The organism is Streptomyces sp. NPDC020489, from assembly GCF_044386545.1.
Taxonomy (GTDB): Bacteria; Actinomycetota; Actinomycetes; order Streptomycetales; family Streptomycetaceae; genus Streptomyces.
In genome coordinates this window covers 111,056-167,682 of the sequence record NZ_JBIRUZ010000020.1, presented here as the reverse complement: position 1 = coordinate 167,682, position 56,627 = coordinate 111,056, and the positions used below count along the sequence as shown (strand labels likewise).

45 protein-coding genes, 1 tRNA gene and 2 pseudogenes (1 of these 48 cut by a window edge) are annotated in these 56,627 nt (G+C 71.4%); 30 read left to right on the top strand and 18 right to left on the bottom strand.

All coding sequences use genetic code 11. The features are described 5' to 3' along the window. Positions 1–1,712: pseudogene (locus ACH41F_RS38265) on the top strand (hypothetical protein); the annotation flags it as partial. Between the two features lie 69 nt (positions 1,713–1,781). Next, positions 1,782–2,030: a hypothetical protein gene (locus tag ACH41F_RS38260; RefSeq protein WP_391241864.1), complete on the top strand. Its 249-nt coding sequence runs from the start codon at positions 1,782–1,784 to the stop codon at positions 2,028–2,030. Between the two features lie 684 nt (positions 2,031–2,714). Here the strand turns inward: ACH41F_RS38260 and ACH41F_RS38255 are convergent. The 5 genes from ACH41F_RS38255 to ACH41F_RS38235 all read right to left on the bottom strand — a co-directional run bounded on the left by ACH41F_RS38255 (position 2,715) and on the right by ACH41F_RS38235 (position 7,212). Further along, on the bottom strand, positions 2,715–3,143 hold the full coding sequence (locus ACH41F_RS38255; RefSeq protein ID WP_391241862.1) for a hypothetical protein: 429 nt from the start codon (positions 3,141–3,143) through the stop codon (positions 2,715–2,717). A gap of 55 nt (positions 3,144–3,198) precedes the next feature. Further along, positions 3,199–3,594: a hypothetical protein gene (locus ACH41F_RS38250; RefSeq protein WP_391241859.1), complete on the bottom strand. Its 396-nt coding sequence runs from the start codon at positions 3,592–3,594 to the stop codon at positions 3,199–3,201. A 47-nt stretch (positions 3,595–3,641) separates the two neighbouring features. After that, positions 3,642–4,271, bottom strand: coding sequence for a hypothetical protein (locus tag ACH41F_RS38245; RefSeq protein WP_398839591.1), 630 nt, complete (start codon positions 4,269–4,271; stop codon positions 3,642–3,644). A gap of 138 nt (positions 4,272–4,409) precedes the next feature. Beyond that, positions 4,410–4,781: a transposase gene (locus ACH41F_RS38240; RefSeq protein ID WP_398839590.1), complete on the bottom strand. Its 372-nt coding sequence runs from the start codon at positions 4,779–4,781 to the stop codon at positions 4,410–4,412. A gap of 115 nt (positions 4,782–4,896) precedes the next feature. Continuing rightward, entirely contained in the window at positions 4,897–7,212 is a 2,316-nt protein-coding gene (locus tag ACH41F_RS38235) for a transglycosylase domain-containing protein (RefSeq protein WP_391241851.1), read from the bottom strand. Positions 7,213–7,686: 474 nt separating this feature from the next. Between ACH41F_RS38235 and wblA the strand changes: the two genes are divergently transcribed. Beyond that, complete coding sequence (gene wblA, locus ACH41F_RS38230) at positions 7,687–8,025, top strand: transcriptional regulator WblA (RefSeq protein ID WP_391241848.1); 339 nt, start codon at positions 7,687–7,689, stop codon at positions 8,023–8,025. A gap of 306 nt (positions 8,026–8,331) precedes the next feature. Here wblA and ACH41F_RS38225 read toward each other — a convergent pair whose 3' ends face one another. After that, entirely contained in the window at positions 8,332–9,651 is a 1,320-nt protein-coding gene (locus ACH41F_RS38225; RefSeq protein ID WP_391241845.1) for an ArsA-related P-loop ATPase, read from the bottom strand. Beyond that, complete coding sequence (locus ACH41F_RS38220; protein WP_391241841.1) at positions 9,648–10,625, bottom strand: ArsA-related P-loop ATPase; 978 nt, start codon at positions 10,623–10,625, stop codon at positions 9,648–9,650. Before ACH41F_RS38220 ends, ACH41F_RS38225 begins: the two co-directional genes overlap by 4 nt. Before the next feature lie 129 nt (positions 10,626–10,754). On the opposite strand from ACH41F_RS38220, the gene ACH41F_RS38215 reads away from it, so the two are divergent. The 4 genes from ACH41F_RS38215 (at position 10,755) to ACH41F_RS38200 (ending at position 13,174) form a co-directional block, all read left to right on the top strand. Beyond that, complete coding sequence (locus ACH41F_RS38215; RefSeq protein ID WP_003967454.1) at positions 10,755–10,913, top strand: DUF4177 domain-containing protein; 159 nt, start codon at positions 10,755–10,757, stop codon at positions 10,911–10,913. Beyond that, positions 10,910–11,377 (top strand): Atu1372/SO_1960 family protein, encoded by a 468-nt coding sequence (locus ACH41F_RS38210; protein WP_391241839.1) that lies wholly within the window; start codon positions 10,910–10,912, stop codon positions 11,375–11,377. Before ACH41F_RS38215 ends, ACH41F_RS38210 begins: the two co-directional genes overlap by 4 nt. 65 nt (positions 11,378–11,442) lie before the next feature. Next, positions 11,443–12,312 carry an NUDIX hydrolase gene (locus tag ACH41F_RS38205; protein WP_398839589.1) on the top strand — a complete coding sequence of 290 codons (870 nt, stop codon included), beginning with the start codon at positions 11,443–11,445 and terminating at the stop codon, positions 12,310–12,312. A 31-nt stretch (positions 12,313–12,343) separates the two neighbouring features. Further along, positions 12,344–13,174 carry an MBL fold metallo-hydrolase gene (locus ACH41F_RS38200; RefSeq protein ID WP_391241833.1) on the top strand — a complete coding sequence of 277 codons (831 nt, stop codon included), beginning with the start codon at positions 12,344–12,346 and terminating at the stop codon, positions 13,172–13,174. 78 nt (positions 13,175–13,252) lie between these two features. Here ACH41F_RS38200 and ACH41F_RS38195 read toward each other — a convergent pair whose 3' ends face one another. Both ACH41F_RS38195 and ACH41F_RS38190 read right to left on the bottom strand, forming a co-directional pair. After that, a complete protein-coding gene (locus ACH41F_RS38195) occupies positions 13,253–14,086 on the bottom strand; it encodes a nucleotidyltransferase domain-containing protein (RefSeq protein WP_398839588.1) in 834 nt (277 codons plus the stop codon). A gap of 160 nt (positions 14,087–14,246) precedes the next feature. Further along, the gene (locus tag ACH41F_RS38190) at positions 14,247–14,921 is read right to left on the bottom strand and encodes a Crp/Fnr family transcriptional regulator (RefSeq protein ID WP_058924095.1); all 675 of its coding nucleotides are present in this window, start codon (positions 14,919–14,921) and stop codon (positions 14,247–14,249) included. Positions 14,922–15,197: 276 nt separating this feature from the next. On the opposite strand from ACH41F_RS38190, the gene nth reads away from it, so the two are divergent. The 3 genes from nth (at position 15,198) to ACH41F_RS38175 (ending at position 18,309) form a co-directional block, all read left to right on the top strand. Next, positions 15,198–16,298 (top strand): endonuclease III, encoded by a 1,101-nt coding sequence (nth, locus tag ACH41F_RS38185; protein ID WP_398839587.1) that lies wholly within the window; start codon positions 15,198–15,200, stop codon positions 16,296–16,298. A 73-nt stretch (positions 16,299–16,371) separates the two neighbouring features. Then, on the top strand, positions 16,372–17,061 hold the full coding sequence (locus ACH41F_RS38180; RefSeq protein ID WP_391241824.1) for an NUDIX domain-containing protein: 690 nt from the start codon (positions 16,372–16,374) through the stop codon (positions 17,059–17,061). 48 nt (positions 17,062–17,109) lie between these two features. Then, positions 17,110–18,309: a MarP family serine protease gene (locus ACH41F_RS38175; RefSeq protein WP_391241820.1), complete on the top strand. Its 1,200-nt coding sequence runs from the start codon at positions 17,110–17,112 to the stop codon at positions 18,307–18,309. Between the two features lie 13 nt (positions 18,310–18,322). Here the strand turns inward: ACH41F_RS38175 and ACH41F_RS38170 are convergent, their stop codons facing one another. The 6 genes from ACH41F_RS38170 to ACH41F_RS38145 all read right to left on the bottom strand — a co-directional run bounded on the left by ACH41F_RS38170 (position 18,323) and on the right by ACH41F_RS38145 (position 26,431). After that, positions 18,323–18,505, bottom strand: coding sequence for a hypothetical protein (locus ACH41F_RS38170; protein ID WP_391241817.1), 183 nt, complete (start codon positions 18,503–18,505; stop codon positions 18,323–18,325). A gap of 129 nt (positions 18,506–18,634) precedes the next feature. Next, entirely contained in the window at positions 18,635–19,561 is a 927-nt protein-coding gene (locus ACH41F_RS38165) for an alpha/beta fold hydrolase (RefSeq protein WP_391241814.1), read from the bottom strand. Next, positions 19,558–20,046 (bottom strand): phage holin family protein, encoded by a 489-nt coding sequence (locus ACH41F_RS38160; protein WP_391241811.1) that lies wholly within the window; start codon positions 20,044–20,046, stop codon positions 19,558–19,560. Before ACH41F_RS38160 ends, ACH41F_RS38165 begins: the two co-directional genes overlap by 4 nt. 79 nt (positions 20,047–20,125) lie before the next feature. Further along, entirely contained in the window at positions 20,126–21,562 is a 1,437-nt protein-coding gene (gene nhaA, locus ACH41F_RS38155; protein WP_398839586.1) for a Na+/H+ antiporter NhaA, read from the bottom strand. Positions 21,563–21,723: 161 nt separating this feature from the next. Further along, the gene (acs, locus tag ACH41F_RS38150; RefSeq protein WP_391241806.1) at positions 21,724–23,682 is read right to left on the bottom strand and encodes an acetate--CoA ligase; all 1,959 of its coding nucleotides are present in this window, start codon (positions 23,680–23,682) and stop codon (positions 21,724–21,726) included. Between the two features lie 298 nt (positions 23,683–23,980). Then, the gene (locus ACH41F_RS38145) at positions 23,981–26,431 is read right to left on the bottom strand and encodes a bifunctional SulP family inorganic anion transporter/carbonic anhydrase (RefSeq protein ID WP_398839585.1); all 2,451 of its coding nucleotides are present in this window, start codon (positions 26,429–26,431) and stop codon (positions 23,981–23,983) included. Between the two features lie 300 nt (positions 26,432–26,731). Here ACH41F_RS38145 and ACH41F_RS38140 point away from each other — a divergent pair, with 300 nt between their 5' ends. Then, positions 26,732–28,003 carry a hypothetical protein gene (locus ACH41F_RS38140; RefSeq protein ID WP_398839584.1) on the top strand — a complete coding sequence of 424 codons (1,272 nt, stop codon included), beginning with the start codon at positions 26,732–26,734 and terminating at the stop codon, positions 28,001–28,003. Between the two features lie 33 nt (positions 28,004–28,036). Here the strand turns inward: ACH41F_RS38140 and ACH41F_RS38135 are convergent, their stop codons facing one another. Beyond that, complete coding sequence (locus tag ACH41F_RS38135; protein ID WP_398839583.1) at positions 28,037–29,017, bottom strand: ATP-binding protein; 981 nt, start codon at positions 29,015–29,017, stop codon at positions 28,037–28,039. Between the two features lie 101 nt (positions 29,018–29,118). Here ACH41F_RS38135 and ACH41F_RS38130 point away from each other — a divergent pair, with 101 nt between their 5' ends. Further along, positions 29,119–29,943 (top strand): oxidoreductase, encoded by an 825-nt coding sequence (locus ACH41F_RS38130; protein ID WP_391241794.1) that lies wholly within the window; start codon positions 29,119–29,121, stop codon positions 29,941–29,943. Positions 29,944–30,372: 429 nt separating this feature from the next. On the opposite strand, the gene ACH41F_RS38125 is transcribed toward ACH41F_RS38130, so the two are convergent. Then, positions 30,373–31,206 carry an HAD-IB family hydrolase gene (locus ACH41F_RS38125; RefSeq protein WP_391241791.1) on the bottom strand — a complete coding sequence of 278 codons (834 nt, stop codon included), beginning with the start codon at positions 31,204–31,206 and terminating at the stop codon, positions 30,373–30,375. Positions 31,207–31,803: 597 nt separating this feature from the next. On the opposite strand from ACH41F_RS38125, the gene ssd reads away from it, so the two are divergent. The 7 genes and pseudogenes from ssd to ACH41F_RS38090 all read left to right on the top strand — a co-directional run. Further along, positions 31,804–32,907 (top strand): septum site-determining protein Ssd, encoded by a 1,104-nt coding sequence (ssd, locus tag ACH41F_RS38120; protein WP_391241788.1) that lies wholly within the window; start codon positions 31,804–31,806, stop codon positions 32,905–32,907. 383 nt (positions 32,908–33,290) lie between these two features. Further along, entirely contained in the window at positions 33,291–34,544 is a 1,254-nt protein-coding gene (locus ACH41F_RS38115; protein WP_391241784.1) for a TadA family conjugal transfer-associated ATPase, read from the top strand. A gap of 5 nt (positions 34,545–34,549) precedes the next feature. Next, positions 34,550–35,407, top strand: coding sequence for a type II secretion system F family protein (locus tag ACH41F_RS38110; protein WP_391241781.1), 858 nt, complete (start codon positions 34,550–34,552; stop codon positions 35,405–35,407). A gap of 157 nt (positions 35,408–35,564) precedes the next feature. Beyond that, positions 35,565–36,350, top strand: coding sequence for a type II secretion system F family protein (locus ACH41F_RS38105; protein WP_391241778.1), 786 nt, complete (start codon positions 35,565–35,567; stop codon positions 36,348–36,350). A 268-nt stretch (positions 36,351–36,618) separates the two neighbouring features. After that, positions 36,619–36,828, top strand: a complete 210-nt coding sequence (locus ACH41F_RS38100; RefSeq protein ID WP_391241775.1) for a DUF4244 domain-containing protein — start codon at positions 36,619–36,621, stop codon at positions 36,826–36,828. Further along, a complete protein-coding gene (locus ACH41F_RS38095) occupies positions 36,815–37,171 on the top strand; it encodes a TadE family type IV pilus minor pilin (RefSeq protein WP_391241772.1) in 357 nt (118 codons plus the stop codon). Before ACH41F_RS38100 ends, ACH41F_RS38095 begins: the two co-directional genes overlap by 14 nt. Positions 37,172–37,197: 26 nt before the next feature. Continuing rightward, positions 37,198–37,599 (top strand): annotated as a pseudogene (locus tag ACH41F_RS38090) (Rv3654c family TadE-like protein); the annotation flags it as partial. On the opposite strand, the gene ACH41F_RS38085 reads toward ACH41F_RS38090, so the two are convergent. Then, positions 37,550–40,249 (bottom strand): DEAD/DEAH box helicase, encoded by a 2,700-nt coding sequence (locus ACH41F_RS38085; RefSeq protein ID WP_398839582.1) that lies wholly within the window; start codon positions 40,247–40,249, stop codon positions 37,550–37,552. The pseudogene ACH41F_RS38090 and the gene ACH41F_RS38085 overlap by 50 nt on opposite strands. 82 nt (positions 40,250–40,331) lie before the next feature. Between ACH41F_RS38085 and bldG the strand changes: the two genes are divergently transcribed. The 11 genes from bldG to ACH41F_RS38030 form a co-directional block, all read left to right on the top strand. Then, a complete protein-coding gene (gene bldG / locus ACH41F_RS38080; protein WP_005475923.1) occupies positions 40,332–40,673 on the top strand; it encodes an anti-sigma factor antagonist BldG in 342 nt (113 codons plus the stop codon). Positions 40,674–40,791: 118 nt separating this feature from the next. Next, a complete protein-coding gene (locus tag ACH41F_RS38075) occupies positions 40,792–41,229 on the top strand; it encodes an ATP-binding protein (protein WP_391241766.1) in 438 nt (145 codons plus the stop codon). Positions 41,230–41,538: 309 nt separating this feature from the next. Continuing rightward, positions 41,539–43,947: a sodium-translocating pyrophosphatase gene (locus ACH41F_RS38070; protein ID WP_398839581.1), complete on the top strand. Its 2,409-nt coding sequence runs from the start codon at positions 41,539–41,541 to the stop codon at positions 43,945–43,947. A 192-nt stretch (positions 43,948–44,139) separates the two neighbouring features. Then, positions 44,140–44,742 (top strand): small secreted protein, encoded by a 603-nt coding sequence (locus ACH41F_RS38065; protein WP_391241760.1) that lies wholly within the window; start codon positions 44,140–44,142, stop codon positions 44,740–44,742. Positions 44,743–44,803: 61 nt separating this feature from the next. After that, positions 44,804–46,330, top strand: a complete 1,527-nt coding sequence (locus ACH41F_RS38060; RefSeq protein ID WP_398839580.1) for a methyltransferase — start codon at positions 44,804–44,806, stop codon at positions 46,328–46,330. Between the two features lie 236 nt (positions 46,331–46,566). Continuing rightward, on the top strand, positions 46,567–46,764 hold the full coding sequence (locus ACH41F_RS38055) for a hypothetical protein (RefSeq protein ID WP_391241756.1): 198 nt from the start codon (positions 46,567–46,569) through the stop codon (positions 46,762–46,764). A gap of 248 nt (positions 46,765–47,012) precedes the next feature. Then, complete coding sequence (gene topA, locus ACH41F_RS38050; RefSeq protein ID WP_398839579.1) at positions 47,013–49,841, top strand: type I DNA topoisomerase; 2,829 nt, start codon at positions 47,013–47,015, stop codon at positions 49,839–49,841. A 166-nt stretch (positions 49,842–50,007) separates the two neighbouring features. Continuing rightward, positions 50,008–53,241 carry a dTMP kinase gene (gene tmk / locus ACH41F_RS38045; protein WP_398839578.1) on the top strand — a complete coding sequence of 1,078 codons (3,234 nt, stop codon included), beginning with the start codon at positions 50,008–50,010 and terminating at the stop codon, positions 53,239–53,241. 223 nt (positions 53,242–53,464) lie between these two features. Continuing rightward, positions 53,465–54,670, top strand: coding sequence for a DNA polymerase III subunit delta' (locus ACH41F_RS38040; protein WP_398839577.1), 1,206 nt, complete (start codon positions 53,465–53,467; stop codon positions 54,668–54,670). A gap of 109 nt (positions 54,671–54,779) precedes the next feature. Beyond that, positions 54,780–56,378, top strand: a complete 1,599-nt coding sequence (locus ACH41F_RS38035; protein WP_398839576.1) for an alpha/beta hydrolase — start codon at positions 54,780–54,782, stop codon at positions 56,376–56,378. Between the two features lie 219 nt (positions 56,379–56,597). After that, positions 56,598–56,627: transfer RNA gene (locus tag ACH41F_RS38030), tRNA-Thr, on the top strand; it runs 47 nt beyond the window's last position.

The window sequence follows — 56,627 nt, the reverse complement described above, 5'->3', positions numbered from 1 at the left end:
CCCCCGACGGCCAGACGATCATCGGCACATGGCCCGCGAAAGTGGACCTGCACCAACTCGGCGCCGGCTTCGGCGGCCACTTCTACTTCGGCCACACCCGGCAGAACGACGCCAAGGGCCAGCGCCTGAAGATGACGGCCACCTGGAAGCTGAACCAGGCGGTCAACGGCGCGGCCAAGATCTGGGTGCACCTGCCCGACCACGGGGCGCAGACGAAGTACGCGGAGTACAAGGTGGCCACGAAGTACGGCACCAGGACCCGTGTGGTCTCCCAGCCCGGCACCGGCAACCGCTGGGTGTCCATCGGCGCCTTCATGTTCGACGCCGCACCGGTCGTGAACCTGTCCACGATCACCAGGGACGGCACCGGCGACGCGGACATCGCTTTCGACGCGGTCGCCGTTCAGCCGATCAGCGGTCGGTACGTCAAGGACACCGTCGAGGCGATCGCGTTCTTCGACGAGGACCAGAACGTCGACACCGACCCGGCGAGCACCATGTTCTTCAACACGCCGTTCAAGGACAGGCAGTCCCTCTACGACTGGGGGACCAAGACCTCCCAGGCCGTGCTCGACCTGCCCACGTGCATCGACAGCCCGTCCACGGGGTGTGTGAAGCCCGAGATCAAGGCCGCCATGGGCACCTGGAACACCTGGGTCAGGGAATCGGGCACGCACCCGACCGAGCATCCGGACGGCAAGAGCGTCCCCGCCTGGATGCACTACTCCAACCGCTACCAGGACCGTCCCGGCGGCACCAAGCCGTCGTACTTCGACACCAACGACAGCACCTACAAGATCAAGAGCAAGGCCACAGTGAGCTACATCGCCGCCGACGACGGCACGGTGATCGAGGGCAGCGAGGAAGTCGCCTACGACTCCCGAACCGCGGACACGCACCTGCCCGACTTCGTGATGGACACCTTCAAAGCCATCCAGAAGGACTACGGCATCGCGCCGCCCGATCTGAACTACTCGACCGTCGATCTCAACGAACACGACGGACGCACGGTCACCACGGACACCAACTCGACGGGGATCATCCCGGGCCGCGCGTACGCGCCCGTCGGACACAAGCCCGAGATCACCAACACCAGCGGGTACGCCGCCTCCGGCGCCAACGGCAAGTGTGTCGCCGCCACCTATACCGCCGGCGGCTCCATCGGTTACCGGCCGATGCTGGGGGTCTCCAAGGTGGACTCCGAGGTCGCGGCGTGGCGGGACCGGGCCTCGGCGTCGGGCACGGTGGTGCCCTCGGCCGTGCGGTCTCTGATGGGCGAGATCTACAACGCCTTCTTCAAGACCGGCGTCACGGGATCGATCTTCACCCAGTCGCCGCCGATCTGGCAGGAGCTCAACTTCGTCTCCTGCTCCGACGGCAAGATCCGCAAGCGGTACAGCGAGAACTCCGGCAGCGCGATCCTGCGTTCCAGCTTCATGCCGAACCAGTACCTCTACCGCAATGGCGAGTCGATGAAGCTGGACGGGGAGATGGTCCTGTCGTCCGAGCCGGTCATCACCGGTGACTTCAAGGCCTTCAGCCGGGTCGCGGCCGTCAGCGGCAACGACACACCCTACGGATACTGCGACCAGCTCTCCGGGCACGGTGGCAATCCCTGGGGCATCGACCTCTCCGACGGACCGGGGGTGAACCGGGCGGGCAAGACCTGCTTCGACCTGTCGAGCGGGGATTCCGACTACAACGTGGGGTGATGCGAGACTGACCCGGGAGGGGGTGTTTCCCCGCCCCCTCCCGGGTGCCCTGCCTAGGAGCGCAACGACATGGTCCTGATATCGATCGCCTTCCTCGTCGTCTGGGTGGTGTTCTCGCTCCTCGGTTTCTGGAAGCTCGGCGACCCCAGACGCCAGATCGTGTTCTCAGGGACCTTGCTCGTCATCGCCGCCGGGGTCACCCTCGGCGTGCTGCGCAGTGTTCCGCTCGGGGCGGCCGTCTTCGGTATCGGCGTCATCGCGGCGCTGGTGCGCCTCTCGCGTGCCTGGCGGCACCTTCCCGTCAACCGTCCGCACTGACGCGGCGGTGCCCCTCCGCGACCTTTGCGGGCCGGGCGGCGGCAGCAGACCGAGGGCCTGGGCACGCGCCCCCAGAGCCACGCGCCCGACTACTTCGAGGCGATCCATGAGGCGCTGCACTCTGCGCTGCACCGTGCGGTGGCCCATTCCCAAGCGCCGCCCTATGGATGCGTCATTGAGTCCCGCATAGAGGAAATTCAGAATTCTTCGGTCATCAACGTCGATGTACGGCGTTTCGGTGCTCCCATCAGATTCCGGCGTACTGGCCAACGTAGCCCTCCCCCGCGTCGATTCTGCGTCGACCGCGTGGCCAGTTTAGGAAGTGCCACAGGCAACGGACAGCTGAATAAACCCGGCCAAGCGGACGTAGGGGCACGGCAAAGATCCCGGACCGGACTTCGAGTGGCGCAATTACGTCGGACCAAATGTCAGGTTTGTGCATCTGATCAACTTTGTGCGTCTCCTGGGAATGCCGGGTTTCTGCGTCAGGGCGAGCATCGGCATCCAGGCGAGGAAACCTGGTCCGGTGCGAGGGAGACGATCTCCAGCCAGATCCGGTGCTGTGCGGTGTCGTGGAGGTGGCGTAGTCCGCGGTCGGCCGGACACGGAGAAGGGGCCCGGCCGCGCCGGGCCCCTTCTCCGTGTCAGCTCTCCGTGTCAGCTCTCCGTGTCAGCGACGCACGGTCATCCGCAGTGGACCCTCTTGAGGCTCCTGCCGGCCCACAGGCCGCCGATGTCCTCGCCCCCGCCGACGTCGATGCAGTGCCCGTTGGTCGAGGTCACCGAGACCGGTCCCGCGTAGTACTTGTACGCACCGGAGTCGAGCTTGGTGTTGCTGCTGCCGGATATGTTGATGCCGACTTCCATGTAGTGGAGATCGCCGTAGTACTTCTTCGCCACCAGCACGGCACAGTTCGTTCCGCCGTTCGCCGAGGAGTAGTACAGGCGCAGCTGCGCCCACACCTCTCCCGTCGCGGGTGAGTTGTACGTGTCGACGAGGCTCCCCGCACAGCCGTACTCGGCGGCCGCCTCAGTGGCGGCGAAGGCGCCGGGGGCGGTCGCCATGCTGAGGCCGGTGACCGACAGGGCGAGGGCGGCCGAGGTCGCGAGCATTCTGCGCATGGTCAATCACACTTCCGTTCTGGTGGGAGGGTGCGAACGACGTGGGTCAGGCCACGCCATGGCAGTTCATGACGACGTTGGAACCGAAGTCGATGCCGCCCGTGACGGTGCCGTCCCAGTCGCCGAGCCAGGCATTGATGACGACGCTGGTTCCCTCGGCGATGTCGAGGTTGACGTCGCGTACGCCGGAGTCCGCGCCGTTCCTGTTCCAGTAGAAGTAGTGGCCGTCGCCGTAGATCTCGATTCCGCCGATGGCGGAGTGGCCGTCGGCGAAGATGTCGTCGACCAGGAGATGCTCGCCGCGCGCCTGGAACGTGGCCTTGGCGCCGCCGTTGTCGGAGTAGTCGGTGCAGTTCGACTCGGCCTCGGCGGTCGCCGTCATGCCGATGCTGAGCGCCGCCATGATCGGAAGTACGGCCGCGGCGCGTGCGATCTTGCGCATGGGGTTACTCCTTCGTGTTCTCGTGGTGGATCCGTCGGATTCTGGGTTCAGTCCCGGTGGCAGGAGGCCGAGATCACGAGCCGCGGCCTCAGGTCCGCCGAGAAGGGGGTGCCGGCCGAGGGGGTCTGCTCGCAGACCTCGTAGGACCAACTGCGCTCTGTGGAGACGGCTTTGCCGGACACGTCCACGTGTATGTGCTGCGGTGCGTGGCCCGCCAGGACGAGCTGCTCGGTGGCCTTGCGGAGCCGGGTGCCGACGACGTCGGGCGTCGCGTCGGCTTTCGCTCCGGCTTTAGCTTCGGCGCCGATCTTGTGGGGGCATGTCTCGGAATTCCGGACCGCGAAGAGGACCACCGCGCTGAGGTTCGGTTTCTCTTTTTCGAAGCAGACCTTGAATTTCTTCGCGTACGCCGGACTCACATATCGTCCCAGGCTTGTCGCATCGCGGAGCGAGAAACCTTTGCGCTGGTCTGCCGTTTTTCTCATGGCAACGTCGAGCGGGCCCTTGGCGGGGCGGGCGAGGGATTCTTTTTGAGTGCTCGCCGCGACCGGCCCCCTGCCTTCTTCGTCGGCGTTTCCCGAGCCGCATGCGGTGGCGCCGGCCAGAATTGCCAGAGCGGCTGCCGTGCCTGCCGAAAAGGCGGTCGTTCGCCTCTTGGAGATGTTCGGCGATCCCATGGAAATCCCTCCTCCCCTCATGCGCTTGATGGTCAGTGGATCATCAAGGCAATTGAGGGGTCAAGGGATTGGGGGGTGCCCGAGTTGGGGGATTGCTGAGTAATTCGGTGTCTTCGTGTCCGTCTCGCGTGGCGGCTTTTATGAGGGCCGAACCGGGTCTTCTCCGGCCCGCGATGCCGCCGCGTTCACGATCGCGGTGGCCCAGTCGGTGTCACCCGCTCTCACCAGCCCGCCCCGCACCGCGGTCCGGTGCAGCCGCCGCCACACCCCGGCCCGCGTCCAGGCGATGAACCGGCGATGCGCGGTCGCCGTCGAGACCCCGAGCCAGGGCGGCAGCAGCCGCCAGGCGCATCCACTGGTCAGCACGTACACCACCGCCGTGAACACCGCGCGCTCGTCGACGGGAGCCGTGCCCCCGCCCTGTCTGCGGGGTGCGAACACCGGCAGCAACGGCTCCGTCAGGGCCCACAACTCGTCGGAGACCAGTCGTCGGGAGAGATCGCCAGCCATGCGCACCATCGTCGTCGGCGCCACATGAGACAGCGAGGGGCCGACCCAAGTTGACGCAATCACGCCAGCCTTGAATCGGCCCCGGTGTCCTCAGCGGCCTGCTCGGCCGGACCCGTTACCCGCGTCCGCCGCCGTTGCCGTTGTTCCCCTGGAACAGCCCCTCCGGGATCGAGAAGGTCGGGTCCGGGAAGGTGCCGCCGTCCGTGCCGCCGTTGTCCGAGCCGCCGTTGGAGCCGCCGTCACCGTCGCCGTTGTCCCCGTCTCCGTTGCCGTTCCCGTTGCCGTTCCCGTCCTCATTTCCGTCCCCGTCCCCGTCCCCGTTGCCGTCACCGTTCCCGTCGCCGCGGTCCGGGTTGTCGTTGGGGAGTTGGACGAAGTTGAACGGCGGGGAGTCCTTGCCCGCGAGGGCGCCGGTCATGGCGTCCTTCCAGATCGGGCCCGGGACCCTGCCGCCGTAGACGAGGTCGTTGTACTCGCCGCCGATGTAGATGTTCTTCATCTCCACCTTCTGGGTGGCGCTGCCCACCCAGACGGCGCCCGACAGGTTCGGCGTGTAGCCGACGAACCAGGCGTTCTTGCGGGAGTCCGTCGTACCCGTCTTACCGGCGTTGTCGCGGTCGGAGAGGCCCGCCGCCGTGCCGGTACCGGAGTCGACCACGCCCTTGAGGAGCTGGTTGATGGTGTCCGCCGTCGTCTCGGACATGGCGCGCGAGCAGGTCGACTTGGGCACCTCCAGCGACTTCTGCTGCTGGCCGACCTTCTGCGTGATCGACTCGATGGCGACCGGCGTGCAGTACATGCCGCGGGCGGCGAAGGCGGCGTACGCGGTCGCCATCGTCAGCGGGGAGATGCCCCTGGAGCCCAGCGCGATCGCGGGCACCTCGGGCAGCTTGTCACCGTTGCCCTGCACGACCTGGAGCTTGTTGGTCATGTTGACCACGGGGCACAGGCCGATGTCGGAGATCATCTGCACGAAGTAGGTGTTGACCGACAGCTCCATCGCCTTGCGCAGGCGGTAGGGGCCCTTCTCCGACTCCGACTCGTTCTCCAGCGTCTCGTGGTTGGTGTTGACCCACGGCTTGCTGTCACAGGTCTGGACGGGGCTCGGGTACTCCATCTGGTACGGCGACGAGTACTCCTGGTTGGCCGGCCGGCCCTCCTCCAGCGCGGCCGCCGCGACGAACGGCTTGAACGTCGAACCGGTCGGGAAGCCGTAGTTGGAGCCGCCCATGCCGTAGCCGACCGAGTAGTTGATCACCGTCTCGTGCTGCTCGGCGTTGGTGCCGTACGGCTTCGACTGGCCCATCGCCACGATCTTGCCGGTGCCGGGCTCGACGAGCGTGGCCGCGGCGGCGACCTTGTCGCTCTTGTAGACGTGGTCCTTCAGCGACTTCTTGACGGAGTCCTGGGCCTGCGGGTCGAGCGTCGTACGGACGGTCAGGCCGCCCTGGTTCCAGATCTTGGCCCGGGCCTCCTTGGTCTTGCCGAAGACCGGGTCGCGCAGGAAGACGTTGCGCACGTAGTCACAGAAGAAGCCGGCGTTGTCGACCGCGGTGATGCAGCCGTTCTTGGGCCGGCTGACCTTCAGGTCGATCTTCTCCTCCTGGGCCTTGGCGGCCTCCGCGCGGGAGATGTCGCCGACCTCGGCCATGCGCTGGAGCACGGTGTTGCGCCGCTTGGTGGCCTCGGCCTCGTCGTTGATCGGGTCGTAGCGGCTCGGCGACTGGACGATGCCGGCGAGCAGCGCGGACTGGGCGAGGGTGAGGTCCTTGGCGGACTTGGAGAAGTAGCGCTGGGCGGCGGCCTCGACGCCGTAGGCCTGCTGGCCGAAGAACGTGATGTTCAGGTAGTTCTCGAGGATCTTCTTCTTGCCGAGCTCCTCCTCGACCTGGATCGCGTACTTCAGCTCCTTGATCTTGCGGCCGAGGGTCTGCTGGGTGGCCTGCGCGACCTTCGTCGGGTCGTCGCCCGCCTCCTCGACGAAGACGTTCTTCACGTACTGCTGGGTGAGCGTGGACGCGCCCTCGGCGACCCCGCCGCTCTGCGCGTTCTTGTTGAGCGCGCGCAGCACGCCCTTGAGGTCCACCGCGCCGTGCTGGTAGAAGCGCGAGTCCTCGATCGCGACGATCGCCTTCTGCATGTACGGCGAGATGTCCTTGAGCTCGACCACCGTGCGGTCGCGCGAGTACACCGTGGCGATGGTGCCGCCCTTGGCGTCCAGGATCGTGGTGCGCTGGCTCAGCGGCGGCGTCTTGAGGTTGGCCGGGAGCTCGTCGAAGCTCTCCACCGATCCCTTGGCGGCGAGTCCGAGCGCACCGAAGGCCGGCAGCGCGATGCCTGCCAGCACCGCACCCGCGAGCACGCTGACACCGAGGAACTTGGCGGCCTGCTGGGTGGGGGACAGGCCTCCACCGGAGCGCTTCTTCGACATGGGGGCAGCCTAATCCGTACTCATGAACGTTCGACGGGTCCCTGGGGCCGTTTCGAGCGCATGGCGAAGTGAGCGCCTACCTTCTCATTCGCCGGACACGCGCGCAGGCCTTGGCCTAAGCTGCTCTCAACTGTCACAGCAGTGCGGCTACGTATCAATACGTCCGGCGACCCCGAATCGTTCCGGAGGTTCCCCGATTTTCTGAGGGGGGCGTGCCCGAATCCGCCTTGTGTGTCACCTGGTGCCCGTTGTGACTCAACTGAACTGTCCCGCTTTGCCGGGATGATCACGCATGTCGCAGGCTCACTCCCCCGGGTGATCTGCCGCTTACGCATAGTCCGTTCGGGCCATTCAAGATTGGGCCCGAAGGGGGTGTTGCGCTGTGCCCACCTTCCGTAACGTCCTCAACTGGCGGCGGTGAATATGCCGCTGCCGCCGTGGGGGAGCCTCGATTCGGGAGAGGACGGCGCCGGTATGGGCTGGGTAGTCGACTGGAGTGCGCAGGCGGCCTGCCGCACTACCGATCCGGATGAACTGTTCGTTCAAGGAGCAGCGCAGAACAGGGCCAAGGCGGTGTGCACCGGATGCCCGGTGCGCACGGAGTGCCTCGCAGACGCGCTCGACAACCGCGTCGAGTTCGGCGTGTGGGGAGGAATGACCGAGCGGGAGCGCCGCGCACTGCTGCGCAGGCGGCCCACCGTGACCTCCTGGCGCCGGCTTTTGGAGACCGCGCGTACGGAGTACGAGCGAGGGGTCGGCATCCTGCCCCTCGACGATGACGAGGTGTACGAGAACTATGCGGCGGTGAGCTGAGGACGAGGCCCCTCGGGGTCCCTCCCTCGGCTCGACCATCGCTGGCTCCAGCGCGGTCTGCGATCTCGGTCGAGGCGCCGTTCAGGCCGCCCCGATCTCGCAGGCGGCCCGGTCGCGGGCGTGCGTGGTCTCGAGCATGCGTGGTCTCGGGCATTTGTGGTCTCGGGCGCGCGCAGTGTCAGGCGCCCGTGGCGTCAGGCGCTCGCCGTGGCACGCGCCCGTGGTGTCAGGCGCTCGCAGTGGCACGCGTCCGCAGGGTCAGGCGCCCCTGGTGTCAGGCGGGCGCAGGGTGACGCGCCCGCGCTGTCACGCGTCCGTGGTCTCGGGCAGCTCCGGGTGGCCGGCGGCGAGCCGGGTACCGATGTCCCGCAGCCCCGTGAGGTCGTGGACGTCGCCGGGCAGCGCGGCCACCTCCGCCACCGCCACCTCCGGGTGGAGCGCGGTGAAGCGGTCACGCGTGCGCTGCTCGCGGGAGAGCAGCCGCATACGCTCGGCATGCAGCCTCAGCAGGCCTGCGGTGAGGTGGTCGACGGTCGGGTCCGAAGCGGAGGCGGCGGCGGGGGAGCCTGCGGCGGAAGCCGGATCGGACGAGGGGGAACCTGAACTGCCGTCTGGGTCGGGAGAGTTACGAACTCCAGCTTTCCCGCCCTCCTGATCGACAATGCGAGGCTCCTCAAGATTTTCCGCCGCGGCGAGTGCCCGCTCGGCTGACAGCCGGGCGGCACCGCTGCCGTGGACCCGGTTGAGCACCAGCCCCGCGAGCGGCATGTCCTCGGCGGCCAGCCGCTTCACGAAGTACGCGGCCTCCCGCAACGCGTCCCGCTCCGGCGCCGCGACCACCAGGAACGCCGTGCCGGGCGCCTGGAGCAGCTTGTAGGTCGCGTCCGCGCGGGTGCGGAAACCGCCGAACATCGAGTCCATGGCCGACACGAACGTCTGGACGTCCTTCAGGAGCTGCCCGCCGAGCAGCTTGCCGAGGGTGCCCGTCATCATCGACATCCCGACGTTCAGGAACTTCATCCCCGCGCGCCCGCCGAGCTTGGCCGGGGCGGTGAGCAGCCGGATCAGCTTGCCGTCGAGGAAGGACCCCAGGCGCTTGGGCGCGTCCAGGAAGTCCAGCGCCGACCGGGACGGCGGGGTGTCGACGACGATGAGGTCCCACTCGTCGCGGGCCCGCAGCTGGCCCAGCTTCTCCATCGCCATGTACTCCTGCGTGCCCGCGAAGCCCGCCGAGAGCGACTGGTAGAAGGGGTTGTTGAGGATCGCGGAGGCCCGCTCGGGGTCCGCGTGCGCCTCGACGATCTCGTCGAAGGTGCGCTTCATGTCGAGCATCATCGCGTGCAGCTCGCCGTCGCCCTCGACGCCCTTCACCCGGCGCGGGGTGTTGTCCAGGGAGTCGATGCCCATGGACTGGGCGAGTCGGCGGGCCGGGTCGATGGTGAGCACGACCACCTTGCGGCCGCGCTCCGCCGCCCTCAGGCCCAGTGCCGCCGCGGTCGTGGTCTTGCCGACGCCGCCCGAGCCGCAGCACACCACGATGCGGGTCGCCGGGTCGTCGAGCAGCGGGTCGAGGTCGAGCACGCGCGCGGGGGAGAGGCGGTGGGGCCGTTCCTGGTCCGCGCTCATGAGACTCCCTGCTTCCGCAGTTCCGTGGCCAGTTCGTACAGACCCGCCAGGTCCATGCCCTCGGCGAGCAGCGGCAGTTCGTGCAGCGGCAGGTCCAGCTCGCCGAGGACCGCGCGCTGTTCGTGCTCCAGCTCGAACCGCTCGGCGTACTCCTCGGCCTGCGCCAGGAGCGGGTCCACCAGCCGCTCGGCATGCCCCCCGCGCCGCGCCCCGCCGAGTCCGGCGGCCGACAGCGCCTGCGCGAAGGAGGAACGTGTGGTGCCCCGTACGAGTTCCAGCTCGGCCGCGTCCAACACCTCCGGGCGCACCATGTTCACGATGACCCGCCCCACCGGCAGCTTCGCCGCCCGCAGCTCGGCGATGCCGTCCGCGGTCTCCTGGACGGGCATCTCCTCCAGCAGCGTCACCAGGTGCACGGCCGTCTCCGGCGACTTCAGCACCCGCATGACGGCCTGCGCCTGATTGTGTATCGGCCCTATCTTCGCCAGGCCCGCCACCTCGTCGTTGACGTTCAGGAAGCGGGTGATGCGTCCGGTGGGGGGCGCGTCCATCACGACGTAGTCGTAGGCGAACCGGCCCGACTTCTCCTTGCGGCGCACCGCCTCGCACGCCTTGCCGGTCAGCAGGACGTCCCGGAGACCCGGCGCGATGGTGGTGGCGAAGTCGATGGCGCCGAGCTTCTTCAGGGCGCGGCCGGCTCCACCGAGCTTGTAGAACATCTGGAGGTAGTCCAGAAGGGCCAGTTCGGGGTCGATGGCGAGGGCGTACACCTCCCCGCCGCCGGGAGCGACCGCGATCTTGCGTTCCTCATAGGGCAATGCCTCCGTCTCGAAGAGCTGTGCGATGCCCTGGCGGCCCTCGACCTCGACGAGAAGCGCGCGCTTCCCCTCGGTGGCCAGAGCCAGCGCGAGGGCCGCGGCCACCGTCGTCTTACCGGTTCCGCCCTTGCCACTGACGACCTGGAGCCTGCTCACGTATTCGAGCGTAACCAGTCGGTGCGTCCCGCAAGCGTCAGGCTGTGGATAACGCGCTTTTCCCCAGGGGCCGGGCACCGGACCCCCAGGGGCGGGGCCGGTGCCCGGCCAGCGGCTAAAGTCGGCCGCATGACCAAGTGGGAATACGCAACCGTGCCGCTGCTCGTCCATGCCACGAAGCAGATTCTGGACACCTGGGGCGAGGACGGCTGGGAGCTCGTCCAGGTCGTGCCCGGGCCGAACAACCCCGAGCAGCTGGTGGCCTACCTCAAGCGGGAGAAGGCGTGAGCGCGGTCGAGGCGAAGCTCGCCGAGCTCGGGCTGACGCTGCCGGAGGTCGTGCCGCCGCTGGCCGCGTACCAGCCGGCCGTGCGGTCGGGCGTGTACGTGTACACCTCCGGCCAGCTGCCGATGGTCGAGGGCAAGCTCCCGGTCACCGGCAAGGTGGGCGCGGAGGTCACCCCGGAGGAGGCCAAGGAGCTGGCACGCACGTGTGCCCTGAACGCGCTGGCGGCCGTCAAGTCGGTCGCCGGTGACCTCGACCGCGTCAAGCGCGTGGTGAAGGTCGTGGGCTTCGTGGCGTCGGCGTCGGACTTCACCGGCCAGCCGGGTGTCGTCAACGGCGCGAGCGAGCTGCTCGGCGAGGTCCTCGGCGACAAGGGCGTCCACGCGCGCAGCGCGGTCGGCGTTGCGGTGCTGCCGCTGGACGCGCCGGTGGAGGTCGAGGTCCAGGTGGAGCTGACCGGCGAGTAGCCGATGGGTGGCCCCACCACCGGTCACCTCTCGAACATTCGCGCACCACGGGATAGCCTCCGCCCATGGCGAATGGGCAGTGGTTTCCGCAGGACTGGCCGGAACGCATCCGGGCGCTCGCCGACGGCACGCTCACCCCGGTCGTCCCCCGGCGCGCGGCGACCGTGATGCTCCTGAAGGACACCGACGCCGGTCCCGTCGTGCACATGCTGCGCAGACGCGCCTCCATGGCCTTCGCCGGAGGCGCGTACGCGTACCCGGGCGGCGGGGTGGACCCCCGGGACGACGACCACCAGATCCGGTGGGCAGGGCCCACGCGCGCGTGGTGGGCCGAGCGGCTCGGCGTCGACGAGGCGGCGGCCCAGGCGATCGTCTGCGCGGCCGTACGCGAGACCTACGAGGAGGCGGGCGTGCTGCTCGCCGGCCCCACCCCCGACTCGGTGGTCGGCGACACCACGGGCGCGGACTGGGAGGCGGACCGCGAGGCCCTGGTGGCCCGGGAGCTGTCCTTCGCCGAGTTCCTGGACCGCCGCGGCCTGGTCCTGCGCTCGGACCTGCTCGGCGCCTGGACCCGCTGGATCACCCCCGAGTTCGAGTCCCGCCGCTACGACACCTGGTTCTTCGTCGCCGCCCTCCCCGAGGGCCAGCGCACCCGCAACGCCTCCACGGAGGCCGATCGCACGGTGTGGATCCGACCGGCGGACGCGGCGGCGTCGTACGACAAGGGCGAGCTGCTGATGATGCCGCCCACCATCGCGACCCTGCGCCAGCTGACGCCGTACGGCACGGCCGGCGCCGCGCTCACCGCGGCCCCCGACCGCGACCTGACCCCCGTACTGGCCCGGGCCCATCTCGACGGTGACCGGATCGAGCTGTCCTGGCCGGGGCACGACGAGTTCACCAAGCACATCCCGACCGGTGGAGCCCCCGCATGACGGCCCGGTCGACGCTGGAAGGAATCCCCGCATGACCGACGCAGCGGCCCTTCCCGGCCGGCCACGCGGCGGGGTCCTCTCCGGCCCCGCCACCGCGCGGGCGGTCAACGTCCTGGCGCCCAACGCGTCCGCGATGACCCTGGACGGCACCAACACCTGGATCCTCGCCGAGCCCGACTCCGACCTGGCCGTCGTGGTCGACCCGGGGCCCCTGGACGAGGGACACCTGCGCACCGTGGTCGACACCGCCGAGCGGGCGGGCCGGCGGGTCGCCCTGACGCTGCTGACGCACGGTCACCCGGACCACGCCGAGGGCGCCGCCCGCTTCGCCGAGCTGACCGGCACGAAGGTGCGGGCCCTGGACCCGGCGCTGCGGCTCGGCGACGAGGGGCTGGCCGCCGGGGACGTGATCCGGGTGGGCGGCCTGGAGCTGAGGGTCGTGCCGACGCCCGGGCACACCTCGGACTCCCTGTGCTTCCATCTCCCGGCCGATCAGGCGGTCCTGACGGGCGACACGGTCCTGGGGCGCGGCACGACGGTCGTGGCGCACCCCGACGGCCGCCTGGGCGACTATCTGGACTCCCTGCGGCGCCTGCGGTCCCTCTCGGTCGACGACGGCGTCCACACGGTCCTGCCGGGCCACGGGCCCGTCCTGGAGGACGCCCAGGGGGTGGTGGAGTTCTACCTCGCCCACCGCGCCCACCGGCTGGCCCAGGTGGAGACGGCCGTGGAGGACGGCTTCCGGACGCCGGGCGAGGTCGTCGCGCACGTGTACGCGGACGTGGACCGTTCCCTGTGGCCGGCGGCGGAACTGTCGGTACGGGCCCAGCTGGAGTACCTGGAGGAGCACGGGCTGATCTAAGCCCTGCCGTCACCTTGCCGCCGGGCACGCGCGCCCGCGCCCGGGAGGGCGGGACGCCTTGACGCCGAGCACGCGCGCCTATGCGGGGCGGGGTGCCTTGACGCCGAGCACGCGCGCGTACTCCTCCGCCAGCCATGGTCCGAGATCGTCGACGTACGACAGGAGCACCCGCCGGTCCCCGACCGGCTCGTACCCGCGCACCGCGGCTGCCCGCAGCTCGTCCGCCCGCTCCGGGTAGTAGGAGCCGAACGCCTCCGCCATCTCGGTCAGATCGCTCGTCCAGCCGTTCCAGCGCGGCATGACGAGGGTGAAGCCGGTGCGGACGAGGTGGCGGGACATGAAGCGGACGAGGGGCCGCAGGGCCGTCTCCGTGTCCGCGGTCCCGGAGATCCGCTCGCGCCAGCGCGGCAGCAGCAGGGCGAGGTCCCCGTTGGTCTCCCGCGCGAGCCGCGTGTCGGGGCGGTAGCGCGGCAGGTACTCGGCGAGGTCGTCGCCGAGCAGCGGGGTGCACAGGCAGGCCACGAACCAGCCCAGGTCGTACGTCTCCGGCTCGCTCAGCAGCCGCGCCCGGCTGTACAGCAGCGTCCCGGCCCCGTCGATCTCCGGGAACTCCGCGTCCAGCGCCATGTCGAGGGCCCGCGCCGCCTCCCGGTCGGTGTCCGTGGGCTCCGCGTGCAGGGCGACCAGCAGGTCCAGGTCGCTGCGGCCCACGCGTGCGGTGCCGCGCGGGACCGACCCGTAGAGGTACGCGCTGTGCAGCCGCGCCCCGAACACCTCCAGCAACCGGTCCCGCGCCGCGGCGACCAGGGGGCGGAAGGCGTGCGGCACGCGCGCGAGGGAGCCTTCGCGTTCGAGGTAGCCCTGGGCGTCGAGGCCTGGGGAGCGTTCCTTGGAGCCCGTCGAGTCAGCCATGGGGCAACTGTGCCGACCTCGGCCCGTCCGGCGTTCGAGGACGAGGCCCGTGCGGGGCCGAAAGGAGGCTCGGGGTGCTGCTCCCGGGGGACGGCCACACAGCACAGGGCCCCCTCTCGGGGAGAGGGGGCCCTGAAGGTCGTACGGACGGGATCGGGCGTCAGCGGGACCGCTTGGCCAGCCGCTCCACGTCCAGCAGGATCACCGCGCGCGCCTCCAGGCGGAGCCAGCCGCGCTGGGCGAAGTCGGCGAGGGCCTTGTTGACCGTCTCGCGGGAGGCGCCGACCAGCTGGGCCAGCTCTTCCTGCGTGAGGTCGTGGACGACGTGGATGCCCTCCTCGGACTGCACGCCGAAGCGGCGCGAGAGGTCGAGCAGCGCGCGGGCGACACGGCCGGGGACGTCCGAGAAGACGAGGTCGGACATCTGGTCGTTGGTCTTGCGCAGCCGGCGCGCGACGGCGCGCAGCAGGGCGCCGGCGACCTCGGGGCGGACGTTCAGCCAGGGCTGGAGGTCGCCGTGGCCGAGGCCGAGCAGCTTGACCTCGGTCAGCGCGGTGGCCGTCGCCGTGCGCGGGCCGGGGTCGAACAGGGACAGCTCGCCGATGAGTTCCCCGGGGCCGACGACGGCGAGCATGTTCTCGCGGCCGTCGGGGGAGGTGCGGTGGAGCTTGACCTTGCCCTCGGTGACGACGTAGAGCCGGTCGCCGGGGTCGCCCTCGTGGAAGAGGGAGTCGCCACGCGCGAGGGTCACCTCACTCATGGAGGCGCGCAGCTCCGCGGCCTGCTCGTCGTCGAGAGCCGCGAAGAGCGGGTTGCGCCGGAGGACGTCGTCCACGAGTTCTCTCCTTGTCGACCTGCTCAGGGGATCTTGTTCCCCCTTGGTACCAGGGGACCGTGTTCCCCGTTTTGCCGGACGGTCCAAACAGTGTGATCTGTCACAAGGATGCCGCACACCTGTCCCGGGGTAAGCGGCAGGGGTCCAATCGGGGGCCGATCTTCGGGGCCCGGGGCGATTGTCGGTGCCGGGCCCTAGGCTGGCCGGGTGTCCAAATCGCCGGTGAGAGCACAGGCCGAGGGGGCTGGGCGGGTGGTTGTACGTCGCGATTCCGCTGTGGGCGAACAGGACCCCGGTGGCGGAAAGAAAACGGCAAAAGTGACAAAGAAGGCTGCGGTGAAAAAGGCTCCCGCGGTGGTGAAGCAGGCTGCCGAGAAGAAGGTCCCGGTGAAGAGGACGGTGGCGAGAAAGGGCCCGGCCGAGGACGCCGAGGCCGACGCCGTGAAGCCGGTGGCCAAGGACGCCGATGCCGTGAAGCCCGCGGCCAAGACCGCCGCGGTAAAGCCTGTGAAGGCCGCGAAAGCTGTGAAGCCCGCGAAGGCCGAAAAGCCCGCGAAGGCCGGGAAGGCCGTGCAGCCCCGGACGTCTGAGAAGCCCGCGAAGGCCGAGTCGCCCACCGCCCTGGTCCGGCGTGCCCGGCGGATCAACCGTGAGCTCGCGGAGGTGTATCCGTACGCCCACCCCGAGCTGGACTTCGACAACCCCTTCCAACTCGTCGTCGCCACGGTGCTGTCCGCCCAGACCACCGACCTGAGGGTCAATCAGACGACCCCGCAGCTCTTCGCCAAGTACCCCACCCCCGAGGACCTGGCCGCGGCCAATCCGGAGGAGGTCGAGGAGATCCTGCGCCCGACCGGGTTCTTCCGGGCCAAGACCAAGTCGGTCATAGGGCTGTCGAAGGCCCTGGTGGAGGAGTTCGGTGGCGAGGTCCCCGGCCGGCTCGAAGACCTCGTGAAGCTGCCCGGCGTCGGCCGCAAGACCGCGTTCGTCGTCCTCGGCAACGCCTTCGGGCGGCCCGGCATCACCGTGGACACCCACTTCCAGCGGCTGGTGCGCCGGTGGCGGTGGACCGCCGAGACCGACCCCGACAAGATCGAGGCCGCGATCGGCGCGCTGTTCCCGAAGAGCGACTGGACGGACCTCTCGCACCACGTCATCTGGCACGGCCGCCGCATCTGCCACGCCCGCAAGCCCGCCTGCGGCGCCTGTCCCATCGCCCCGCTCTGCCCGGCGTACGGCGAGGGCGAGACGGACCCGGAGAAGGCGGCGAAGCTCCTCAAGTACGAGAAGGGCGGTTTCCCGGGGCAGCGGCTCAACCCGCCGCAGGCGTATCTGGACGCGGGCGGCAAACCCGCGCCGCCGCTGGGGGCCGTATGACACGCCGTGGGGCAGGGGCCCAGGAACGATCTCGGGGCCGCGGGGCGTTGGACTGGCGAGGACGGGGGTGGCGATGACGCGCGCGAGCGACACGCAGGGCGTGGTCCTGAGCACAGAGGGTCTGCCGCAGTGGCTGGACCCGGTGGTGCGGGCCGTCGAGACGGTCGAGCCGGTGCAGTTGAGCAGGTTCCTGCCGCCGGCGAACGGGGCGGGGCGGAAGTCGGCCGTGCTGATCCTGTTCGGCGAGGGCGAGCGGGGCCCCGAGCTGCTGCTCATGGAGCGGGCCAGCTCGCTGCGGTCCCACGCCGGGCAGCCCTCCTTCCCCGGCGGCGCCCTCGACCCGGAGGACGGCGACCCCGAGGGTGACGGGCCGCTCAGGGCCGCCCTGCGGGAGGCCGAGGAGGAGACCGGCCTCGACCCGGCGGGCGTCCAGCTCTTCGGGGTCCTGCCCAAGCTGTACATCCCGGTCAGCGGCTTCGTCGTGACCTCGGTCCTCGGCTGGTGGCGGGAGCCGAGCCCGGTCGGGGTGGTCGACCCCAACGAGACGGCGAGGGTCTTCACGGTCCCCGTGGTGGATCTCACGAATCCCGACAACCGGGCCACCGCCGTGCACCCCAGCGGCCACCGAGGTCCGGCATTCCTGGTCGAATCGGCCCTGGTCTGGGGTTTCACGGCCGGCATCATCGACCGTCTGCTGCACTACTCGGGATGGGAGCGCCCCTGGGACCGGGAGAAGCAGGTCCCGCTCGACTGGCGGTCATGACAGGGTGTCTGCCGTGTTGTGTCGTGTGATGAGGCGAGGCCTGAACCGGTGAACGTGCTGGACATCCTGTTGCTGGTCGCCGCCGTGTGGTTCGCGATCGTCGGCTACCGCCAGGGCTTCGTCGTCGGCATCCTGTCGGTGATCGGCTTCATGGGGGGCGGCCTGGTCGCGGTCTACCTGCTGCCGGTCGCCTGGGACGTGCTGACCGACAACGCGGAGGTCAGCACGACCGCCGCGGTGGTCGCGGTCGTCGTCGTCATCGTCTGCGCCTCCGTCGGCCAGGCCCTGACCACCCATCTCGGCAACAAGCTCCGCCGGTACATCACCTGGTCCCCGGCCCGCGCCCTGGACGCCACCGGCGGCGCCCTCGTCAACGTCGTCGCGATGCTCCTGGTGGCGTGGCTGATCGGCTCCGCCCTCGCCGGCACCACCCTGCCCACGGTGGGCAAGGAGGTCCGTAGCTCCAAGGTGCTCCTCGGCGTCGCACGGGCCCTGCCCGAGCAGGCGAACACCTGGTTCGCGGACTTCTCCTCGATCCTCGCGCAGAACGGCTTCCCGCAGGTCTTCAGCCCGTTCTCCAACGAGCCGATCAACGAGGTCCAGCCGCCCGACCCGGCCCTGGCGAACAGCCCGGTCGCCGGCCGCGCCAAGCGATCCATCGTCAAGGTCATGGGCACCGCCCAGAGTTGCGGCAAGGTCCTCGAGGGCACCGGTTTCGTCTTCGGCGAGCGCCGCGTCATGACCAACGCGCACGTCGTGGGCGGCGTCGACGAACCCACCGTCCAGATCGGCGGCGAGGGCCAGAAGTACGACGCGACGGTCGTCCTGTACGACTGGCAGCGCGACATCGCCGTCCTTGACGTCCCCGACCTGGACGCGCCGGCGCTCAAGTTCACGTCCACGGACGCCAGGAGCGGCGACGACGCGATCATCGCGGGGTTCCCGGAGAACGGCGCGTACGACGTCCGGGCCGCGCGGGTGCGCAGCCGCATCCCGGCCAACGGTCCGGACATCTACCACCGCGGCACCGTGCACCGTGATGTGTACTCCCTCTACGCGACCGTCCGCCAGGGCAACTCCGGCGGCCCGCTGCTCACCCCCGAGGGGGAGGTGTACGGCGTGGTCTTCGCGAAGTCCCTGGACAACGCCCAGACCGGGTACGCGCTGACCGCGGACGAGATCCAGGAGGACATCGACAAGGGCCGTACCGCGAACCAGCAGGTGGACAGCGACAGCTGCGCGCTGTGAGGGTGGCGGGGCGTCAGCCTCGGGGGTGACGCAGGCGCACCGAGACCCAGCGGGCCCGACGACGCAGGATGTGCGGAATGCCCACGCGGAGGACCGTGCCCGGCAGGTGCGGGGCCCCTCCTCGCTGGTGGGGGCTCAGGCCGTTGCCCGAGCGGCGGTTGCGTACCACGTCACTGTAGTCGTGCGTCCAGCCCATACCCGGACGTGTGCCCCTGCCCCAAGGTCGATAATCGCCCCCAGGGCCCCCAATTGGCCTATGCGCCGGGCAATTGGCTGTTCGTAGGACAGGTGTTCAGTTCCGGGGTGCCGGGGCGCGCCCGCGCGGTCACCGATCGGGTTCGGGGTCCTTCAGCCAGTTGATGAGTTCGGTGCTGAAAGCGACCGGATCCTCCTCATGGGGGAAGTGCCCGAGACCGTCGAACAGCCGCCAGCGGTACGGCGCTTCGACGTACTCGCCGGAGCCGGCCGCGCTGCGCGTCCGCAGCACCGGGTCGAGCGAGCCGTGCAGATGCAGCGTGGGCACCCGCACCGGCCGCTTCATGCGCCGGTTGAACTGGATGCCGTCCGGGCGGGCCAGCGAGCGCACCATCCAGCGGTACGGCTCGATCGAGCAGTGCGCGGTCGACGGGATGCACATCGCGCGGCGGTACGTCTCCACCGCGTCGTCGTCCGGCAGCACCGGGCCGGACCAGTCCCGCATCAGCCGGGCGACCAGCGCGCCGTCGTCCGCGGTGAGCTGGCGTTCCGGTACCCAGGGGCGCTGGAAGCCCCAGATGTAGGACCCGGCGCGCGTCTGCTTGAGGTCGGAGAGCATCGCCGAGCGCCAGCGCCGGGGATGGGGCATCGAGGCCACCGCGAGCCGTCGTACGAGCTTGGGGCGCATCGCGGCCGCCGTCCACGCCAGGTATCCGCCCAGGTCGTGGCCGACCAGCGCGGCGTCCGGCTCGCCGAGCGAGCGGATCACGCCGGTGATGTCGAGGGCGAGGTTGGCCGGGTCGTAGCCGCGCGGGGTCCGGTCGCTGCCGCCGACGCCCCTGAGGTCCATGGCGACGGCCCGGAACCCGGCGTCGGCGAGCGCGGGCAGCTGGTGCCGCCACGTCCACCAGAACTGCGGAAAGCCGTGCAGCAGCAGGACCAGCGGCCCGTCGCCCATCTCCGCGATGTGGAAGCGCGCGCCGTTGGCGGCCACCTCGCGATGGGTCCAGGGCCCGTCCGGTCGTACTACTGAGGCAGGCGTGGCGGGGTCGGTCATGACGATGAGCGTGCCACAGCCTCGATGGCCTCCGGGACACGGTTGTGGGCCAGCTCGGGCCGCGGGTGCGGCTTGGCGTTCTGCAAGACGCCCGCCGTCTTCTTCATCGACGCGGCCGTCTTCTGCGCGCCGCCGCCGTTCTTCGCCTTCTTCGCGAAGACCACGCCGATCAGCGCGAGCAGGCCCGCGACGAGGACGTTGGCGGCGAAGGACAGCAGGAAGCAGACCGCGAGGTTCCAGTCGCTCCAGGTCCGGATGGCGTACGCGAGGGCGAAGTTCAGCATCGGCAGCGAGAACACCAGCACGGCGCCGGCCACCATGAACGCGCCGCCGCTCGTGGCGCCGCGCTTCACGTCCCGCTTGAGCTGGGCTTTCGCCAGCGCGATCTCGTCGTGCACCAGCGCGGACATCTCGGTCGTCGCCGAGGCGAACAACTGGCCGATGCTGCGTTCGGCGCCGACCGGGCTGCCGTCGGGTGCGCTCATCGCGTTCTCCCTGAATCTGCCGTGTGCCTGACTGGGAAATCTCCGGGTACGGAGAAAACTTTTGTACCGTCCCGTCAGATCATGCCCGACGGTCGTCCTCCTCGCCTGCCCCGCCCGTCACTTCGGCAAGCCCCGCCCTCTCGGCGGCCTTCAGTTCGGCGATCCGGCGGTGCTCGGCGGCCTTGTTCTCGTGGATCTCGGCCATCCGGAGGTGGTACGCCGGGTCGTCCTCCTCGTAGATGTCCGGGATGCCGTCGCGGTCCTCGTCGCGCTCCTCGTACTCGACCAGCCGCCGGTACTTGGCGTTGCGGACCTTCAGCAGCACGGTCGCGAGGGTCGCGGCGATGAGCGAGCCCAGCAGTACGGCCGCCTTGACGTCGTCGGTGAGGGCCGTGTCGCCGTCGAAGGCCAGCTCGCCGATGAGCAGGGACACGGTGAACCCGATGCCGGCGAGGGTCGCCACGGCGAAGACGTCCGCCCACGCGAGGTCGTCGCTGAGCGAGGCGCGGGTGAAGCGGGCGGTCAGCCAGGTCCCGCCGAAGATGCCGAGCGTCTTGCCGACGACCAGGCCGAGGACCACGCCGAGCGTCTCGGGCTGGGTGAACACCTCGCCGAGCGCACCCCCGGAGACCGGGACACCGGCGCTGAACAGGGCGAACAGCGGGACGGCCAGCCCCGCCGAGAGGGGACGTACGAGATGCTCGATGCGCCCCCCCGGGGAGTGCTGCTCGCCCTCCCGGGTGGTGCAGCGCAGCATCAGGCCCATGGCGACGCCCGCGATGGTGGCGTGGATGCCGCTGTTGTACATCAGGCCCCAGATGACGAGCGCGAGCGGCACGTAGACGTACCAGCCGCGTACGCCCGCGCGCAGCAGCAGCCAGAAGACGGCCAGGCCGATCACCGCGCCCCCGAGGGCGGCGAAGTCGATCTCGGCCGTGAAGAAGACGGCGATGATCAGGATCGCGAAGAGGTCGTCGACCACCGCGAGGGTGAGCAGGAAGGCGCGCAGGGCGCTCGGCAGGGAGGTGCCGATGACGGCGAGCACGGCCAGCGCGAAGGCGATGTCGGTGGCCGTGGGGACCGCCCAGCCGTCGAGCGAGCCGCCGCCGGTGAGGTTGGTGAGGGTGTAGACGAGGGCCGGTACGGCCATGCCGCACAGGGCCGCGACCACGGGCAGCGCGGCCGCCCTGGGGTCCTTCAGGTCACCGGCGACCAGTTCGCGCTTGAGTTCGATGCCGGCGACGAAGAAGAAGATCGCGAGGAGGCCGTCGGCCGCCCAGTGGGCGAGGGAGAGGTTCAGGCCGAGGGAGCCGGGGCCGAGGTGGAAGTGGCTGACGCTTTCGTAACTGTCGCGCAGCGGGGGTACGTTCGCCCAGACCAGCGCCGCGATCGCGGCCACGAGGAGGAGCACGCCGCCGACGGTCTCGGTGCGCAGCGCGTCCGTGACGAAGGTCCGCTCGGGCAGGGAGAGCCGTCCGAAGGCCTTGCGGGGAAGGGGGGTGCGGGGCGCGGCCATCGGGGGGACCTCCGGTCGGGGGGTAGGGCGGAGCTGCTCGCCGACCAGACTTCCCGGCACACCTAGGGGATCACGCTAGTTTTCCTTAGTTTACCTAATTTCTACGATGTGCCCAAAAGAGGCGCCCGGCGCTGTGTCGCGCCGGGCGCCTCCCTTGCTGCCTAGTCCTCGCTGGGCGCGGCCGGGAGCTTCGCCTGGATGAGGTCCATGACCGTGGAGTCGGTCAGGGTGGTGACATCACCCAGCTGGCGGTTCTCGGCGACGTCCCGCAGCAGGCGGCGCATGATCTTGCCGGAGCGGGTCTTGGGCAGCTCGGCCACCGGCAGGATCCGCTGGGGCTTGGCGATCGGGCCGAGGGCGGTGCCGACGTGGCTGCGCAGGTCGGCGACGAGGCCCTCGTCCTCGGCGTTCGCCGTGCCGCGCAGGATCACGAAGGCGACGATGGCCTGCCCGGTGGTCGGGTCCGCGGCACCAACGACGGCCGCCTCGGCGACGGAGGGGTGCGAGACGAGCGCGGACTCGACCTCGGTGGTGGAGATGTTGTGGCCGGAGACGAGCATGACGTCGTCCACGCGCCCCAGGAGCCAGATGTCGCCGTCGTCGTCCTTCTTCGCGCCGTCGCCGGCGAAGTACTTGCCCTCGAAGCGCGACCAGTACGTGTCGAGGAAGCGCTGGTCGTCACCCCAGATGGTGCGCAGCATCGACGGCCACGGCTCGGTGAGGACCAGGTAGCCGCCACCGCCGTCGGGAACTTCGTTGGCCTCGTCGTCGACGACCGTCGCGCTGATGCCGGGCAGCGGGGTCTGGGCCGAGCCCGGCTTGGTCTCGGTGACGCCCGGCAGCGGGGAGATCATCATCGCGCCGGTCTCGGTCTGCCACCAGGTGTCCACGATCGGGGTGCGGTCGGCGCCGATGTGCTTGCGGTACCAGATCCAGGCCTCGGGGTTGATCGGCTCGCCCACGGACCCCAGCACGCGCAGGCTGCTGAGGTCGAACTTCGCGGGGATGTCGTCGCCCCACTTCATGAACGTCCGGATGGCGGTGGGTGCCGTGTAGAGGATCGTCACCCCGTACTTCTGGACGATCTCCCAGAAGCGGCCCTGGTGCGGGGTGTCCGGGGTGCCCTCGTACATGACCTGGGTGGCGCCGTTGGCGAGCGGCCCGTAGACGATGTACGAGTGCCCGGTGACCCAGCCGACGTCGGCCGTGCACCAGTAGACGTCGGTCTCCGGCTTGAGGTCGAAGACGGCGTGGTGGGTGTAGGCGGCCTGGGTGAGGTAGCCGCCGGAGGTGTGGAGGATGCCCTTGGGCTTCCCCGTGGTCCCCGAGGTGTAGAGGATGAAGAGCGGCTGCTCGGCGCCGAAGGCCTCGGGGGTGTGCTCGGCCGACTGCCGGTCGACGATCTCGTGCCACCAGACGTCGTGGCTGTCGTCCCAGGCGACCTCCTGGCCGGTCCGGCGGACGACGAGGACGTGCCGGACGTTGTCGACCTTGGTGAGCGCCTCGTCGACGGCCGGCTTGAGCGCGGACGGCTTGCCGCGCCGGTAGCCGCCGTCGGAGGTGATGACGACCTTGGCGTCGGCGTCCTGGATGCGGGTGGCGAGCGCGTCCGCGGAGAAGCCGCCGAAGACCACCGAGTGCGCGGCACCGATGCGGGCGCAGGCCAGCATCGCGATCGCCGTCTCCGGGATCATCGGCATGTAGACGGCGACCCGGTCGCCCTTCTCGACACCCAGTTCCAGCAGGGCGTTGGCGGCCTTGGAGACCTCGTCCTTGAGCTCGGCGTAGGTGATCGCGCGGCTGTCGCCGGGCTCTCCCTCGAAGTGGATGGCGACCCGGTCGCCGTGGCCCGCCTCGACGTGCCGGTCGACGCAGTTGTACGCGACGTTGAGCTCGCCGTCCTTGAACCACTTGGCGAACGGCGGGTTCGACCAGTCCAGCGTCTCGGTCGGCTCCTTGGCCCAGGTCAGCCGACGGGCCTGCGTGGCCCAGAAGCCGAGCCTGTCAGCCTTGGCCTCCTCGTACGCCTCGGCCGTGACGTTGGCGCTCGCGGCCAGGTCAGCGGGCGGCGCGAAGCGTCGCTCCTCCTTCAAGAGGTTGGCCAGGCTTTCGTTGCTCACGACATCTCCCTTGCGGTGCTTTGCCGGGCGACCGTTGTGTCCCAGGCCACAGCTCATCAGACCCGGGGGTGCGCTGACAAGGGCCGATCCATAATTGGTTTAGACCTGTGCGGGTCTGTTTCCTCGTCGAGGCCGGACGCCGAGGCCGACGGCCGGGCCCACTCGTACCCACGTACGCCGACCAGGCGCAGTTCACCCCTCGTCACGCCTTTCGCCCGCGCCGCGACCCCGAGCACGGTCATGGAGTGGAGGGCGGGGGTGGGCGGCCTCGCGAGCCGGACCGCCCAGCCCTCTCTCCTCACGCCGGCACGTCCGCCGCCTCCACGTGGTCGAACACGCCGTCCCCGCTCGTCCCGGTGAGCAGGTACGCCTGCGCCTCGCCCACGTGGAAGTACATCCCGTGCAGCTCCAGCTCCCCTTCCCGCAGCGCCCGGGCGACCGACTCGTGCGCCCGCAGATGCTCCAACTGCTGGACCACGTTGGTCAGACAGAGTTGCTCCACCGCGTCGGCGGGTGCCCGTCCGGCGAGCCGGGCCCAGGGCCTGCTGTCGTCGGCCATCCGCTCCAGGCTCGGCTGCCCGTGCCGCAGCCACCGCTTGAGCGGCGTCCGGGCGCCCCCGGGCTCGGAGGTGAGCAGCGCCTGCATGGCCCCGCACCCGGAGTGCCCGCACACCGTGATGGACCGCACCTTCAGCACGTCCACCGCGTACTCGATCGCGGCCGCCACCGAGTCGTCGCCGCTCTCCTCGCCGGGCGGCGGGACGAGGTTGCCCACATTGCGCACCACGAACAGATCGCCCGGACCACTGGAGGTGATCATCGAGGTGACCAGCCGTGAGTCGGCGCAGGTGAGGAAGAGCTGCGCCGGCCGCTGCCCCTCCCGGGCCAGCCGGGCCAGCTCGCCCCGGATCAGGGGAGCGGTGTTGCGCTGGAACGCGCTGATGCCGCGCGTCAGTTCGTGCCTGCTGGGACCGAGGGGACCGGACCCGTCGCGACCTGCTTCGAGCGGACCGTCGGTCGGCCCCGAGTCCCGGCCGGACGTCGGCGTGGACCATGGGTCCTCGCACTGGTGGTTCCGCCACGGCGTCCAGGGGCGGCAGCGGCAACCGGCGGCCGCACCACGGTTGGTGGACCCGGGGGCGAGCATGCTCCCGGTCTCTGTCCCCTCGGTGGCGGTGTCGGCGACCTCACCGGGCTCCGCGATCCGGACCCCGTTCCGGCGACCGGTCAGCTCGACGGTGCCGCCCTGCGCGGTGTGCGTCTTCTGCCAGTCCTGAAGCGCCTCGTACGCCGCGTGGTCCATGAAGGAGCCGTCCAACTCCACGACGACCGACGTGCCCTGGGGCACCAGATGCAGGATCCGGCTGAGCCGGGGCACCGCGAGGAAGGTCAACTGCCCCCGTACGTGGACGTGATGGACTCCGTCGCGTTCGTCGTGGGTGATGCGGGTGCGGGTGAGGCGGTGCAGGGCGACGCCGACGGCCACGGCGATGCCGAGCGTGACGCCCTCCAGGACGCCGAGGGCCACCACGCCGAGGGTGGTGACGGCGTAGACCAGGACCTCGCGGTGACGGGTCACCGTGCGGATGTGGTGCAGGGACACCATCTGGATGCCGACGGCCATCACCAGGGCGGCGAGCGAGCCCAGCGGGATGAGCTCGAGCACCGGGGCCATCAGCAGCGCGGCGATCACTACGAGAACGCCGTGCAGCATCGTGGAGTTCCGGCTCAGGGCACCCGCGTGCACATTGGCCGTGCTGCGGACGGCGACCCCGGCGACGGGGAGTCCGCCGAGCGAGCCGGAGACGATGTTGGCGGCGCCCTGGCCGAGCAGCTCGCGGTCCAGGTCCGAGCGCCGGACGCGGCCGGCCGGTCCGGGCCGCCCGGCCGCCATCTTGTCGACGGCGACCGCGCCGAGCAGCGACTGCACGCTGCACACCAGCGTGGTCGTCAGCACGGCGGCGACCAGGCCGAGCACCGGACCCTCGGGGAGCCCGGCCAGGGCGTGGCTGCTCCACGAGGGCAGGTCGACCATGGGCAGCGTCAGCCCGGCGAGCGCGGCGGCGGCGCTGGCCCCGGTGACCGCGACGAGTGCGGCCGGGATCTTCCGCAGCAGGGCGCCCGCCCGGCCGGGGATGCGCGGCCAGAGCAGCAGCAGGGCCAGGGTCAGGGCGCTCACCGACACGGCGGCGGGACGCACCTCGGCCAACTGCGCGGGCAGCGCCCGGAGGTTGGCCAGCACGGAGCTCTGCGGGGTGCCGCCGAGGACGATGTGCAACTGGGCGACGGCGATGGTGACGCCGATGCCCGCGAGCATGCCGTGCACGATGGCGGGGCTGACGGCGAGCGCGCTGCGCGCCACGCGCAGGCAGCCCAGGCCCAGTTGGGCGAGGCCGGCCAGGACGGTGATGGCACAGGTGGTGCGCCAGCCGTAGCGGTGGATCAGGTCGGCGGTGACGACCGTGAGGCCGGCCGCGGGGCCGCTGACCTGGAGCGGGGAACCGCCGAGCCGGCCGGCCACGATTCCTCCGACGGCGGCGGCGACCAGGCCGGCCTGGAGGGGCGCGCCGGTGGCGAGGGCGATGCCCAGGGACAGCGGCAGGGCGATCAGGAAGACCGCGATCGAGGCCGACACGTCGGCGCCCGCGACACGGAAGCGGCGGGGCCCGGACGGCGGTGGGCTGTGGGGTCGGTGAGTGCGCTGGGTCCGACTCTGGTCGGCGGTGCGGGTGGGGACGCATGCGGACATAGTTCCCGTCTCCTCCGGGGCGGCGCGGTCGCGGAACAGGTGGTCCCCCGGCGAGGGCCGGGGGGTCGGGTCGCGGCCGTGGGTCACGGCGTGCAGCGGCGGGATGCATCAACGCTCGGTAAACGAATCGTAATTCAGAGTAAAGGACAGGCATAGACTTTCCTGGCAAATGGGCTAATAACTCACTCATCAGGATGAGGCGAATATGTGATCGGCTTGTCGTACAAACTCCTTCCGGGTCCCGTGCGAGCTTGGCGGCGCTGTCGTTGGCCCCGAGAGAAGGAAGTAGGTGGGCGGAACATGGCCGCCACCCAGAGGATCGCCGCCGGCGCCGTGGTCGCCGCGGTCTGTGCCGCATCGCTCGCCGGTTGCGCGTTCGGCACCGACGGTGCCGAGGAAGGGGCCCCGGGCCCGCAGAAGGCGAAGCCCGTCCAGGCGCCGCCCAAGAGCGCGGTCCGCCTGATCGGCGACGGCTCCACCGCGTACACCGGGGCGCAGCCCCATCTGCCGAGGCCGCAGCGGATGAAGCCCGGTCAGAAGCCCCCGCAGTTCGTGGTGTTCTCCTGGGACGGCGCGGGCGAGGACGGCCAGAAGCTGTTCTCCCACTTCCGCAAGGTCGCCAAGGCGAACAACGCGACGATGACGTACTTCCTCAGCGGCGTGTACATGCTCCCCGAGGACCAGCGCGACCTCTACAAGCCCCCGCAGCACTCGCCGGGCCGCTCCGACATCGGCTTCAACGACAAGAAGGGCATCGCCGAGACCGTGAAGCAGCTGCGCGGCGCGTGGCTGGAGGGCAGCGAGATCGGCACCCACTTCAACGGCCACTTCTGCGGCAGCGGCGGCGGGGTCGGCCAGTGGTCGGTCGAGGAGTGGAAGGACGAGATCGCCCAGGCCAAGCACTTCGTGAAGTCCTGGAAGACCACCACCGGCATGCGGAACGCGGCGCCCCTGCCCTTCGACTACGACAAGGAGCTCGTCGGCGCCCGCACCCCCTGCCTGGAGGGCCAGAAGAACTTCATGAAGGCCGCCCGCGAACTGGGCTTCCGCTACGACACCAGCGGCGTCAACAACCAGGTCTGGCCGGAGAAGAAGGAAGGCCTGTGGGACCTGTCGATGCAGCTCGTGCCGTTCGTCGGGCACTCCTTCGAGCAGCTGACCATGGACTACAACTTCGCCGTGAACCAGTCGGGCACGATGTACGGCGACCCGAGCAAGCACGCGTTCTGGGGTGACCAGATGCGGGACAGCCTCCTCAAGGGCTTCCAGCGGGCCTACGACGGCAACCGCGCGCCCCTGATCATCGGCAACCACTTCGAGTCCTGGAACGGCGGCACGTACATGCGAGCCGTCGAGGAGACCATCGAGGCCGTCTGCAACAAGCCCGACGTGCGTTGCGTCTCCTTCCGGCAGCTCGCCGACTGGCTGGACGCCCAGGACCCCAAGGCCCTGGAGAAGCTGCGGGCCCTCGGCGTCGGCCAGGCCCCGAAGGAGGGCTGGGCGTCCTTCCTCTCGGGCCGCCCGGCCCCGGCCCCGAAGGGGGTGCCGGGGGCGCCGGCGGCCAAGCGGTGAGCCACCGGCACCGCGCCGGCGGGCACCGCGCCGTCACGCGTTGAGCGCGACGCTCTCGCTCAGCACGAACCCGGGGTCGACCTGCGCCGCCAGGTCGGCCCCGGTGCGCTCGTTGCCCCAGGACCGGGCGTTCTTCAGATGGAAGTGGACCATCTGGCGCGTGTAGCGCTCCCAGTCACGCAGGTCGTACGTCGCGTCGACGGCGGCCTGAAGCTGGTGCAGGGCACGGCGGTTGACGTCCTCCAGGAGTTCGAACCGGGGCGGCCGGCCCTTCTCCATGGCGCGCACCCAGTCCGAGTGCCCGACCGTCACCAGCAGGTCGTCCCCGACCTCGGAGCGCAGGAAGTCGAGGTCGTCCTGGCCCTGCACCTTGTTGCCGACGACCTTCAGGGCGACGCCGAAGTCGCGGGCGTACTCCTTGTACTGGCGATAGACGGAGACCCCCTTCCGGGTCGGCTCGGCGACGAGGAACGTGATGTCGAAGCGGGTGAACATCCCGGAGGCGAAGGAGTCCGAGCCGGCGGTCATGTCCACCACGACGTACTCGTCCCGCCCGTCCACCAGGTGGTTCAGGCACAGCTCCACCGCTCCCGTCTTGGAGTGGTAGCAGGCGACCCCCAGGTCGGCTTCCGTGAAGCGGCCGGTGACCATCAAACGGACGGCGCCGCCGTCGAGTTCCACCGGCCGGGCGCAGGCGTCGTAGACCGGATTGTCCTCGTGCACCCGCAACAGCCGGGAGCCCTCGCCCGGCGGGGTCGTCTTGATCATGGTCTCGGCGGAGGTGATGCGCGGGTTGCCGCCGCGCAGGTAGTCCTTGATCAGCGGCAGCCGCTCGCCCATCGCGGGCAGCGCCGCGGCCTGCGCGTCGTCGAGGCCGAGGGCGGCGCCCAGGTGCTGGTTGATGTCGGCGTCGACGGCCACGACCGGCGCGCCGGTCATGGCGAGGTGGCGGATGAACAGGGAGGACAGCGTGGTCTTGCCGCTGCCGCCCTTCCCGACGAAAGCAATTTTCATATTCACCAAGCGTAGTGGCGTGATCGCTGTGCGTGGCATGGGTGCGTGAAGAAGACCACTCCTTCGTGGGGTGCGGGCCCGGGGTGCGTAATGTCGTACTCATGAGTACGACAGGCGCGACCGCCGATCCGCTCGCGGCCCTGGGCTCGCTGCCCGGTGTGGCCGAGTCCGTGGAGTCCGTGCGCAAGGCCGTGGACCGGGTCTACGGGCACCGGATCATGCGGCGCCGCAGCACCGCGGTCACCTCCGAGGCGGCCCTGCGCGGCGCCCGTGGCTCGGCGGCGCTGGCCGGCGCCGACTGGGCGCTCGAAGAGGTGCGCCGCCGCTCGGACTTCAGCGGCGACGACGAGGCCCGCGTGGTGGGCGCGGCCCTGCGGCTGACCGCTGAGGCGGGCCAACTGCTGTCCATCTGGCGTCAGTCCCCCTTGCGCGTCCTGGCCCGGCTGCACCTGGTGGCGGCCGCGACCAACGGGGACGAGGTGGGGCGCCCGCGGCAGGCGGGCGAGCCGGTCGACGAGCCGTTGATCGAGCTCGCGCTGCCCGACAGCGCGGAGGTGCACGGCCGGCTGGACGGCCTGTCCGAGCTGATCATCGCGGGCAGTTCCGCCCCCGCCCTGGTGACGGCGGCCGTGGTGCACGGCGAGATCCTCGCCCTGCGGCCCTTCACCTCCCACAACGGCCTCGTCGCCCGTACGGCCGAACGCATCGTCCTGATCGGCAGCGGCCTCGACCCGAAGTCCATCTGCCCCGCCGAGGTCGGCCACGCCGAGCTGGGCCGGGCGGCTTATCTGGCGGCGCTCGACGGCTATGCGTCCGGGACCCCGGAGGGCATGGCCGCCTGGATCGCGCACTGCGGCAAGGCGATCGAACTCGGGGTGCGCGAGTCGACGGCGGTGTGCGAGGCGCTGCAACGCGGGGCGGCGTAACAGTGGTTACAGAGCCCTGTGCCTGTAGGTGCGGGGCGGTGTCACCGTGGTTCGGGGTGCTGTAACTGTGGTTACAGAGAAGGCCCTCCCGCAGGAGGGCCTGAACAGGGTTGCGGCGGTACGAGGACTCGTACCGCCGCTGGCATGTTCACCGGGTTACCAAGCGTCCTCGATATGTTGCCCATCAGGTCGGGGACTTTGCCCGTCACCTGGTGCGGCTGGCCCGTAATCGACGGGTCGACGTCGCGTGGGTGCCCGATGCTCATGCGCGGTCCGTGGGGCCGGATGCGTACTGAGGTGATCCTCTCGGATGTCCTTGGTCTCGCGGGCCGTTGAGTCCTTTGTACTCCAGGACCCGGGCAAGTGGAACCCCTGTCAGCAGTTCTTTACTTTTACTCGCAAACAAGCATCAAACGGACGCGTGTGCGGTCAGACGGCCGTCGCCCGGCGCCGACTGGTGTACCAGACGAGCCCCGCGGTGGCGGCCGCCGCTCCTATCGCCGCCGCCGCGACGAGCGCCGGACGGGACGGCGCGGAGAACGCGGGCAGCCGCTGCTTGAGCCGTACGGGCCGGTGGAAATCGAGGATCGGCCAGCCGCGCGCGATCGCCTCGCGGCGCAGTGCCCGGTCCGGGTTCACGGCGTGGGGGTGGCCGACCTCCTGGAGCATCGGCAGGTCGGTCACCGAGTCGCTGTAGGCGTAGCAGCGCTCCAGGTCGTACCCCTCGGACTCGGCCAGCTCCTTGATCGCCTCGGCCTTCGTCGGGCCGTAGGCGTAGTACTCGACCTCGCCGGTGTAGCAGCCGTCCTCGCCCACGACCATCCGGGTCGCCACCACCCGGTCCGCGCCCAGCAGTTCACCGATCGGCTCGACCACCTCGGAGCCCGACGTGGACACGATCACGACGTCACGTCCCGCGATGTGGTGCTCCTCGATCAGGGAGGCCGCCTCGTCGTAGATGATCGGGTCGATCAGGTCGTGCAGGGTCTCGGCCACGATCTCCTTGACGTGCTGGACGTTCCAGCCGCGCACGAGTGCCGAGAGGTACTCCCGGGTCCGTTCCATCTGGTCGTGGTCCATACCGCCCACGAGGAAGACGAACTGGGCGTACGCGGTTCGCAAGGCGGCCCTGCGGTTGATCAGTCCGCCTTGGTAGAACGACTTGCTGAAGGTGAGCGTGCTCGACTTCGCAATGACCGTCTTGTCCAGGTCAAAGAAGGCCGCTGTGCGGGGCAAGGAGTGGTTTTCCACGCCCTCGAGCATAGGGGCAGCCCATTCGGCGTAAGGTGGGGCGCGTGGGTTTGCCTGAGAGGGCTCTCGGGTACACCATGGAAGTCACGGATCGTTCGCGACCGTGCTAACCCGGCCCGGCTCCTCCCCCCCCGAGTCGGCCGTGGAGACGACCCCCACTCTCCCCCCCGGTGGGGGTCGTCGCATGTCCGGGTGGGTTTTTCCTCTTCTGAGCGCGGCTCTGCGGCCGTGTCGAGGCGGCTGAGGTCGCCTCTTTCGCATGTCCATGATCCGTCACCGTGTGTAACGGTCGCACTGCTCTGCGGAACTCGCACAGGTACTGGTGCCGGGTGCGCCCGCAGGCCCCTCCATAGGTGCGCCTGTATGGGTGACGGCGATATTCACAACAGCCGAGTTGTCCACAGTTTTCGACCAAGATCCACTTGATTTCCCGCATCGCTGCACGGTGATTCCAGCACGGCCCGCCGACGCCGACTTGATGGCCGGTTCCGGTTAGTCGGCCGTGTTTGGCCGGTTCCTATCGGCCCGTCATTGGGGCCGCTCACCGGTTCTTCACACGTTTGGGAATCGCGGGGCCCCCGAGGCCCGCGCGAGAAGCAGCGAAGGGGGATGGACATCGTGACCGCAGCCGTCACACACGATCCGCCGCACGGCGCCCACGGGCGCCAGGGCGAGCCGCTGATCGTCACCGACGACCCGTTGATCCTGGACGACCTGCTGCGCCTGTGCGCCGCGGCCGGCGCCACACCGGAAGTCCATCCGGGGATGCCGGAACCGCGAGGCCGCTGGGAGGCCGCGCCGCTCGTCCTGGTCGGCGACGACGCCGCGCGGCGGGTGCGCGGAGCCACCCGCCGAGGAGGGGTGGTGCTCGTCGGACGGGACCAGGACGACTCCGGGGTCTGGCGCCGGGCCGTCGAGATCGGCGCCGACCACGTCCTGATGCTGCCCGACGGGGAGCAGTGGCTGGTCGACCGGATCGCCGACGTCGCCGAGGGCGTCGGCCGGCCCGCCCTCACCGTCGGCGTCATCGGCGGCCGGGGCGGCGCCGGGGCGTCCACGCTCGCGTGCGCCCTCGCCGTCACCTCCGCGCGGGAGGGACTGCGGACCCTGCTCGTGGACGCCGATCCGCTGGGCGGCGGACTCGACGTACTGCTCGGCGGTGAGACCGCCGAAGGACTGCGCTGGCCCGCCTTCGCCGCCTCGCGCGGCCGGGTCGGGGGCGGCGCCCTGGAGGAGTCGCTGCCCGAGCTGCACTCCCTGCGGGTGCTGAGCTGGGACCGCGGTGACTGCGTCACCGTCCCGCCGCAGGCGGTCCGCGCGGTCCTCGCCGCGGCCCGCCGCCGGGGCGGCACGGTCGTCGTCGACCTGCCGCGCCGCATCGACGACGGCGTCGCCGAGACCCTCGCCCAACTCGACCTCGGCATCCTCGTGGTCCCCGCCGAACTCCGTGCCGTCGCGGCGGCCGGGCGGATCGCCTCCGCGGTCGGGATGGTCGTACGCGACCTGCGGGTGGCCGTCCGGGGGCCACGCGCCCCCGGGCTCGACGACCGTGAGGTGGCCCGGCTGCTCGGCCTGCCGCTGGTCGGCGAGGTGCCCCTGGAGACGGGACTGCTGCGACCGCACGACAGCAGGACACCACCGGGCGCCGGACGGGGACCGCTGGCCCGGTTCTGCAAGCAGTTCTGGGAGCGGGCTCTGGCGGAGACGGCATGAGCGCGTACTCGGGAACGGGGCGAGCGGGCGGCGTGGGGGCCGGGGCGCCCGAGGGGCCGGTGGCGGCCGGGCTTCCCGTTGCGGCTTCCCCGGGATGGAGGTCGGAGCGCGCCGCGCGGGTTGCGGGGCGGGTGGGCGACGTGGCCTCTGCGGTGGGGCCGGCGGGTGGTGTGGCTTCTGCGGCGGGGCGGGGCGGCGGCCTGGCTTCCAGGAGGAAACGGACGGGTGGCATGGCATCTGTGGCGTGGCGGACGGGGAAGATCGCTGCCGCGACCGGGGGGCGGGCCGGCGGAGTGGCTGGTGCGACTGGGCCGGCGGGTGACGTGGTCTCTGCGGCGGGGTGGGTTGGTGGAGCGGCTGGTGAGACTGGGCGGGTCGGTGGGATGGCTGGTGGGGTCGGGCGGGTCGGTGGGGTGGATCTGTCGGCCGGGTTGCTTGACGGTGTGCGGCAGTGGCTGGCCGAGAGTGGGGCCGAGCCGACGCCCGCGCGGGTGGCGCAGGCGCTCCGGGAGCAGGGGCGGGTGCTGGGGGACGCCGAGGTCCTCGGGGCGGCCGAGCGGCTGCGGTCCGAGCTGGTCGGCAGCGGCCCGCTGGAGCCCTTGCTCGCCGATCCGTCCGTGACCGACGTGCTGGTGTCGGCTCCGGACCGGGTCTGGGTGGACCGGGGCGGTGGGCTCGAGCTCACCACGGTCGCCTTTCCCGACGCCGCCGCCGTACGACGACTCGCGCAGCGCCTGGCCGCGGTGGCGGGACGCCGGCTCGACGACGCGCGGCCCTGGGTGGACGCCCGGTTGCCCGACGGGACCCGGTTGCACGCCGTGCTGCCGCCGGTGGCCGTCGACTGCACCTGTCTGGCGCTGCGGGTCGTCCGGCCGCGCGCGTTCACGCTCGGCGAGCTGATGGCGGCGGGAACGGTGCCGCCGGGCGGGGACCGGGTGCTGCGGGCGCTGGTCGAGGCACGGCTGTCCTTCCTCATCAGCGGCGGTACGGGCAGCGGCAAGACGACGTTGCTGAGCGCGCTGCTGGGGCTCGTCGGACCGGGCGAACGGATCGTGCTGGCCGAGGACTCCGCGGAGTTGCGACCGGACCATCCGCACGTCGTACGGCTGGAGAGCAGACCCGCCAACCAGGAGGGCGCGGGCCTGGTGACGCTCCAGGACCTGGTGCGGCAGGCGCTGCGGATGCGGCCGGACCGGCTGGTGGTGGGGGAGGTGCGCGGACCCGAAGTGGTGCATCTGCTGACCGCGTTGAACACGGGCCACGAGGGCGGCTGCGGAACGGTCCATGCGAACGCCGCCGCGGACGTACCGGCACGGCTGGAGGCGCTGGGCACGGCCGCCGGGCTGGACCGGGCCGCGCTGCACAGCCAGTTGGCGGCGGCGCTGTCGGTGGTCCTGCACCTCGCCCGGGACCGGAACGGGCGGCGGCGGATCGCCGAGGTGCATGTGCTGGAGCGGGATCCGTCGGGGCTGGTGAGGACCGTGCCCGCGCTGCGGTGGGGCGCGGAGGCGTTCGTGTACGAGCGCGGATGGGAGCGGCTGCGGGGGCTGTTCGGCACCGCGGAGGCGGCAGGAAGCGGCACGGGGCGAGCGGACATGAGTGGCCGAGGTGACGAAGAACGGGGGACGGGACGGTGATCGGTGTGAGTGCGGTACCGGCGGGGGCGGCCCTGCTCTGTGCCGGGGCGGCGGTCTGGCTCTCGGCGGGGCGGCGGTCCGGGGCGCGGCGGGCGGAGTTGCTGCTCGCGGGCGCCGGCGGGGTGGTCGGTCCGGGGGCGCCACCGCCCGTCTGGCGCCGACTGACCGGTGGGCAACGGCGGTTGGGGAGCGAGTGGTGGGCGGTGGCGGCCGGACTGGTGGTGGCCGTGCTGGGCGCCTCGGTGCTGCCGCTCGTCGTGGGGGCGGCCGGGGTGCCGTTGCTGCGGAGGGTGCGGCTGGCCCGGGAGGCGCGGCAGGACCAGGAGCGCCGAGGGAACGCGGTCATCGCCTTGTGCGGGGCGCTCGCCGGGGAGGTCCGGGCCGGACGGCAGCCGGGTGAGGCACTGCTGCGTGCCGCGCGGGACGGCGACGGGCTCGGGGAGGCGCAGACGGCCGTACTGGCGGCGGCGCGGTTCGGCGGTGACGTACCGGATGCGCTCGCCGGGGCCGCACGGCAACCGGGCGCCGCCGGGCTGCTGGGGCTCGCGGCGTGCTGGCGGGTCGCTGTGGACCGGGGCGCCGGGCTGGCCGCCGGACTGGACCGGCTCGAGGCGGCGTTGCGCGCGGAGCGGGACCAACGTGCTGATCTGCGAGCTCAGTTGGCCGGCGCGCGGTCCACGACCGTGATGCTCGCCGGACTGCCGGCCCTCGGACTGCTCCTCGGCACGGCCCTCGGCTCCGACCCCCTCCACGTCCTGCTGCACACCGCCCCCGGCCTGGGCTGTCTGGTGATCGGAGGCCTGCTGGAGGGGCTGGGGATGTGGTGGGCGACGCGGATCGTGCGCGGGGCGGAGGCGGTGTGAGGGCGGGATGGCGTGGGGTGCGGGACCGCGGGCGGCGGGAGCCGGGATGGGTGGGGGGTTGGGAGAGACGGCGGTGTGAGGGCGGGTCGGGCATGGGGTGCGGCGGAGAAGAGGGTGGCGTGAGGACGTGGGTGCGGGGCTTGGCGAGGAGGGCGGGATGAGTGCGGAGGTTGTCCACAGGCTGGGGGTGGTCCTGGGGGCCGGGCTGGTCCTCGGGTGGCTGGTCCGGTGGGTGGCGGGGGCGCGGCGGGAGCGGCGGCTTCGGCGACGGTTGGCCCGGCTGGCGGCCCGGGAGGTGGCGTCCGCCGGTTCCTGGGATGAGGCACGGAGGTCCGTGCGGCGATGGCTGCCGTCGGTGGGTGTGGTGTCCGGCGGGTGGGCGCTGGTCGGTGGCGTGAGCGGCCTCGTGGTGGGGCTGGTCGCCGCGGCCGGACTGTGGTGGTGGCACAGGAGGCGCGCCGCCGTGGACCCGGCGGAGGCGTACGACGTCGCGGAGGCGGCACGCCAACTCCCGCTGGCCGCCGATCTGCTGGCGGCCTGTATCGCGGCCGGCGCTGGTCCGGTGATCGCGGCACGGGCGGTGGGCGAGGCGCTGAGCGGCCCGGTCGGGGACGCGCTCGCGAGGGGTGCCGCGGAGGTACGGCTGGGTGGGCCGCCCGGCGAGGCGTGGCGGCGGCTGGCCGCACTGCCGGGCGCCGGTCCGCTGGCGCGGCTGCTGGAACGGGCCGACGAGTCCGGGCTGCCTGCGGCGGCGCCGGTGGCACGACTCGCCGTGGAGGCGCGCGCCGACTGGGGGCGTGCCGCGACGGCACGGGCCCGGCGGGCGGCGGTCACGGTGACCGCGCCAGTCGGGCTGTGCTTCCTGCCCGCGTTCATCGCGGTCGGCGTACTGCCCGTGGTGATCGGGCTGGCGCACGGGGCCCTGGGCGGGGGTGGTGGATGACCGCGCGGGGCGCGGGAGGGCGGCTGGTGATCGAGGAGCAGCGGATGACCGGTCGTCCGGAAGCGGCGGAAGGTCGGGATGGCGAAAGCAGAAGGCCGTTGATGGCGAAGCGGAAGACCAGCGATGGCGAAAGCAGCAGATGAGCGGTCACGAGGCACAGCAGAAGACCAGTGACCGAGGCGCAGCAGAAGACCAGTGATCGAGACGTGGCAGTCGGCCGGTGAACGAGACATGGCGGTCGACACGACTGACCTTTACGGGGGTTGAGATGTGCAAGACGGTATGGGCACGGGTGCGTGTCCTGATGTGGCGGGCGCGTGCGGCGCGGCGGGACGTGGGGATGGTCACCTCGGAGTACGCGATGGGGATCGTCGCGGCGGTGGCGTTCGCGGCCGTTCTCTACAAGGTGGTGACCAGTGGAGCCGTCAGCGCGGAGCTCCAGGGCATCGTGAAGCAGGCGCTCGATGCGCGGATGTGAGCGGGGGGCGGACCGGGGGTTCGTGACGGCGGAGTCGGCGGTGGTGCTGCCGGTGCTGGTGATGTTCGCGACGGCGCTGGTGTGGGGTCTGCTGGTGGTGGCCGCGCAGATCCAGTGTGTGGACGCGGCGCGTACCGGGGCCCGGGCGGCGGCTCGGCAGGACGCGGCCGACACGGTCGTCGAGGTGGCCCGGGCGGCGGCACCGCGGGATGCGCGGATCACGGTCAGCCGGGAGGGGGACCAGGTCCGGGTGGCGGTCGTGGCGAGGCCGCCGGTTCTGCACGGGCTGCCCTTCGACGTACGGGAAGAGGCGGTGGCGTCGGTGGAGGGGGCGGGGCCATGAGAGGCGGATTTCGGGGGCGCCGGGGTGTGGGTTCGCGCTGGGGTGCCGCGAAGGAGGGCAGCACGCGGCGCCCGGTTCTCGGCGTGGACCGCGGTTCCGCCACCGTGTGGAGCCTCGGTGCCATCGCCGTGCTGTGTGTGGTGTTCGGCGTCGTGCTCGCCCTGGGGCACGCCGTCGTCACCCGGCACCGCGCGGCGGGCGGAGCGGATCTGGCCGCCCTCGCGGCGGCGGACCATTGGGCGGAGGGCGCCACAGGGGCCTGCGGCCGGGCCGAGCGGGTGGCCCGGGCCCAGGGCGCCCGGCTCGTGCGGTGCGCGCTGGCGGGCGAGGTCTCGGACGTGACGGCGACGGCGGGACGGGGGCCGTTCGCGGCCGAGGTCAGGGCACGGGCGGGGCCGGCGGAGTTGCCTGTTCCGGCACCGGTGGGGGCGGCGGGGGCGCGGCTTCCGGCGTCGACGGCACCGACAGGATCGATGGCGCCGGCGGAGCAAGCGGAGTTGCCACCTCCGCCACAGGCTCCCCTCCAACCGGCCTTCCCGCAGCCGGCTCCCGCACAGCCGGTTCCCCGACAGCCAGCCCTCCCTCACCCGGCTCCCCCTCCGAAGCGCCCCCCTCCGCACCGCCCCCCTCCTCCGGCGCCCCCCTCAGCAGCACCGTGAGCAACCGCACCGCGCCCCGCTTGTGCAACGGGTCGTTGCCGTTGCCGCACTTGGGGGACTGGATGCAGGACGGGCAGCCGGCGTCGCACTCGCAGGCGGAGATGGCCTGGCGGGTGGCGGTGAGCCAGGCGCGGGCGGTGTGGAAGGCGCGCTCGGCGAAGCCCGCGCCGCCGGGGTGGCCGTCGTAGACGAAGACCGTGGGGAGCAGGGTGTCGGGGTGCAGCGGGATCGACACCCCGCCGATGTCCCAGCGGTCGCAGGTCGCGAACAGGGGCAGCATGCCGATCGAGGCGTGTTCCGCCGCGTGCAGGGCGCCGCCGAGAATCTCGGGATTGATGCGGGCCTCGTCCAGCTGGTCCTCGGTGACCGTCCACCAGACCGCGCGAGTGCGGAGGGTGCGCGGCGGGAGGTCGAGCTTGGTCTCGCCCAGGACCTCGCCGGTGATGAGGCGGCGGCGCAGGAAGGAGACTACTTGGTTGGTGACCTCGACCGAGCCGTAGCACAACCGGCCCTCCCCCCAGGGGACTTCGACGTCCGTCTCCAGGACGGTGACGGAGGTCGTGTCGCGGGCCACCGTCGAGTACGGCGGGTTCGCCTCCTCGACCAGGGCCACCGAGTCCTCCAGGTCCAGGGACCGGACGAGGTAGGTGCGCCCCTGGTGGAGGTGGACCGCGCCCTCGTGGACGGTCGTGTGGGCGGCGCCCGCGTCGACCGTGCCCAGGAGGCGGCCCGTGCCGGACTCCACGATCTGGACCGGGGTGCCGCCACCGCCGCGGATGTCGGTGAGGTCGGCGGCGCGTTCCCGGCGGGTCCAGTGCCAGGCCTTCGTCCGGCGGCGCAGCAGTTTCGCGGCCTCCAGCTGCGGCAGCAGGGCCTCGGTCTCCGGGCCGAACAGCGCCAGGTCCTCCTCCGTCAGCGGCAGTTCCGCCGCGGCCGCGCACAGGTGCGGGGCGAGGACGTACGGGTTGTCGGGGTCCAGGACCGTCGACTCCACCGGTCGGTCGAAGAGGGCCTCGGGGTGGTGGACGAGGAAGGTGTCCAGGGGGTCGTCGCGGGCGACCAGGACGGCCAGGGCGCCCTGGCCGGCGCGGCCCGCGCGGCCCGCCTGCTGCCACAGGGACGCGCGCGTGCCGGGGTAGCCGGCGATCACCACGGCGTCCAGCCCCGAGACGTCGATGCCGAGTTCCAGGGCTGTCGTCGCGGCGAGGCCCAGCAACTCGCCCGAGTGGAGGGCTTGTTCCAGGGCGCGGCGTTCCTCGGGGAGGTAGCCGCCGCGGTACGCCGCCACGCGGCGGGCCAGTGAGCGGTCGACCTCGGCCAGGCGTTCCTGGGCGATGACCGCGACGAGTTCGGCGCCGCGCCGGGAACGGACGAAGGCGACCGAGCGGACACCCTGCACGGTGAGGTCGGTCAGCAGGTCCGCGGTCTCGGCCGTCGCCGTTCGGCGGACCGGGGCGCCCTTCTCGCCCTGCATCTCGGTGAGCGGAGGCTCCCAGAGGGCGAACACCAGTTCACCGCGGGGTGAGGCGTCGTCGGCCACCTCGACCACCGGGAGGCCGGTGAGGCGGCGGGCGGCGACCGCGGGCTCGGCAGCGGTCGCGGAGGCCAGCAGGAAGACCGGGGAGGAGCCGTACCGGGCGCACAGGCGGCGCAGTCGGCGCAGGACCTGGGCGACATGGGAGCCGAACACGCCGCGGTAGGTGTGGACCTCGTCGATGACGACGTACTTGAGCGCCTTCAGGAAGGAGGACCAGCGGGGGTGGGAGGGGAGTATGCCCCGGTGGAGCATGTCCGGGTTGGTCAGCACGTAGTTGGCGTACTGGCGGATCCACTCGCGTTCCTCGAACGGGGTGTCGCCGTCGTAGACCGCGGGGCGGACAGAATTGCCCAGCGGTTGTGAAAGTTTCTTCACAGTTCGGCACTGATCCGCCGCGAGCGCCTTCGTGGGCGCGAGGTAGAGGGCGGTGGCCCCCCGGCCGTTCGGAGCCTCGGAGCCGTCCAGGAGGGCGGACAGGACGGGCGTGAGGTACGCCAGGGACTTCCCGGAAGCCGTACCGGTGGCGACGACCACCGAGTCGCCGTCGAGGGCGTGCTCGGCGGCCTGGGCCTGATGGGCCCAGGGGTGCTCCACGCCCGCCGCCCGCACCGCCGCGAGGACCTCGGAGCGAATCCGGTCAGGCCAGACGGCATGGCGGCCCGCACGTGGGGGCAAGTGCTCCGTATGAGTGATGCGCGCAGCGCGGCTCGGGCCCGAGGCGAGCCGGTCCAGGACCGCGCCCGGCCCCGGCCGGGAGACGGGGTCCGCCGAGGGTCGATCGGTTCGGTGATTCTTGGCCATCGGCACCGAGTGTGTCACTGGCGTGACGGACAATGGGACCAAGGCGTCGTGCACGCCTGCCGGTAAGTGATTGAATGCCATCGCGGCTGGCGAACCGTCCTGGGGGCTTCAAGCCGAGGTGTCCCGCGGGACGACCGCTCGATAGCAAGGTGCTGGAGGATCCGTGGACCTGTCCCTGTCGACCCGTACCGTCGGCGATCGTACGGTCGTCGAGGTCGGTGGCGAAATCGACGTATATACCGCGCCCAAGCTGCGCGAGCAGCTGGTCGAGCTGGTCAACGACGGGAGTTTCCACCTCGTCGTCGACATGGAGGGTGTCGACTTCCTCGACTCCACCGGGCTCGGCGTGCTGGTCGGCGGCCTGAAGCGCGTGCGTGCCCATGAGGGCTCGCTGCGCCTGGTCTGCAACCAGGAGCGCATTCTGAAGATCTTCCGCATCACCGGTCTGACCAAGGTGTTCCCGATCCACACCTCGGTCGACGAAGCGGTGGCGGCCACCGACTGACCGATCCGCCCCGGGCGCGGAACAAAGGCCGAACCCGGGGCGGCCGTTGTACCAGGGGGGTCCGGGCTTTCGGCAGCCCGGTCCCCCGACAGCACGCCCGTAGTTCCGAGGGGGATGCATGGCCACCGTTGACCTCCGCTTCAGCGCGCTGCCCGAGCACGTCCGGACCGCCCGTTTGGTGGCGGCAGCGGTGGCGCGCAGGGCCGGAGTGGACGAGGCCGTTCTCGACGAGGTCAGGCTCGCTGTCGGCGAGGCCTGCTCCCGTGCCGTCGGACTGCACCAGAACAGTGGCATCACCGCACCCGTGAAGGTGCTGCTGATCGAGGAGGAGAAGCAGTTCTCCATCGAGGTCGGCGACGAGGCGCCGCGCTCGGCCCCGGGTGACCGGGCGCCCGGCGGGGCCGCCGAGAACCAGGACGCGGAGACCGACGAGGACGAGATGGGCCTCGCGGTCATCAGCGGCCTGGTCGACGACGTGGAGGTCACCGCAGGGGAGCAGGGCGGGTCGATCCGTATGACCTGGCCGACCACTCCGCCGGCCGCGGCGCTGCCCTGACCGACACCCCGTTCTGCCCCGAAGGGCCCTACCGAGTAGGGCCCTTCGGCATGTCCGGGGCCATCCGCGCGCCCGGGGAATGATCGCGCCCGGGAATTCGTGAAGGAATTCACGATCAATGAGGCGATAATTCGATCAAGCGTCAATGCTTTTGAGGCGTTACCTCTTTCGGGTCTCATGGCGTGACCTCGATCTTTTGCCGCAGAGCAGGTGGCGGCTAATTCCGTTTACCGCGCACTGTTTTGATCAGGTTCCGCTACCTACAATCCGTCCACATCTTGAGCTCAGCCCAAGCGTCAAGGAGGACGAATGGCGGGGCTTTCTACCCCTCATCAGTTGGACCATCCCACTTCCCTCGCGGCCGCGGTCCTGACCGACGACAACCGGATCATCATCTGGGTGATCGCCGCTGTCGCCCTGGCCGCGCTCGTGGTCGCGGGCATCCTGGTGCGCCAGGTGCTCGCGACCGGCGAGGGAACCGACAGCATGAAGGAGATCGCGGCGGCGGTGCAGGAAGGCGCGAACGCCTATCTGGCCCGGCAGCTGCGCACGCTCGGCGTATTCGCCGTGGTCGTGTTCTTCCTGCTCATGCTGCTGCCCGCGGACGACTGGAATCAGCGCGCCGGTCGATCCGTCTTCTTCTTGATCGGCGCGGCGTTCTCGGCGGCCACCGGATATATCGGCATGTGGCTCGCCGTGCGCAGCAATGTGCGCGTTGCCGCGGCGGCACGGGAAGCGACACCTGCGGAAGGTGAGCCGGAAAAGGATCTCACCGCCGTCTCGCACAAAGCAATGAAGATCGCTTTCCGCACGGGCGGCGTCGTCGGCATGTTCACGGTGGGGCTCGGTCTGCTGGGCGCCTCCTGCGTGGTGCTGGTGTACGCGGCCGACGCGCCGAAGGTGCTCGAGGGTTTCGGCCTCGGGGCCGCCCTGATCGCCATGTTCATGCGTGTCGGCGGCGGCATCTTCACCAAGGCCGCCGACGTCGGCGCCGACCTGGTCGGCAAGGTCGAGCAGGGCATCCCGGAGGACGACCCGCGCAATGCCGCGACCATCGCCGACAACGTGGGCGACAACGTCGGTGACTGCGCGGGCATGGCGGCCGACCTTTTCGAGTCGTACGCCGTGACGCTGGTCGCCGCGCTGATCCTCGGCATGGCCGCCTTCGGTGACGCCGGACTCGCCTTCCCGCTGCTCGTCCCGGCGATCGGTGTGCTCACGGCCATGATCGGCATCTTCGCGGTGGCACCGCGCCGGTCCGACCGCAGCGGCATGACGGCGATCAACCGCGGGTTCTTCATCTCCGCGGTGATCTCGCTCGTGCTGGTCGCGATCGCCGTGTTCGTGTACCTGCCCTCGTCGTACGCCGACCTCGACGGCGTCACCGACTCGGCGATCGCGGCCAAGAACGGCGATCCGCGGATCCTCGCGCTCGTCGCGGTGGGCATCGGCATCCTGCTGGCCGCCGTCATCCAGCAGCTGACCGGCTACTTCACCGAGACCAACCGCCGCCCCGTCCGGGACATCGGGAAGTCCTCGCTCACCGGTCCGGCCACCGTCGTCCTCGCCGGCATCTCCGTCGGTCTGGAGTCGGCCGTCTACACCGCGCTGCTGATCGGCCTCGGCGTCTACGGGGCGTTCCTGCTCGGCGGTACGTCGATCATGCTCGCGCTGTTCGCGGTGGCGCTGGCCGGTACCGGTCTGCTCACCACGGTCGGTGTGATCGTCGCGATGGACACCTTCGGGCCCGTCTCCGACAACGCGCAGGGCATCGCCGAGATGTCCGGCGACGTCGAGGGCGCGGGCGCGCAGGTGCTCACCAACCTGGACGCGGTCGGCAACACCACCAAGGCCATCACCAAGGGCATCGCCATCGCCACCGCCGTCCTGGCGGCGTCGGCGCTCTTCGGGTCGTACCGCGACGCCATCTTCACGGGCGCGCGGGACGTCGGCGAGAAGCTGTCCGGCGAGGGTGCGCCGATGAGCCTGATGATGGACATCTCGCAGCCCAACAACCTCGTCGGTCTCATCGCGGGCGCGGCGGTCGTCTTCCTGTTCTCCGGACTCGCCATCAACGCCGTGTCCCGGTCGGCGGGTTCCGTGGTCTACGAGGTGCGGCGGCAGTTCCGCGAGCACCCCGGGATCATGGACTACACGGAGAAGCCGGAGTACGGCAAGGTCGTGGACATCTGCACCCGGGACGCCCTGCGCGAGCTGGCCACACCGGGTCTGCTGGCGGTCATGGCGCCCATCTTCATCGGGTTCACGCTCGGCGTCGGGGCGCTCGGCTCGTTCCTCGCGGGCGCGATCGGCGCGGGCACGCTCATGGCGGTGTTCCTCGCCAACTCCGGCGGCGCCTGGGACAACGCCAAGAAGCTCGTCGAGGACGGCCATCACGGCGGCAAGGGCAGCGAGGCCCACGCCGCGACCGTGATCGGCGACACGGTCGGCGACCCCTTCAAGGACACCGCCGGACCCGCGATCAACCCGCTGCTGAAGGTGATGAACCTCGTCGCGCTGCTCATCGCGCCCGCGGTCATCAAGTTCAGCTACGGCGACGACAAGAGCATCGGCGTACGGATCACCATCTCCGTGCTGTCGCTCCTCGTGATCGTCGGCGCGGTCTACATCTCCAAGCGGCGCGGGATCGCGATGGGGGACGAGGACGGGGCCGAGAAGAGGGTGGCCAACTCGGCCGACGCCGCGGTGGTCTCGTAGGCGGTCCTGGCGGCAGCCTGCTCACGGGGCGGGCGGGGGCGCGTTTCGACGCGGCTCCGCCCGCCCTTTGTGTGCGCGCCCTCTTCGTGAGCCTTCTCTCACTTGGTGCAAATGGCCCCAATAGGTGACGTAATGGACGTCCGATCTGTGGATCTCCTCCATCTGCCGTGTATGTTCCGGGGCCGAGGAGCCATGGAAGGGACCAATCCGGTGAACAAGAAGCTCGCGGCCGCGCTGTCCGGCGGTGCGGTACTGGCGATGGCACTGTCGGCATGCAGCAGCGGCGACGACAACAGCGAGAAGCTGGACGCGTGGGCCAAGCAGGTCTGCACCGCCGTGCAGCCGCAGGCCAAGAAGATCGAGGCCGCCAACACGGCGATCCAGAAGGAGACCTCGGACAACAGCACGCCCAAGGACGTCCAGAAGACGGACTCCCAGGCCTTCCAGGACATGGCCGAGGCCTACAAGGCGATCGGGGCCGCCGTCCAGAAGGCGGGCGCGCCGGAGACCGGTGACGCCAAGAACGCCGAGAAGAAGCAGCAGGACGCCGTCAAGGAACTCAACACCCTGGCCTCGTCCTACGCCTCCCTGCAGAAGCAGGTCGACGAACTCGACACCAAGGACCAGGCGAAGTTCGCCGACGGCCTCAAGGACATCGCGACCGAGCTCGACAAGCTGAGCACCAGCGGCAGCGACGCCCTGAAGACCCTCGAGGAGGGTGAGGTCGGCCAGGCGATGGCGCAGCAGGAGAGCTGCAAGAGCGCCTCCGCCGCGCCGTCGGCCACCACCGGCTGACCACCCTCGCAGGGTCCCGGCGCCGTAGGCATCGCCCGCGGCGCCGGTTCACAATGGGGGCGTGAGTAACGCCGGCCTTGCCCCCTTGCCCTCCGCCGACCGCCCCGACGTCGCCGCGCGCCTGCGGGACGCCCTGCTGGGCGCCTCCTTCACCGCCGACGGGCTGCTCGAACTGCTCGGCGCGCCCGCGTACGCGGCGCTCGCCCGCAGCGAGACCGTGCCCGCGCTGCGCGCGACCCGCGGGGACACCCCGCTGGAGGTGCTCGTACGCCTCTTCCTGCTCCAGCAGTACGTCCGCCACGCGCGCGTGGCGGACGTACTGCCCGTGGACGCCTGTCTGGAGAGCGGGTGGCTCACGCGGGTAGGCGGGCCGTCCGGTGACGAGGTCGCCGCGACCGTCGACGTACGCCCGTACGGCGGGCCCGGCGGCGAGGACTGGTTCATCGTGTCCGACCTCGGGTGCGCGGTCGGCGGCGCCGGCGGCATCGGCAGCCGCGACGAGGGCGTCGTCCTCGGTGTCGGCGGCGCCTCCACGACCCTCGCCGGCATCACCGTCCGTACGCCCGTCGCCTCCGCCCTCGACCTCGGGGCCGGCTCCGGCATCCAGGCGCTGCACGCCGCGCAGCACGCCACGCGCGTGACGGCGACCGACCTCAACCCGCGCGCGCTGCACATCACCGGCCTCACCCTGGCGCTGTCCGGCGCCCCGGCCGCGGACCTGCGCGAGGGCTCGCTGTTCGAGCCGGTCAGGGACGAGGAGACGTACGACCTGATCGTCTCCAACCCGCCGTTCGTGATCTCGCCGGGCGCCCGGCTGACCTACCGGGACGGCGGGATGGGCGGGGACGATCTGTGCCGGTCGCTCGTTCAGCAGGCGGGGGAGCGGCTGAACGAGGGCGGGTTCGCGCAGTTCCTCGCCAACTGGCAGCACGTGGAGGGGGAGGACTGGCAGGACCGGCTGCGGTCCTGGGTGCCGCGCGGCTGCGACGCCTGGATCGTGCAGCGCGAGGTCCAGGACATCACGCAGTACGCCGAGCTGTGGCTGAGGGACGCCGGGGACCACCGCGGGGACCCGGCCGAGTACCAGGCGCTGTACGACGCCTGGCTGGACGAGTTCGAGGCGCGCAAGGTCAGGGGTGTCGGCTTCGGCTGGATCACCCTGCGCAAGACTCAGGCCGCCGAGCCGTCGGTGGTCGCCGAGGAGTGGCCGTACCCCGTCGAGCAGCCGCTCGGGGACACGGTCCGGGCGTACTTCCGGCGCCTGGACTACCTGCGCGAGCACGACGACGCGGCGCTGCTCGCGGGCCACTTCAAGCTGGCTCCCGAGATCGTCCAGGAGCAGGTCGGGCTGCCCGGCGCCGAGGACCCCGAGCATGTCGTGCTGCGGCAGAACCGCGGGATGCGCCGGGCCACCAAGGTCGACACGGTCGGCGCGGGCTTCGCCGGGGTGTGCGACGGCTCGCTGAGCGCGGGGCGGATCCTGGACGCGATCGCGCAACTGGTCGGCGAGGACCCGGTGGCGCTGCGGGACCGGACGCCCGCGCAGATCCGGCTGCTGGTGGAGCAGGGATTCCTCGATCCCGCGTGACCGGTGAGGTGAACGCGGGTCGTCCGCACGGTCGGGCGGGCCGACAACGGCAGGACGACCGGAAAGATGTCCGCGCCCGGATCCTCTGAGCCCGGCCCCCGCGAGAGCCGCGCCGGCACTGTCCGCAGCGGTGTCGTTCCGGCGTTCACCTCGGGTTCGCCCGGCCGACGTCCGCGCGTGTCAACCTCCCCGGGCTGGACACGCGCGGACGGTGCACAAGGGGGGCAGAGGGCGTCATGGAGAGGGGACCGGCGATCTTCGCGGGGGTGGTGTTCGCCCTGTTCGGAGGCGGACTGCTGACGTGGACGGCGACCCGGGTGCGACAGCGCGAGCCCGTCGCGCACGGTGTGAGCCCGGTCGCATCGGCGACCCTCGCGGGCCTCGCCGCGGTGGGGGCGCTGATTCTCGGCGCGTGGTGCCTGACCCGCGTCTGAGGACCGGGGAAAGGCCGAGGTCCCGGTAACCGGGACGCGCCCCTCCGGTAGAGCTCGAAAAGGCCGGTGGGTACTCCGGGCGGCAGGAATGGCGGTAGTCGGGTTACCGTTCGAGTGGCCGTTGCGGGCTTTTCCCGTTTGACACGGGGGCGGGATGTACCGTCACACTCCGCAGCGTCACCATGACCCGACCCCGGGGTGAAGGCGCCTGGGGAGGCCCCAGCGTCGATCCGGAGAGAAGAGCGAAGTTGTCCCCGACCAGCGAGACCGCAAAGGGCGGCCGCCGACTCGTCATCGTCGAGTCGCCTGCCAAGGCGAAGACGATCAAGGGCTATCTCGGCCCTGGTTACGTCGTCGAGGCGAGCGTCGGGCACATCCGCGACCTCCCCAACGGCGCCGCCGAGGTGCCGGAGAAGTACACCGGCGAGGTGCGCCGGCTCGGCGTGGACGTCGAGCACGACTTCGCGCCGATCTATGTCGTCAACGCCGACAAGCGGGCCCAGGTCAAGAAGCTCAAGGACCTGCTGAAGGACTCCGACGAACTCTTCCTCGCCACCGATGAGGACCGCGAGGGCGAGGCCATCGCGTGGCACCTCCAGGAAGTGCTCAAGCCCAAGGTCCCGGTCAAGCGGATGGTCTTCCACGAGATCACCAAGGCCGCGATCCAGGCCGCCGTCGCCAACCCGCGCGAGCTGAACCAGAAGCTGGTCGACGCCCAGGAGACCCGCCGCATCCTCGACCGCCTCTACGGCTACGAGGTCTCGCCGGTCCTGTGGAAGAAGGTCATGCCGCGCCTGTCGGCGGGCCGCGTCCAGTCCGTCGCCACCCGCCTCGTCGTCGAGCGGGAACGCGAGCGCATCGCGTTCCGCTCCGCCGAGTACTGGGACCTGACCGGCACCTTCGGGACCGGCCGCACGGGCGACGCCAGCGACCCGTCGACCCTGGTCGCCCGCCTCCAGAGCGTCGACGGCAAGCGGGTCGCGCAGGGCCGTGACTTCGACTCCCTGGGGCAGATCAAGGGCGCCAACACCCTCCACCTCGACGAGGCCAACGCCCGCGCGCTGGCCGCCGCGCTGGAGCAGACGCAGTTCGCCGTCCGGTCCGTCGAGTCCAAGCCCTACCGCCGCTCGCCGTACGCCCCGTTCCGTACGACGACGCTCCAGCAGGAGGCGTCGCGCAAGCTCGGCTTCGGCGCGAAGGCGACCATGCAGGTCGCCCAGAAGCTGTACGAGAACGGCTTCATCACCTATATGCGTACCGACTCCACGACGCTCAGCGACACCGCAGTCGCCGCGGCCCGCGCCCAGGTCACGCAGCTGTACGGCGCCGACTACCTGCCGTCGGCCCCGCGCACGTACGCCGGGAAGGTCAAGAACGCGCAGGAGGCGCACGAGGCGATCCGTCCCTCGGGTGATCGTTTCCGCACGCCCGCCGAGACCGGGCTGACCGGTGACCAGTTCAAGCTGTACGAGCTGATCTGGAAGCGGACCGTCGCCTCCCAGATGAAGGACGCGACCGGCAACTCCGTCACGGTCAAGATCGGTGGCACCGCCGCCGACGGCCGGGACGTCGAATTCAGCGCCTCCGGCAAGACGATCACCTTCCACGGCTTCCTCAAGGCCTACGTCGAGGGCGCCGACGACCCGAACGCCGAGCTGGACGACCGCGAGCGACGGCTGCCCCAGGTCAGCGAGGGCGACCGGCTCACCGCCGAGGAGATCACGGTCGACGGGCACGCCACCAAGCCCCCGGCCCGCTACACCGAGGCGTCCCTGGTCAAGGAGCTCGAAGAGCGCGAGATCGGCCGCCCGTCGACGTACGCGTCGATCATCGGCACCATCCTCGACCGCGGCTACGTCTTCAAGAAGGGCACGGCCCTCGTGCCGTCCTTCCTGTCCTTCGCCGTGGTCAACCTCCTGGAGAAGCACTTCGGGCGGCTCGTCGACTACGACTTCACCGCCAGGATGGAGGACGACCTCGACCGCATCGCGCGCGGTGAGGCGCAGTCCGTGCCGTGGCTGAAGCGGTTCTACTTCGGCGAGGGCACCGCGGTCGCGGGCGCCGCCGCCGAGGCGGGCAACGGCGACGGGGACCACCTGGGCGGCCTCAAGGAGCTGGTGACCGACCTGGGCGCGATCGACGCGCGCGAGGTGTCGTCGTTCCCGGTCGGCAACGGCATCGTGCTGCGGGTGGGCCGCTACGGCCCGTACATCGAGCGCGGGGAGAAGGACGCCGAGGGCCACCAGCGCGCCGACGTCCCCGAGGACCTCGCCCCCGACGAGCTCTCCGTCGAGCTCGCCGAGGAGCTGCTCGCCAAGCCCAGCGGCGACTTCGAGCTCGGCGCCGACCCGGCGACGGGCCACCAGATCATCGCCCGGGACGGCCGCTACGGCCCGTACGTCACCGAGGTGCTCCCCGAGGGCACCCCGAAGACCGGCAAGAACGCCGTGAAGCCGCGGACGGCCTCGCTGTTCAAGTCGATGTCCCTGGACACGGTGACGCTCGCGGACGCCCTCAAGCTGATGTCGCTGCCGCGTGTGGTGGGCAAGGACGCCGAAGGTGTGGAGATCACCGCGCAGAACGGCCGCTACGGCCCGTATCTGAAGAAGGGCACGGACTCGCGCTCGCTGCAGACCGAGGACCAGCTCTTCACGATCACGCTCGAAGAGGCGCTGGAGATCTACTCCCAGCCCAAGCAGCGCGGCCGGGCCGCCGCCAAGCCGCCGCTGAAGGAGCTGGGCACCGACCCGGTCAGCGAGAAGCCGGTCGTGGTCAAGGACGGTCGCTTCGGGCCGTACGTGACCGACGGGGAGACCAACGCGACCCTGCGCTCCGGCGACAGCGTCGAGACCATCACCCCCGAGCGCGGCTACGAACTCCTCGCCGAGAAGCGGGCCAAGGCACCCGTGAAGAAGACGGCGAAGAAGGCGCCCGCCAAGAAGGCCGCCGCGAAGAAGGCCCCGGCCAAGAAGACGGCCGCCAAGAAGACCGCGGCGAAGAAGACGACGACGGCCGCGAAGAAGACGACCACCACCGCGAAGAAGACGGCGGCCTCCAAGGCGGCGTCGGAGGACTGACGGCGCTCCCGAGGCGGTGAGCGAAGGGGCGGCATGACGCGCGTCGTGCCGCTGACCTTCACCAGCGGTTCGCAAAACGAACGCCCCGGCATCGGTTTGGTGTCGGGGCGTGCGCACGTTCGGACGGGCGCGGCCGGGTGTCGGTGCCGCCCGATAGGCTGAAAGCATGACGCGAGCCGAGCAGCCAACGGCCCACCACCCGGCCCCAGACGACGCCCTTGCCGCGGACTCCCGTGAGCGCGCCGTGCGCGCCCTGCTGCGGCGACCGCAGCTCAGGAGGCTGTGGAGCGCGCAGCTCGTGGGGAGTGTCGGCGACGTCCTCGCCCTGCTGGTGCTGGTCCTCCTGGCCCTCCAGGCGGCGATCGCCGAGGGCTCCTTCGGCGGCGGCTACCGGGGCGTGGCGTTCGCAGTGGCGACCGTCTTCGGGGTGCGCGTGCTGGCCACGCTGCTCTTCGGGGCGGTCCTCCTCGGCCCGCTGACCTCGCTCACCTCCCAGGAGGGCCCGCTCGACCGCCGCTGGACCATGGTCGGCGCGGACGCCGTGCGGGCGCTCGCGCTGATCGTCGCCCCCCTGTGGATCGACTGGACGCCGGACAACGCCCTGGCCGTCCTGCTGGTGACCGCCTTCGTGACCGGCGTCGCCGAGCGCTTCTGGACGGTGTGCCGGGAGAGCGCGGCGCCCGCCCTGCTGCCGGCCCCGCCGCCGGAGGGCGCGACCGTACGGCCGCTGCCGGACCACATGGACGCGCTGCGCCGCCTGTCGCTGCGCACGGGCTTCGTGGCGATCCCGCTGGCCGCCGCCGCGCTCGTCACCGCCGCCCTGCTCAACAACCTGCTGGGCACCGGCATCGACTGGTTCGACCAGCACCAGGCGGCCCTCGCCTCGTACGTCGCGGCCGGCCTGTTCGCCGCGTCCCTGTCGGTGCTGACCTTCCTGGAGCTGCCCGACACGCGGACGCCCCGCGCCCGTTCCCCGCTGGAGGGCATGCGCCGCCCCAAGACCGGCACCGGCGTCGACAAGGGCCGCACCGGCGCGCTCCCGCTGCTGGTGCTCGCCTCGGCCGCCGTCGCGGGCGCGATCTCCGCGTCCGTCGCCGTGACCGTGCTGCACGCCAAGGACCTGGGCGGCGGGCCGGTGACGTACGGCCTGCTGGTCCTGGCCCTGACCGGCGGGGTCGTCGTCGGCATCCGGACGGCGCCCAAGGTGCTCGTCTCGCTCTCGCGGCGCCGGCTGCTCGCGCTGGCGATCGCCTTCACCGGCGTCGCGCTGCTGGCCGCGGGTCTCGTCCCGGACGTGACGACGGTGCTGCTGATCGTCGCGCTCGCCGGCGTCGGCGCGGGCGTCGCCGCCAACACCGGGCACACCCTGCTCGACCAGGAGGCCGAGGACTACCGCCGCGGCCGCACGACCGAGCACCTGCACGCGGTCGTACGGGTCTTCGTGGCGCTCGGCGCGGTCGTCGCGCCGCTGGTGGCCGCGCTCATCGGGCCGCACCGGCTGGAGAACGGCAAGTTCGTGTTCGCGCACGGCGGTGCCGCGTTCACGCTGATGCTGGTCGGCGCGCTGCTGCTGCCGGTGGCCGCGCTGGTGCTGGCCAAGGTCGACGACCGCTCCGGGGTGCCGCTGCGGCACGACCTGCGGGACGCGCTGCTCGGCGGGGACGACCCGGTGACGTCGCCCGCGTCGAACGGTTTCTTCATCGCCCTGGAGGGCGGGGACGGCGCCGGGAAGTCCACCCAGGCCGAGGCGCTCGCCGAGTGGATAAGGGCCAAGGGCCACGAGGTCGTGGTGACGCGCGAGCCGGGGGCGACGCCCGTCGGCAAGCGGCTGCGCTCGATCCTGCTGGACGTCTCCAGCGCCGGGCTCTCGCACCGTGCGGAGGCGCTGCTGTACGCGGCGGACCGCGCGGAGCACGTGGACACCGTCGTGCGTCCGGCGCTGGAGCGGGGCGCGATCGTGATCTCCGACCGCTACATCGACTCCTCCGTGGCGTACCAGGGCGCGGGCCGTGACCTGTCCCCGACCGAGATCGCCCGCATCAACCGCTGGGCGACGAACGGCCTGGTGCCGCATCTGACGGTTCTGCTGGACGTCTCCCCGGAGATCGCCCGGGAGCGGTTCACCGAGGCGCCGGACCGGCTGGAGTCGGAGCCCGCGGAGTTCCACGCGCGCGTGCGCTCCGGGTTCCTCACCCTGGCCGCCGCCGACCCCGGGCGCTACCTGGTCGTGGACGCGGGCCAGGAGCCCGAGGCCGTCACCACCGTCGTACGCCACCGCCTCGACCAGCTGCTGCCGCTGTCCGAGCAGGAGATCCGGGAGCAGGAGGAGGCCCGCCGCAGGGCCGAGGAGGAAGCGCGCCGCAAGGCCGAGGAAGAGGCCGCGCGCAAGGCCGAGGAGGAGCGCCTGGAGCGTGAGCGCCAGGAGCAGCTGGCACGGCTGCGCGCCGAGGAGGAGGAGCGCAAGCGCCGCGAGCTGGAGGAGGCGCAGCGCCGCGAGGCCGAACGGCAGGCGGAGGAGGCCCGGCTGCGGGCCGAGGAAGCACGCAGGCGTGCCGAGGAGGAGCGGGCGCGGCTGCTCGCCGAGGAGAAGGCGCGGGCCGAGGAGGAAGCGCGCCGCAGGGCCGACGAGGAACGGCGCCGCCAGCAGGCCGAGGAGGAGGCCCGGCTGCACGCCGAGGCCGAGGCGCGGCGCCTGGAGAAGCAGCGCAAGGCCGAGGAGGCGCTGCGGCGGGCCGAGGAGGCACGCCGGCTCGCCGAGCAGGCCGCGGCGGCCGCGGCGGCGGGGCCGAAGAAGCCGGTACCGCCGACGGTCGTTCCTCCGGAGGCGCCGACCAGGCCCACACCGGTGGTGACGCCGACGAACGCGTCGGGTGGCCCGGCCGAGGAGACGGCCGTGCTGCGACCGGTGCGGGACGCCGACGCGCCCCCCGCCAAGGCCGCCTCCGACAGCGAGGTGACCGCGGAGCTGCCGATGCCGCCCGTGGGTGCGGCGGACGAGACGGCGGTGCTGCCGCCGGTGGGGGCCGCCGACGAGACGGCTGTGCTGCCGCCGGTGGTGCCGGGTGCGGCGGACGAGACGGCGGTGCTGCCGCCGGTGGTGCCGGGTGCGGCCGACGAGACCGCGGTGCTGCCCCCGGTACCGGGAGAGACCGCCACGGACCGGGTGCCGCCGGGGTTCTTCCGGGAAGAGCAGGCGGGCCCGGACGGGACCGAGGGCCGCACGCGGGAGATGCCCCAGGTCGACGAGTCGGGGAAGCCGCGCAAGCGGGCCCGGTCGGACTGGGCCGAGGAGACTCCGCTGGACGACCTGCCGTCCCTGGCGGACGAGCTGCTCGGACCGCGTGACGGTGAGGAGTTCGGCGGCGAGCGGGGGCGTGGCGGGCGGGGGCGCCGGGGGTGATGCCGGGTGCGGCGGGGTGGCGGGTCCGCGGGTCCGCTGGTCCGAGGGTGCGGCTCAGCGTGGTGGCGGGCGGTGCGCCTGACCGGGGCCAGGGCCGGGGCCGGGCGGTCGGTGGGGCCGTTGTCAGTGCCGACCCGCACAATGGACCCCGCACCCCCACCCGGGGCCCGCACGCCAACCGGGCTCCGTAGCACCCCACCGTGACGAAAGGGCGGCACCACCCATGACCGTCTGGGACGACCTCGTCGGCCAGGAGAAGGTGAGCGAGCAGCTGGCCGCCGCCGCTCGGGACGCCGACGCGCTCGTCACCGCCGTCGCCACCGCCGCCCCGCCGCCCGAGGCGTCGAAGATGACCCATGCCTGGCTGTTCACCGGCCCGCCCGGCGCCGGACGGACCCAGGCGGCGCGCGCCTTCGCCGCCGCGTTGCAGTGCGTGAGCCCCGACCGGGCGCTCGGCGGGGTCCCCGGGTGCGGGTTCTGCGACGGCTGCCACACGGCGCTGATCGGCACCCACGCCGACGTCACCACCGTCGCCGCGGTCGGCAGCCAGATCCTCGCCGACGACATGCGGGACACCGTCCGCAAGTCGTTCACCTCACCGGCGACCGGCCGCTGGCAGGTGATCCTCGTGGAGGACGCCGAGCGGCTGAACGAGAAGTCGGCCAACGCGGTGCTCAAGGCCGTCGAGGAGCCCGCCCCCCGTACCGTCTGGCTCCTGTGCGCCCCCTCCGTCGAGGACGTCCTGCCGACCATCCGCTCCCGCTGCCGGCACCTGAACCTGCGGACCCCCTCCGTCGACGCGGTCGCCGACCTCCTCGTACGCCGGGAAGGCATCGAGCCCGACGTGGCCGCGGCCGTCGCCCGGGCCACGCAAGGGCACGTCGACCGGGCCCGGCGCCTGGCCACCGACCCCGCCGCGCGCGAGCGCAGGGCTGCCGTCCTCAAGCTGCCGCTGCGGGTCGAGGACGTCGGCGGTTGCCTCAGGGCCGCCCAGGAACTCGTCGACGCGGCCGCCGAGGACGCCAAGCTGCTCGCCGAGGAGAGGGACGGCAAGGAGACCGACGAGCTGAAGACGGCCATGGGCGCCTCCCAGGGTGGACGGATGCCGCGCGGCACCGCGGGCGTGATGAAGGACCTGGAGGACAAGCAGAAGCGGCGGCGCACGCGTACCCAGCGTGACAGCCTCGACGTCGCCCTGACCGACCTCACCGGCTTCTACCGCGACGTCCTCGCCCTCCAGCTCGGCTCCCGGGTGGCGATCGCCAACGCGGACGCCGAGGACGCTCTGCAGCGCCTCGCCCGCGGCAGCACCCCCGAGGCCACGCTCCGCCGGATCGAGGCGATCGCCGCGTGCCGTGACGCCCTGGACCGCAACGTGGCGCCGCTGCTCGCGGTGGAGGCGATGACGATGGCGCTGAGAGCGGGTTGAGGCGAGTCCGCTCCTGATCTGATCAACTGGAGGTTGACCGGGGTCCCTCGTACGAGCCGCCGTGTGCACGGATGGCGACCGGGCGGCTGCGCAGAGTTACGCTCGGTTGATGTACATCAGGCGCAGCCCTCGCCCGGCCCACCCGATCGCCCCGCCCCGTCACCGGCGTTCACGTACCGGCGGTGCCCTTCTCGCCGTCGCCGCGCTGGTGGTGTCCGCCTGCTCGGCCGGGAGCGGTCCCGCGGGTACGACCGCGGAGGCGGCGGTGCTGCCCGCGCTGCCGCAGTCCACGCCGGCCGCCCTCTCGCCGTACTACGGGCAGAAGCTGAACTGGCGCAGCTGCGGGGTGCCCGGATTCGAGTGCGCCACGTTGAAGGCGCCGCTCGACTACGGCAAGCCGGACGTCGGTGACGTGCGCCTCGCCGTCTCCCGCAAGAAGGCGACCGGCTCCGGCAAGGCGCTCGGCTCACTGCTGGTCAACCCGGGCGGGCCGGGGGGTTCGGCGGTCGGCTACCTCCAGGCGTACGCCGGGATCGGTTACCCGGCCGAGATCCGCGCCCGGTACGACATGGTCGCCGTCGACCCCCGCGGCGTCGCCCGCAGCGAGCCCGTCAAGTGTCTGAACGGGCGGGACATGGACGCGTACACGCAGACCGACACGACGCCGGACGACGCGGCGGAGACCGAGCGGCTCGTCGGCGCGTACCGGAAGTTCGCGGAGGGCTGCGGCGCCCGCTCGGCCGCTCTGCTGCGCCACGTCTCGACCGTCGAGGCGGCGCGTGACATGGACATCCTGCGGGCGGCGCTGGGCGACGAGAGGCTGAACTACGTCGGGGCGTCGTACGGCACCTTCCTCGGGGCGACGTACGCCGGTCTCTTCCCGGACCGGGTGGGCCGGCTGGTCCTGGACGGCGCGATGGACCCCTCGCTGCCCGCGCGACGGCTGAACCTGGACCAGACGGCGGGGTTCGAGACGGCGTTCCGGTCTTTCGCGCGGGACTGCGTGCAGCAGTCGGACTGCCCGCTGGGCAAGAAGGCCGACGACGTGGGCGGGAACCTCAAGGCGTTCTTCGAGAAACTCGACGCCCGGCCGATCCCCACGGGCGACGCGGACGGCCGCAGGCTCGGCGAGTCCCTCGCCACCACCGGGGTGATCGCGGCGATGTACGACGAGGGGGCCTGGGCGCAACTGCGCGAGGCGCTGACCTCGGCGATGCAGGAGAGGGACGGTGCGGGACTGCTGGCCCTCTCCGACAGTTACTACGAGCGGGACGCCGGGGCCCGCTACTCCAACCTGATGTTCGCCAACGCGGCCGTGAACTGCCTCGACCTCCCCGCGGCCTTCTCCTCCCCGGACGAGGTGCGCGAGGCGCTGCCCGAGTTCGAGAAGGCGTCCCCCGTCTTCGGCGCGGGCCTCGCCTGGGCCTCCCTGAACTGCGCGTACTGGCCGGTACGGCCGACGGGTGAGCCACACCGCATCACCGCCGAGGGCGCCGCCCCGATCGTCGTCGTCGGCACCACCCGGGACCCGGCCACCCCGTACCGCTGGGCCCGCGCCCTCGCCGCCCAGCTCACCTCGTCCCGCCTCCTGACCTATGAGGGCGACGGCCACACCGCATACGGCCGCGGCAGCTCCTGCGTCGACGCCGCGATCAACGCGTACCTCCTACGGGGGGCCGCGCCTGCGGAGGGGAAGCGGTGCGGGTGAGCGGGCGCGGACAGGGGTGATGGTGGCCCGGGAGCCTCTCTCCCCGGGCGCCCGAAGCCTCTTCGTCCGGCTCCCGGAGCCGCTCTTCCTGGCCCCGGATGCCTGCCTCGGGGGTGCCTGCGGGGTGCCTCGGGGGTGCCTCCGGGGCTGGTGCGGAGCACCTCCGGAAACTGTGTAGACTTACCGACGTTGCTGATCGCACCATAGTGCGGACAGCGCGCCGCCTTAGCTCAGATGGCCAGAGCAACG

What these genes read in the sequence shown, in the direction of transcription:
- ACH41F_RS38140 (WP_398839584.1), top strand. Translation starts at nt 26,732, where the DNA reads ATGGCCGCCACCCAGAGGATCGCCGCCGGCGCCGTGGTCGCCGCGGTC.
- ACH41F_RS38105 (WP_391241778.1), top strand. Translation starts at nt 35,565, where the DNA reads ATGAGTGCGGAGGTTGTCCACAGGCTGGGGGTGGTCCTGGGGGCCGGG.
- ACH41F_RS38065 (WP_391241760.1), top strand. Translation starts at nt 44,140, where the DNA reads ATGGAAGGGACCAATCCGGTGAACAAGAAGCTCGCGGCCGCGCTGTCC.
- ACH41F_RS38255 (WP_391241862.1), bottom strand. Translation starts at nt 3,143, where the DNA reads ATGCTCGCGACCTCGGCCGCCCTCGCCCTGTCGGTCACCGGCCTCAGC.
- ACH41F_RS38070 (WP_398839581.1), top strand. Translation starts at nt 41,539, where the DNA reads ATGGCGGGGCTTTCTACCCCTCATCAGTTGGACCATCCCACTTCCCTC.
- ACH41F_RS38075 (WP_391241766.1), top strand. Translation starts at nt 40,792, where the DNA reads ATGGCCACCGTTGACCTCCGCTTCAGCGCGCTGCCCGAGCACGTCCGG.
- ACH41F_RS38235 (WP_391241851.1), bottom strand. Translation starts at nt 7,212, where the DNA reads ATGTCGAAGAAGCGCTCCGGTGGAGGCCTGTCCCCCACCCAGCAGGCC.
- ACH41F_RS38180 (WP_391241824.1), top strand. Translation starts at nt 16,372, where the DNA reads ATGACGCGCGCGAGCGACACGCAGGGCGTGGTCCTGAGCACAGAGGGT.
- ACH41F_RS38260 (WP_391241864.1), top strand. Translation starts at nt 1,782, where the DNA reads ATGGTCCTGATATCGATCGCCTTCCTCGTCGTCTGGGTGGTGTTCTCG.
- ACH41F_RS38195 (WP_398839588.1), bottom strand. Translation starts at nt 14,086, where the DNA reads ATGGCTGACTCGACGGGCTCCAAGGAACGCTCCCCAGGCCTCGACGCC.
- ACH41F_RS38215 (WP_003967454.1), top strand. Translation starts at nt 10,755, where the DNA reads ATGACCAAGTGGGAATACGCAACCGTGCCGCTGCTCGTCCATGCCACG.
- ACH41F_RS38145 (WP_398839585.1), bottom strand. Translation starts at nt 26,431, where the DNA reads ATGTCCGCATGCGTCCCCACCCGCACCGCCGACCAGAGTCGGACCCAG.
- ssd (WP_391241788.1), top strand. Translation starts at nt 31,804, where the DNA reads ATGGACATCGTGACCGCAGCCGTCACACACGATCCGCCGCACGGCGCC.
- ACH41F_RS38035 (WP_398839576.1), top strand. Translation starts at nt 54,780, where the DNA reads ATGTACATCAGGCGCAGCCCTCGCCCGGCCCACCCGATCGCCCCGCCC.
- ACH41F_RS38245 (WP_398839591.1), bottom strand. Translation starts at nt 4,271, where the DNA reads ATGGGATCGCCGAACATCTCCAAGAGGCGAACGACCGCCTTTTCGGCA.
- ACH41F_RS38240 (WP_398839590.1), bottom strand. Translation starts at nt 4,781, where the DNA reads ATGGCTGGCGATCTCTCCCGACGACTGGTCTCCGACGAGTTGTGGGCC.
- ACH41F_RS38055 (WP_391241756.1), top strand. Translation starts at nt 46,567, where the DNA reads ATGGAGAGGGGACCGGCGATCTTCGCGGGGGTGGTGTTCGCCCTGTTC.
- ACH41F_RS38100 (WP_391241775.1), top strand. Translation starts at nt 36,619, where the DNA reads ATGTGCAAGACGGTATGGGCACGGGTGCGTGTCCTGATGTGGCGGGCG.
- ACH41F_RS38040 (WP_398839577.1), top strand. Translation starts at nt 53,465, where the DNA reads ATGACCGTCTGGGACGACCTCGTCGGCCAGGAGAAGGTGAGCGAGCAG.
- ACH41F_RS38125 (WP_391241791.1), bottom strand. Translation starts at nt 31,206, where the DNA reads ATGCTCGAGGGCGTGGAAAACCACTCCTTGCCCCGCACAGCGGCCTTC.
- ACH41F_RS38165 (WP_391241814.1), bottom strand. Translation starts at nt 19,561, where the DNA reads ATGACCGACCCCGCCACGCCTGCCTCAGTAGTACGACCGGACGGGCCC.
- ACH41F_RS38095 (WP_391241772.1), top strand. Translation starts at nt 36,815, where the DNA reads ATGCGCGGATGTGAGCGGGGGGCGGACCGGGGGTTCGTGACGGCGGAG.
- ACH41F_RS38225 (WP_391241845.1), bottom strand. Translation starts at nt 9,651, where the DNA reads ATGAGCGCGGACCAGGAACGGCCCCACCGCCTCTCCCCCGCGCGCGTG.
- ACH41F_RS38115 (WP_391241784.1), top strand. Translation starts at nt 33,291, where the DNA reads ATGGCTGGTGGGGTCGGGCGGGTCGGTGGGGTGGATCTGTCGGCCGGG.
- ACH41F_RS38205 (WP_398839589.1), top strand. Translation starts at nt 11,443, where the DNA reads ATGGCGAATGGGCAGTGGTTTCCGCAGGACTGGCCGGAACGCATCCGG.
- ACH41F_RS38170 (WP_391241817.1), bottom strand. Translation starts at nt 18,505, where the DNA reads ATGGGCTGGACGCACGACTACAGTGACGTGGTACGCAACCGCCGCTCG.
- ACH41F_RS38160 (WP_391241811.1), bottom strand. Translation starts at nt 20,046, where the DNA reads ATGAGCGCACCCGACGGCAGCCCGGTCGGCGCCGAACGCAGCATCGGC.
- wblA (WP_391241848.1), top strand. Translation starts at nt 7,687, where the DNA reads ATGGGCTGGGTAGTCGACTGGAGTGCGCAGGCGGCCTGCCGCACTACC.
- ACH41F_RS38250 (WP_391241859.1), bottom strand. Translation starts at nt 3,594, where the DNA reads ATGCGCAAGATCGCACGCGCCGCGGCCGTACTTCCGATCATGGCGGCG.
- ACH41F_RS38130 (WP_391241794.1), top strand. Translation starts at nt 29,119, where the DNA reads ATGAGTACGACAGGCGCGACCGCCGATCCGCTCGCGGCCCTGGGCTCG.
- ACH41F_RS38085 (WP_398839582.1), bottom strand. Translation starts at nt 40,249, where the DNA reads ATGGCATTCAATCACTTACCGGCAGGCGTGCACGACGCCTTGGTCCCA.
- ACH41F_RS38135 (WP_398839583.1), bottom strand. Translation starts at nt 29,017, where the DNA reads ATGAAAATTGCTTTCGTCGGGAAGGGCGGCAGCGGCAAGACCACGCTG.
- ACH41F_RS38200 (WP_391241833.1), top strand. Translation starts at nt 12,344, where the DNA reads ATGACCGACGCAGCGGCCCTTCCCGGCCGGCCACGCGGCGGGGTCCTC.
- nhaA (WP_398839586.1), bottom strand. Translation starts at nt 21,562, where the DNA reads ATGGCCGCGCCCCGCACCCCCCTTCCCCGCAAGGCCTTCGGACGGCTC.
- tmk (WP_398839578.1), top strand. Translation starts at nt 50,008, where the DNA reads ATGACGCGAGCCGAGCAGCCAACGGCCCACCACCCGGCCCCAGACGAC.